Source organism: Halobacillus trueperi (assembly GCF_003386945.1).
Classification (GTDB): domain Bacteria; phylum Bacillota; class Bacilli; order Bacillales; family Halobacillaceae; genus Halobacillus; species Halobacillus aidingensis.
On record NZ_QUAE01000002.1, the window covers coordinates 1 to 56,847 of the forward strand.

Annotated in this window: 67 protein-coding genes and 1 pseudogene; 14 read left to right on the forward strand and 54 right to left on the reverse strand. The window is 44.7% G+C overall.

Going from position 1 to position 56,847, the window contains the following annotated elements:
* Positions 1–482 precede the first annotated feature (482 nt).
* The 7 genes from DYE48_RS02500 to DYE48_RS02530 form a co-directional block, all read right to left on the reverse strand.
* Positions 483–1,529, reverse strand: coding sequence for a hypothetical protein (locus DYE48_RS02500; protein WP_115822277.1), 1,047 nt, complete (start codon positions 1,527–1,529; stop codon positions 483–485).
* A 59-nt stretch (positions 1,530–1,588) separates the two neighbouring features.
* Complete coding sequence (locus DYE48_RS02505; protein ID WP_115822278.1) at positions 1,589–1,963, reverse strand: hypothetical protein; 375 nt, start codon at positions 1,961–1,963, stop codon at positions 1,589–1,591.
* Positions 1,964–2,646: 683 nt separating this feature from the next.
* Positions 2,647–2,937, reverse strand: a complete 291-nt coding sequence (locus DYE48_RS02510; protein WP_244199356.1) for a hypothetical protein — start codon at positions 2,935–2,937, stop codon at positions 2,647–2,649.
* Between the two features lie 406 nt (positions 2,938–3,343).
* Positions 3,344–4,498 (reverse strand): saccharopine dehydrogenase family protein, encoded by a 1,155-nt coding sequence (locus DYE48_RS02515; protein WP_341865606.1) that lies wholly within the window; start codon positions 4,496–4,498, stop codon positions 3,344–3,346.
* 18 nt (positions 4,499–4,516) lie between these two features.
* Complete coding sequence (locus DYE48_RS02520; protein WP_115822280.1) at positions 4,517–6,013, reverse strand: aldehyde dehydrogenase family protein; 1,497 nt, start codon at positions 6,011–6,013, stop codon at positions 4,517–4,519.
* Positions 6,010–7,656: a thiamine pyrophosphate-dependent enzyme gene (locus tag DYE48_RS02525; protein ID WP_115822281.1), complete on the reverse strand. Its 1,647-nt coding sequence runs from the start codon at positions 7,654–7,656 to the stop codon at positions 6,010–6,012. Before DYE48_RS02525 ends, DYE48_RS02520 begins: the two co-directional genes overlap by 4 nt.
* A 5-nt stretch (positions 7,657–7,661) precedes the next feature.
* Positions 7,662–8,831: an aminotransferase class I/II-fold pyridoxal phosphate-dependent enzyme gene (locus DYE48_RS02530; RefSeq protein WP_115822282.1), complete on the reverse strand. Its 1,170-nt coding sequence runs from the start codon at positions 8,829–8,831 to the stop codon at positions 7,662–7,664.
* 235 nt (positions 8,832–9,066) lie between these two features.
* On the opposite strand from DYE48_RS02530, the gene DYE48_RS02535 reads away from it, so the two are divergent.
* Positions 9,067–10,254 carry a CaiB/BaiF CoA transferase family protein gene (locus DYE48_RS02535; protein ID WP_115822620.1) on the forward strand — a complete coding sequence of 396 codons (1,188 nt, stop codon included), beginning with the start codon at positions 9,067–9,069 and terminating at the stop codon, positions 10,252–10,254.
* A 12-nt stretch (positions 10,255–10,266) separates the two neighbouring features.
* Positions 10,267–11,454: an acyl-CoA dehydrogenase family protein gene (locus tag DYE48_RS02540; RefSeq protein ID WP_115822283.1), complete on the forward strand. Its 1,188-nt coding sequence runs from the start codon at positions 10,267–10,269 to the stop codon at positions 11,452–11,454.
* A gap of 92 nt (positions 11,455–11,546) precedes the next feature.
* Here the strand turns inward: DYE48_RS02540 and DYE48_RS02545 are convergent, their stop codons facing one another.
* Positions 11,547–12,125, reverse strand: coding sequence for an HNH endonuclease family protein (locus DYE48_RS02545; RefSeq protein WP_115822284.1), 579 nt, complete (start codon positions 12,123–12,125; stop codon positions 11,547–11,549).
* A gap of 283 nt (positions 12,126–12,408) precedes the next feature.
* On the opposite strand from DYE48_RS02545, the gene DYE48_RS02550 reads away from it, so the two are divergent.
* Positions 12,409–12,612, forward strand: coding sequence for a hypothetical protein (locus tag DYE48_RS02550; RefSeq protein WP_115822285.1), 204 nt, complete (start codon positions 12,409–12,411; stop codon positions 12,610–12,612).
* Between the two features lie 18 nt (positions 12,613–12,630).
* Here the strand turns inward: DYE48_RS02550 and uvsE are convergent, their stop codons facing one another.
* The 12 genes from uvsE to DYE48_RS02610 all read right to left on the reverse strand — a co-directional run bounded on the left by uvsE (position 12,631) and on the right by DYE48_RS02610 (position 22,373).
* Positions 12,631–13,599, reverse strand: a complete 969-nt coding sequence (gene uvsE / locus DYE48_RS02555; RefSeq protein WP_115822286.1) for a UV DNA damage repair endonuclease UvsE — start codon at positions 13,597–13,599, stop codon at positions 12,631–12,633.
* A 477-nt stretch (positions 13,600–14,076) separates the two neighbouring features.
* A complete protein-coding gene (locus DYE48_RS02560; protein WP_115822287.1) occupies positions 14,077–14,715 on the reverse strand; it encodes a class D sortase in 639 nt (212 codons plus the stop codon).
* 57 nt (positions 14,716–14,772) lie between these two features.
* Positions 14,773–15,681, reverse strand: a complete 909-nt coding sequence (locus DYE48_RS02565) for a DUF6612 family protein (RefSeq protein WP_115822288.1) — start codon at positions 15,679–15,681, stop codon at positions 14,773–14,775.
* A 229-nt stretch (positions 15,682–15,910) separates the two neighbouring features.
* Positions 15,911–16,813 (reverse strand): ABC transporter substrate-binding protein, encoded by a 903-nt coding sequence (locus DYE48_RS02570; protein WP_244199357.1) that lies wholly within the window; start codon positions 16,811–16,813, stop codon positions 15,911–15,913.
* Between the two features lie 16 nt (positions 16,814–16,829).
* A complete protein-coding gene (locus DYE48_RS02575) occupies positions 16,830–17,582 on the reverse strand; it encodes an ABC transporter permease (protein WP_115822289.1) in 753 nt (250 codons plus the stop codon).
* A 12-nt stretch (positions 17,583–17,594) separates the two neighbouring features.
* On the reverse strand, positions 17,595–18,566 hold the full coding sequence (locus DYE48_RS02580; protein ID WP_115822290.1) for an ABC transporter ATP-binding protein: 972 nt from the start codon (positions 18,564–18,566) through the stop codon (positions 17,595–17,597).
* A gap of 17 nt (positions 18,567–18,583) precedes the next feature.
* Positions 18,584–19,234, reverse strand: a complete 651-nt coding sequence (locus tag DYE48_RS02585) for an ABC transporter permease (RefSeq protein WP_089652113.1) — start codon at positions 19,232–19,234, stop codon at positions 18,584–18,586.
* 187 nt (positions 19,235–19,421) lie between these two features.
* Positions 19,422–20,102 carry a DUF421 domain-containing protein gene (locus DYE48_RS02590; protein ID WP_115822291.1) on the reverse strand — a complete coding sequence of 227 codons (681 nt, stop codon included), beginning with the start codon at positions 20,100–20,102 and terminating at the stop codon, positions 19,422–19,424.
* A 133-nt stretch (positions 20,103–20,235) separates the two neighbouring features.
* On the reverse strand, positions 20,236–20,499 hold the full coding sequence (locus DYE48_RS02595) for a hypothetical protein (RefSeq protein WP_115822292.1): 264 nt from the start codon (positions 20,497–20,499) through the stop codon (positions 20,236–20,238).
* Positions 20,500–20,510: 11 nt separating this feature from the next.
* Positions 20,511–20,960, reverse strand: a complete 450-nt coding sequence (locus DYE48_RS02600; RefSeq protein WP_115822293.1) for an NUDIX hydrolase — start codon at positions 20,958–20,960, stop codon at positions 20,511–20,513.
* Positions 20,961–21,188: 228 nt separating this feature from the next.
* Positions 21,189–21,473, reverse strand: coding sequence for a hypothetical protein (locus tag DYE48_RS02605; RefSeq protein ID WP_115822294.1), 285 nt, complete (start codon positions 21,471–21,473; stop codon positions 21,189–21,191).
* A 63-nt stretch (positions 21,474–21,536) separates the two neighbouring features.
* On the reverse strand, positions 21,537–22,373 hold the full coding sequence (locus DYE48_RS02610) for an alpha/beta fold hydrolase (RefSeq protein WP_115822295.1): 837 nt from the start codon (positions 22,371–22,373) through the stop codon (positions 21,537–21,539).
* Positions 22,374–22,684: 311 nt separating this feature from the next.
* On the opposite strand from DYE48_RS02610, the gene DYE48_RS02615 reads away from it, so the two are divergent.
* Positions 22,685–23,323, forward strand: a complete 639-nt coding sequence (locus DYE48_RS02615) for a FusB/FusC family EF-G-binding protein (protein ID WP_115822296.1) — start codon at positions 22,685–22,687, stop codon at positions 23,321–23,323.
* A gap of 40 nt (positions 23,324–23,363) precedes the next feature.
* On the opposite strand, the gene DYE48_RS02620 is transcribed toward DYE48_RS02615, so the two are convergent.
* Positions 23,364–24,800: an MDR family MFS transporter gene (locus DYE48_RS02620; protein WP_115822297.1), complete on the reverse strand. Its 1,437-nt coding sequence runs from the start codon at positions 24,798–24,800 to the stop codon at positions 23,364–23,366.
* Between the two features lie 10 nt (positions 24,801–24,810).
* A complete protein-coding gene (locus DYE48_RS02625; protein WP_115822298.1) occupies positions 24,811–25,377 on the reverse strand; it encodes a GNAT family N-acetyltransferase in 567 nt (188 codons plus the stop codon).
* Positions 25,378–25,505: 128 nt separating this feature from the next.
* Here DYE48_RS02625 and guaC point away from each other — a divergent pair, with 128 nt between their 5' ends.
* On the forward strand, positions 25,506–26,489 hold the full coding sequence (gene guaC, locus DYE48_RS02630) for a GMP reductase (RefSeq protein ID WP_115822299.1): 984 nt from the start codon (positions 25,506–25,508) through the stop codon (positions 26,487–26,489).
* A gap of 26 nt (positions 26,490–26,515) precedes the next feature.
* On the opposite strand, the gene DYE48_RS02635 is transcribed toward guaC, so the two are convergent.
* From DYE48_RS02635 to DYE48_RS02665, 7 genes are all read right to left on the reverse strand, one after another.
* Positions 26,516–26,986, reverse strand: a complete 471-nt coding sequence (locus tag DYE48_RS02635; RefSeq protein WP_167449429.1) for a GyrI-like domain-containing protein — start codon at positions 26,984–26,986, stop codon at positions 26,516–26,518.
* Between the two features lie 105 nt (positions 26,987–27,091).
* Positions 27,092–28,513 carry a glycosyltransferase family 2 protein gene (locus DYE48_RS02640; protein ID WP_115822301.1) on the reverse strand — a complete coding sequence of 474 codons (1,422 nt, stop codon included), beginning with the start codon at positions 28,511–28,513 and terminating at the stop codon, positions 27,092–27,094.
* Entirely contained in the window at positions 28,510–29,559 is a 1,050-nt protein-coding gene (locus DYE48_RS02645) for a HEAT repeat domain-containing protein (protein ID WP_115822302.1), read from the reverse strand. Before DYE48_RS02645 ends, DYE48_RS02640 begins: the two co-directional genes overlap by 4 nt.
* A gap of 172 nt (positions 29,560–29,731) precedes the next feature.
* Positions 29,732–30,595, reverse strand: coding sequence for a cupin domain-containing protein (locus DYE48_RS02650; RefSeq protein ID WP_115822303.1), 864 nt, complete (start codon positions 30,593–30,595; stop codon positions 29,732–29,734).
* Between the two features lie 118 nt (positions 30,596–30,713).
* Positions 30,714–31,172, reverse strand: coding sequence for an SRPBCC family protein (locus DYE48_RS02655; protein WP_115822304.1), 459 nt, complete (start codon positions 31,170–31,172; stop codon positions 30,714–30,716).
* Complete coding sequence (locus DYE48_RS02660; protein ID WP_115822305.1) at positions 31,169–31,513, reverse strand: MerR family transcriptional regulator; 345 nt, start codon at positions 31,511–31,513, stop codon at positions 31,169–31,171. Before DYE48_RS02660 ends, DYE48_RS02655 begins: the two co-directional genes overlap by 4 nt.
* Before the next feature lie 48 nt (positions 31,514–31,561).
* Positions 31,562–32,005, reverse strand: a complete 444-nt coding sequence (locus DYE48_RS02665) for a GyrI-like domain-containing protein (protein ID WP_244199367.1) — start codon at positions 32,003–32,005, stop codon at positions 31,562–31,564.
* A gap of 65 nt (positions 32,006–32,070) precedes the next feature.
* Here DYE48_RS02665 and DYE48_RS02670 point away from each other — a divergent pair, with 65 nt between their 5' ends.
* Positions 32,071–32,433 carry a VOC family protein gene (locus tag DYE48_RS02670; RefSeq protein ID WP_115822307.1) on the forward strand — a complete coding sequence of 121 codons (363 nt, stop codon included), beginning with the start codon at positions 32,071–32,073 and terminating at the stop codon, positions 32,431–32,433.
* An 18-nt stretch (positions 32,434–32,451) separates the two neighbouring features.
* Here DYE48_RS02670 and DYE48_RS02675 read toward each other — a convergent pair whose 3' ends face one another.
* The 6 genes from DYE48_RS02675 to DYE48_RS02700 all read right to left on the reverse strand — a co-directional run bounded on the left by DYE48_RS02675 (position 32,452) and on the right by DYE48_RS02700 (position 34,869).
* On the reverse strand, positions 32,452–32,679 hold the full coding sequence (locus DYE48_RS02675; protein WP_115822308.1) for a hypothetical protein: 228 nt from the start codon (positions 32,677–32,679) through the stop codon (positions 32,452–32,454).
* 45 nt (positions 32,680–32,724) lie between these two features.
* Entirely contained in the window at positions 32,725–33,168 is a 444-nt protein-coding gene (locus DYE48_RS02680) for a GNAT family N-acetyltransferase (RefSeq protein ID WP_115822309.1), read from the reverse strand.
* A gap of 13 nt (positions 33,169–33,181) precedes the next feature.
* A complete protein-coding gene (locus DYE48_RS02685; RefSeq protein WP_115822310.1) occupies positions 33,182–33,481 on the reverse strand; it encodes a hypothetical protein in 300 nt (99 codons plus the stop codon).
* Positions 33,482–33,505: 24 nt separating this feature from the next.
* Positions 33,506–33,685, reverse strand: a complete 180-nt coding sequence (locus tag DYE48_RS02690; protein ID WP_089652095.1) for a hypothetical protein — start codon at positions 33,683–33,685, stop codon at positions 33,506–33,508.
* Positions 33,686–33,698: 13 nt separating this feature from the next.
* Entirely contained in the window at positions 33,699–34,124 is a 426-nt protein-coding gene (locus tag DYE48_RS02695; protein WP_115822311.1) for a DUF4871 domain-containing protein, read from the reverse strand.
* Positions 34,125–34,257: 133 nt separating this feature from the next.
* A complete protein-coding gene (locus tag DYE48_RS02700) occupies positions 34,258–34,869 on the reverse strand; it encodes a hypothetical protein (RefSeq protein ID WP_115822312.1) in 612 nt (203 codons plus the stop codon).
* A 370-nt stretch (positions 34,870–35,239) separates the two neighbouring features.
* Here DYE48_RS02700 and DYE48_RS02705 point away from each other — a divergent pair, with 370 nt between their 5' ends.
* The 4 genes from DYE48_RS02705 (at position 35,240) to DYE48_RS02720 (ending at position 39,075) form a co-directional block, all read left to right on the forward strand.
* On the forward strand, positions 35,240–35,740 hold the full coding sequence (locus DYE48_RS02705) for a peroxiredoxin family protein (protein WP_115822622.1): 501 nt from the start codon (positions 35,240–35,242) through the stop codon (positions 35,738–35,740).
* A 116-nt stretch (positions 35,741–35,856) separates the two neighbouring features.
* On the forward strand, positions 35,857–37,692 hold the full coding sequence (locus DYE48_RS02710) for a terpene cyclase/mutase family protein (RefSeq protein ID WP_115822313.1): 1,836 nt from the start codon (positions 35,857–35,859) through the stop codon (positions 37,690–37,692).
* 252 nt (positions 37,693–37,944) lie between these two features.
* Positions 37,945–38,172, forward strand: a complete 228-nt coding sequence (locus DYE48_RS02715) for a YuzF family protein (protein ID WP_089652090.1) — start codon at positions 37,945–37,947, stop codon at positions 38,170–38,172.
* A gap of 12 nt (positions 38,173–38,184) precedes the next feature.
* Positions 38,185–39,075, forward strand: coding sequence for a manganese catalase family protein (locus tag DYE48_RS02720; protein ID WP_115822314.1), 891 nt, complete (start codon positions 38,185–38,187; stop codon positions 39,073–39,075).
* Positions 39,076–39,101: 26 nt separating this feature from the next.
* Here the strand turns inward: DYE48_RS02720 and DYE48_RS02725 are convergent, their stop codons facing one another.
* The 5 genes from DYE48_RS02725 to DYE48_RS02750 form a co-directional block, all read right to left on the reverse strand.
* Positions 39,102–39,578, reverse strand: coding sequence for a DMT family transporter (locus DYE48_RS02725; RefSeq protein ID WP_115822315.1), 477 nt, complete (start codon positions 39,576–39,578; stop codon positions 39,102–39,104).
* Positions 39,579–39,589: 11 nt separating this feature from the next.
* Positions 39,590–40,285 (reverse strand): Crp/Fnr family transcriptional regulator, encoded by a 696-nt coding sequence (locus DYE48_RS02730; RefSeq protein ID WP_115822316.1) that lies wholly within the window; start codon positions 40,283–40,285, stop codon positions 39,590–39,592.
* Between the two features lie 16 nt (positions 40,286–40,301).
* The gene (locus tag DYE48_RS02735; RefSeq protein WP_115822317.1) at positions 40,302–40,727 is read right to left on the reverse strand and encodes a DMT family transporter; all 426 of its coding nucleotides are present in this window, start codon (positions 40,725–40,727) and stop codon (positions 40,302–40,304) included.
* 713 nt (positions 40,728–41,440) lie between these two features.
* On the reverse strand, positions 41,441–42,955 hold the full coding sequence (locus DYE48_RS02745) for a potassium/proton antiporter (RefSeq protein WP_115822319.1): 1,515 nt from the start codon (positions 42,953–42,955) through the stop codon (positions 41,441–41,443).
* A 172-nt stretch (positions 42,956–43,127) separates the two neighbouring features.
* On the reverse strand, positions 43,128–44,018 hold the full coding sequence (locus tag DYE48_RS02750; RefSeq protein ID WP_115822320.1) for an NAD(P)/FAD-dependent oxidoreductase: 891 nt from the start codon (positions 44,016–44,018) through the stop codon (positions 43,128–43,130).
* 110 nt (positions 44,019–44,128) lie between these two features.
* Between DYE48_RS02750 and DYE48_RS02755 the strand changes: the two genes are divergently transcribed.
* From DYE48_RS02755 to DYE48_RS02765, 3 genes are all read left to right on the forward strand, one after another.
* Positions 44,129–45,685, forward strand: a complete 1,557-nt coding sequence (locus DYE48_RS02755; RefSeq protein ID WP_115822321.1) for an ABC-F family ATP-binding cassette domain-containing protein — start codon at positions 44,129–44,131, stop codon at positions 45,683–45,685.
* A 146-nt stretch (positions 45,686–45,831) separates the two neighbouring features.
* Positions 45,832–46,470: a YczE/YyaS/YitT family protein gene (locus DYE48_RS02760; RefSeq protein ID WP_115822322.1), complete on the forward strand. Its 639-nt coding sequence runs from the start codon at positions 45,832–45,834 to the stop codon at positions 46,468–46,470.
* Between the two features lie 73 nt (positions 46,471–46,543).
* Positions 46,544–47,218, forward strand: coding sequence for an NAD(P)H-dependent oxidoreductase (locus DYE48_RS02765; protein ID WP_115822323.1), 675 nt, complete (start codon positions 46,544–46,546; stop codon positions 47,216–47,218).
* Between the two features lie 54 nt (positions 47,219–47,272).
* Here the strand turns inward: DYE48_RS02765 and DYE48_RS02770 are convergent, their stop codons facing one another.
* From DYE48_RS02770 to DYE48_RS02825, 12 genes and pseudogenes are all read right to left on the reverse strand, one after another.
* Complete coding sequence (locus DYE48_RS02770) at positions 47,273–47,680, reverse strand: NUDIX hydrolase (protein WP_115822324.1); 408 nt, start codon at positions 47,678–47,680, stop codon at positions 47,273–47,275.
* Complete coding sequence (locus tag DYE48_RS02775; protein WP_115822325.1) at positions 47,631–48,425, reverse strand: metallophosphoesterase family protein; 795 nt, start codon at positions 48,423–48,425, stop codon at positions 47,631–47,633. Before DYE48_RS02775 ends, DYE48_RS02770 begins: the two co-directional genes overlap by 50 nt.
* 145 nt (positions 48,426–48,570) lie before the next feature.
* The gene (locus DYE48_RS02780; RefSeq protein WP_115822326.1) at positions 48,571–49,284 is read right to left on the reverse strand and encodes an alpha/beta fold hydrolase; all 714 of its coding nucleotides are present in this window, start codon (positions 49,282–49,284) and stop codon (positions 48,571–48,573) included.
* A gap of 10 nt (positions 49,285–49,294) precedes the next feature.
* Positions 49,295–49,648 carry a VOC family protein gene (locus DYE48_RS02785; protein ID WP_115822327.1) on the reverse strand — a complete coding sequence of 118 codons (354 nt, stop codon included), beginning with the start codon at positions 49,646–49,648 and terminating at the stop codon, positions 49,295–49,297.
* A 20-nt stretch (positions 49,649–49,668) separates the two neighbouring features.
* On the reverse strand, positions 49,669–50,466 hold the full coding sequence (locus DYE48_RS02790; protein ID WP_244199358.1) for an SDR family oxidoreductase: 798 nt from the start codon (positions 50,464–50,466) through the stop codon (positions 49,669–49,671).
* 89 nt (positions 50,467–50,555) lie between these two features.
* A complete protein-coding gene (locus tag DYE48_RS02795) occupies positions 50,556–51,569 on the reverse strand; it encodes an SDR family oxidoreductase (RefSeq protein WP_115822328.1) in 1,014 nt (337 codons plus the stop codon).
* Positions 51,566–51,976: pseudogene (locus tag DYE48_RS02800) on the reverse strand (NUDIX hydrolase); the annotation flags it as partial. The gene DYE48_RS02795 and the pseudogene DYE48_RS02800, both read right to left, overlap by 4 nt.
* 7 nt (positions 51,977–51,983) lie before the next feature.
* The gene (locus tag DYE48_RS02805; RefSeq protein ID WP_167449430.1) at positions 51,984–52,493 is read right to left on the reverse strand and encodes a GNAT family N-acetyltransferase; all 510 of its coding nucleotides are present in this window, start codon (positions 52,491–52,493) and stop codon (positions 51,984–51,986) included.
* Entirely contained in the window at positions 52,477–52,977 is a 501-nt protein-coding gene (locus DYE48_RS02810; RefSeq protein WP_115822330.1) for an NUDIX hydrolase, read from the reverse strand. Before DYE48_RS02810 ends, DYE48_RS02805 begins: the two co-directional genes overlap by 17 nt.
* A 12-nt stretch (positions 52,978–52,989) precedes the next feature.
* The gene (locus tag DYE48_RS02815) at positions 52,990–53,379 is read right to left on the reverse strand and encodes a VOC family protein (protein ID WP_115822331.1); all 390 of its coding nucleotides are present in this window, start codon (positions 53,377–53,379) and stop codon (positions 52,990–52,992) included.
* Entirely contained in the window at positions 53,376–53,750 is a 375-nt protein-coding gene (locus DYE48_RS02820) for a YhfM domain-containing protein (protein WP_115822332.1), read from the reverse strand. The genes DYE48_RS02815 and DYE48_RS02820 overlap by 4 nt, the downstream gene beginning before the upstream one ends.
* 114 nt (positions 53,751–53,864) lie before the next feature.
* A complete protein-coding gene (locus tag DYE48_RS02825) occupies positions 53,865–54,725 on the reverse strand; it encodes an AraC family transcriptional regulator (RefSeq protein ID WP_115822333.1) in 861 nt (286 codons plus the stop codon).
* A 251-nt stretch (positions 54,726–54,976) separates the two neighbouring features.
* Here DYE48_RS02825 and DYE48_RS02830 point away from each other — a divergent pair, with 251 nt between their 5' ends.
* Positions 54,977–55,546: a DJ-1/PfpI family protein gene (locus DYE48_RS02830; protein ID WP_115822334.1), complete on the forward strand. Its 570-nt coding sequence runs from the start codon at positions 54,977–54,979 to the stop codon at positions 55,544–55,546.
* Positions 55,547–55,590: 44 nt separating this feature from the next.
* Here DYE48_RS02830 and DYE48_RS02835 read toward each other — a convergent pair whose 3' ends face one another.
* Together DYE48_RS02835 and DYE48_RS02840 are read right to left on the reverse strand one after the other, a co-directional pair.
* Complete coding sequence (locus DYE48_RS02835) at positions 55,591–55,935, reverse strand: hypothetical protein (RefSeq protein WP_115822335.1); 345 nt, start codon at positions 55,933–55,935, stop codon at positions 55,591–55,593.
* Positions 55,936–56,189: 254 nt separating this feature from the next.
* Positions 56,190–56,777 (reverse strand): hypothetical protein, encoded by a 588-nt coding sequence (locus tag DYE48_RS02840; RefSeq protein ID WP_115822336.1) that lies wholly within the window; start codon positions 56,775–56,777, stop codon positions 56,190–56,192.
* Between the last annotated feature and the right edge of the window lie 70 nt (positions 56,778–56,847).

The following is a 56,847-nucleotide window of genomic DNA, read 5'->3' on the forward strand; positions in this document are numbered from 1 at the left end:
ACGTCTCGCACCCTTCGGAAGTTCGTCAGTTCCTATCTCAAAGAACGATTCTCACCCTATCTAGTTTTTCAGCCGTGAGGCATATCCGTCGGCATACCTTAGCTATGGCTTCAGCCTTCGTTCTGCCCAATCTACCTGTGCTTCACACCCTAAGACCTGTCCGTCTTAACGCATGCAGGAGTGTTGACGGGATGGTTTCGGGAAACATGGATCCTTCATTCCCATCCTCCGTTGTACAGTTGAAATTTAGTTAAATAAACTTCCTGCTTTTCACGCTGAAAAGCGTTTATAGCAGAACTTGTCGCGCGCCCCCGTTTCTATAAGACTTGAAATCGAGATATATCTTGGGAAGTCTTTTACTTCAATCCCCGTTAGTAGGGGTCTCGCCAACATTTTAACGAAAATATACAGAAAGACAATTTTTGGAATATAAAAGCCGATAATCCCCATGCTAAGGTGATCGGCTTTATATTGTTGTATACCTAATTGTAACTGTCTACTACGGAAAAATTATTAATTGTCGCATTAGATACCCTTAATACTTCACTAATGTCTTTGGTCTCTAAATCATAAAGATATAGATTCGATGGTTTAAACTTCCCGCCTTTATCATCTGTTTTTATTTCTTGGTCTTTTCTTTTAGCTATGAAGTATATACCGTCTAAATTCCCTGCATATTGCGGGTGTTTAAAACTTGTTAATTTCTTCCCTTCTTTTATTAAAGGTTTAGTCTTTCCTGTTTCAAGATCGATTTCTGCTATCACAGATTTGGAGTTTGATTGTCCAAATACTTCATAATAACTGATTAAAGCAGCTTGACTATCATTTGATATAGAAATATCATGTATATGTTTTTTTAGACTTTTTATTTTCCGTTTAATACCCTTGTCCTTATTAACAATACTTATTTCATAATTTAATGGTTTTAATTCTTCCCCTTCTTTATTAGCTTCTTCTATTTTTTTTTCATTCTCTTTTGCAGAGTAAGATAAAAGTATTAAACTTCCCGATTCTGTATTTAAATCAAAATGTTTAATACTTTTATCTTTTTCATTTTTGTTCCATATATTAATAGATCCATTATTAATATCATAAGTTCCAATGTGGAAATTTTGGTTGTCGTAGAGATTTATTCTCATATAAATTTTGGATTGTGTTGTGCTCAATTTTAAGAAATCTATTGACCCATTAATATTTGTTAATTGTCTAGATTTGTTTGATTTCATATCAAACTGAAATAATTGATTTAACCCATTTGAATCTGTATCTGTATAAAAAAAGGTTTCATTTTTAGGGTGAAATGCAGAGGTTGGGTGTGATGTCATTTTTTTTTGAAAAACAATATCTTTTTCATTCGTAGCTATATTGTATAAATAATATGAGGTAGTGTAATCCAGTCCAGTACTTCTAATAAATAGATTAGATTGCTCATTAGTTTTAAAAGTTTCTGATAAGATTGGTATTCTAATATTCGCTAAAGTTATGAATGCTATAATAATTATTATTGCTATTAATAAATATTTCTTCATGGAATTCCTCCTAAAAAAAGAAGTAAAGTTAATTAACTTTACTTCAATGAATATATTTTTTAATATGAGTATCTACCATCAATCCACCCAACACTTGAGGGTTCTCCTAAAACATTTTCAAAAAAAGACTTTTGAACATCAAGAATTACACTGTAATGGTCGAAGTTTTGACGTCCGTCCCATTTTTGACATATCCCTGACTCTCCATTGCTATAGTTAAGAACATCTAAGCTTGTGCCGGCAGGTGGGTTATCAACGCTTAATTCTGTTGCACAGTCATTGGAATCTAATACTTTACCATGATAACCTACCTTTCCAACTCCGTTATACCAACTAATGTTACCAGTCCTAAGTTCAGCACTAGCAGACCCAGTAAAAACCCCCATTAAAAGCAAAATAGCAATTGAAACAACAGTCATAATTTTCTTTTTCATAAACCCAACTCCTTTTTATTTTCCATTTAATGTATAATTTGACACTTAAATGGAAAACCCTTCTTTTTTGTGTGAAGTTTTTGCTTTTACTTAAGGGATATCTAAATCATTACTTTCGTTTGTGGAGAATAGTTATTGTCGTTACTAATTTATTGTTATGCTTCCTTCAATTTTCGAGTGAGAGTGTCTATTGTGTAGATGGCATTTAAAAATGTAGGTTTCGGCAATCGGGGATATACATCAATTCTTGCATAAATACAACTTTACATGAAGTAGTTAAGTTAGGCTGAGTAGCTTGCATGTCCATACTGGATCCACTGCAAGGATCTCTTAACCATAGAGGTTCCATGTCAAGTTACTATGGCGAAAAATAAATATACGGTCACTCTTAATTGCCGATTGCCATTTCCTATGAAATTATCAAAAGCTTTTGATAAAGGAGTTAAATTTGAAATTTATTACCGCATTTATCTCGAAACTGAGTCTTCCACAAACCTGCCCTTTAGCGGAAGACTCAGTTTCGAGATAATTTAAATAACCAGTAACGTTTCCTACGCTTTGGAAGAAACATTACTGGTTTCACTTTTTCAAAATAACTGGAAAAATTCCATTTTGTTTTTATGCTTCAACTTTTAAAAAGCAGGGGTTTGTCTATAGCATGTCATGCTGAGCACTTCCATCCATTAAGAACGGAATTGCTTCGCATGCTCCTTGGCAAAAGTGATGATCTTATTATAAGTTTTCTGTTCAAAATCCTTTTTGGATGGAATGTGTAACGTCGCATTGTCTTCATCAATGATTTTTATTCTTTCGCCGCCTCTGACATATAGGGTGACGTACAAAAATGGCTCTCTCATCCCTAATGCTACCCGTAATTCTTTCGGAAAGTCTGCCGTTATGATGATACGATCTTCCACTTGCTTCAAGCTTAACTGACTATGAAACTTCAAATGTTCGATCCCTTTTATATGCAAATATACCGCACTCCCCGTTTTTCATTATACATTCCTAATCATACGTTCTTTTAAACCCATTATCTGTCGTTTGTTGCTTTTTTCACAAAGCTTTAACAAACCGTCCAGCTTACACCTAGGATAACCGTTTTCATTCGTTAGTTCCTAAACTCCATGTAAAAATTTATACCGATATGTGAAGAATTGAGCATCAAACCTGGTACCAACAGACAGGAAGCTGTACCGAGAACCACAAAAACACATGAAAAGACCTGACATCAGCCCGGCCCTCTCATGTGATTATATTCACAGAAAGTCTGGCACCATGAGCATTCGGTTTGGTGCCTGTCACCCAAAAAAGAACTGCAATGCCAGGCACCGAAAAATGTAAACCAGTGCCTGGCACCACATCAAAACACAACCTTACCTACGCCTGTTCTCTTATCACAACCCCACGCCTCATCATTTCATCAATATAAACATCACCGGGGACGATCGTTTCCGGTGGGCATACCCCACGCTTTGTGATCGTGCCCCCGCCGATCAATTGTGCGACGACAGAGATGGTGTTGGCTGTTGCGCGGGCCATCGCTGTGACGTTCGTCGCCCTGTCTTTATAGGTAACCATTTCGTATTCACAGGCTTTTCGCACTCCATCTTTCTCACCGCCGACGATGACGCGGAGCAGGACAGCATCGTCTTTATCCTTCAGCTCAAGAAGAGGATCGATGCTCTTCAGAAGCACTTCCCTCGTCTTGATTTCCGTTCCACGGATGTTTACGACTTGATCCGCTCCCGTCAGGTTGAGATCGACGAGCAGTTTCATTTTCTCCGCGTGTCCGGGATAACGGATCGTCTTGTATTCCAGACTATCAATGTGCGGATACGATTTCAGCAGCGTCGAAGTCCCGCCGGAGGTATGGAAAGCTTCCAGTGGACCAAAGCGTTCAAAATAGATGTTTTCAATTTCCGTCAACGACTCGACTTCACGCAGTTTTCCATCTCTGATTATTGTCGAAGGATCGGAGTAGTGATCCAGCAATCCTTCCATAGAAAAGACGTGGTTGTACTCAAGCGGCGGGTCCGGCCTTACCGGAATGCCTCCCACGAACAAACGTATCGACTCGAGTTTATCAAGCTTCCCTGCGCCGTAGCCTGATAAAATGTTAATCATGCCGGGAGCTACACCGAGATCCGGGATGACCGTGACTCCTGCTGCTTTCGCCTGTTCATCGAGCTCTAACACTTTATCGGTAATGTGACCGATGTGTCCGCCCAAATCGACGGAATGGACCCCGACTTCAATCGCTGTTTTCGCGACGATTTCATTGAAAGAGTAGAAAAGGGCATTGATGACGACATCATATTGTTGGATGAACTCAGCAAGTTCGGTCTGGTTTCCGGCATCCACTTTGAATCCCTGTATTTTTGAAGAGTTCAATGAATCAGAGACGCGCTGTGCACGGTCGAGGTCGATGTCGGCGAGCCCGACTTTCTCGACCCCCGAACTGTGGACAAGATCGCGCGCCGCTTCTTTTCCCATCAATCCAGACCCTAGAACAGCTACTTTCATAGTCCGCACTCCTTTTTCTCTGTAAAATTACTCGACATCGATTTGGGCACGCTGCAGTTTCCCACTGAAATCGACGTACACGGCTTTCCATTCGGTGAACACGTCGAGGGCAGCCACTCCAGAATCTCTGTGGCCATTTCCGGTCCCCTTCGTACCGCCGAACGGAAGGTGGATTTCAGCCCCTGTCGTCCCTGCATTCACATATACGATGCCTGTATCTAAATCCCGCTGAGCGGCGAATACTTGGTTCACGTTCTGTGTGAAAATCGAACTCGACAAGCCGAATTCCACACTATTGTTGATTTCAACAGCTTCCTCAAAACTTTTCACAGGGATCAAGGAAACGACCGGCCCGAAAATTTCCTCCTGGGCGATGCGCATGTCCGGTTTCACATCCGTAAACAAAGTCGGAGCGAAGTAATTTCCCTTTTTGTGATCCCCGTTTTCCATGATATAACCGCCGGTCAGAAGTTTGGCTCCTTCTTCTTTGCCGATGCTGATATAGCTTTTCACTTTTTCAAGACCCTTACTATTGATGATCGGGCCGACTTTGATCGATTCATCCAGTCCGTTTCCGATTGAAAGTTTGGCGATTTCCTTCTGAAGGCGTTCTTCCAGTTCATCTTTGACCTTTTCGTGGACCATGACACGGCTGCAGGCGGTGCAGCGCTGGCCGCTCGTTCCATAGGCACTCCAAAGAATACCTTCGACGGCGAGAGACAAGTCGGCATCATCCATCACGATCACGCCGTTCTTTCCACCCATTTCGAGTGAAACTTTTTTCAGCCGCTGGCCGCATTTACCTGCAATGCCACGACCGACTTCATTCGATCCTGTAAAAGAAATGACTCGGATATCTTGCTGCTCGATCATCGCTTCTCCTACCGTGGATCCCGACCCGAACACGACATTGATGACCCCTTTTGGCAACCCGGCTTCTTCAAAAATTTTCGCCAGTTCATACGCCATGATCGGGGTTTCTGTTGCGGGCTTCCAAACGACAGCGTTTCCGGCAACGATCGCCGGGAAGGACTTCCATGTTGCAATTGCAATAGGAAAATTCCACGGAGTGATGATGCCGACGACGCCGACCGGTGCACGGACGCTCATCGCAAATTTATCCTTCAGCTCTGAAGGTGTCGTCTGCCCGAATAATCGGCGCCCTTCCCCTGCCATGTAGAAGGCCATGTCGATGCCTTCCTGGACTTCTCCCCGCGCTTCTTCGATGACTTTTCCGTTCTCCATCGTCAAAAGCTGCGAGAGTCTTTCTTTACGTTCTTTCATGATCAAACCGACACGGTACAACACTTCCGCTCTTTGCGGTGCCGGAACGAGGGCCCATGTTTTCTGCGCTTTTTTTGCGGCACTTGTCGCTTCCTCCACATCAGAAGCCGCCGATAACGGGACGTTTACCAACGTTTCGGATGTCGCCGGATTGATGACGGCTGTCGCCTTGCCAGAAGAAGGCTCCACCCATTTTCCATCTATAAAATTCTTTAACTGCTCCTCATGAATCAATGTCACTTTGATTCTCCCCCTTTTTTTCTTAATTGAGTAATCGTTTTTGATAATGATATTCGTTCAGGATCTGTTTCCACTTCAATCACCACAGGCTTGTCCAAAACCAGCGACTGATCCAGAGCATGTCTGAACTCTTCTGCCGTTTTCACATGAAAACCTGCAGCACCTAGGTTCTCTGCCACTTTCCAAAAAGAGACTTCACCTAAATCCGTACCGATGACTTCGCCCGGATAATGGATTTCCTGATGCATGCGGATTGTTCCGTACATGCGGTTATTGAAAACGATGCTGATGACCGGAATGTCATATCTGACCGCCGTCTCAAGCTCCTGCAAGGTCATCATGAAACCACCATCGCCAGATAGAGAGACGACACTCTTATCAGGATTCGCAAGTTTCGCTCCCAACGCTGCCGGCATACCGTACCCCATCGCCCCTGAAGTTGGTCCTATATATCGATGTTTCTTAAATTGAAAATACGTGTGCAGCCAACCGGCGAAGTTTCCAGCATCATTCGTCAAAATGCTGTCTTCCGGCAGGTTTTCCTGAAGAAGTGAAATCACTTCCCCGTTCAATGTTTTGCGACCTTCTGTAACCAGCGTCGCCTCATACGCTTTCCGCCTCGCACTCGTCCATGAAGACAGATCCCGTCCGTAAGCGGCCGCGGCTAAAGTCTCCAGCATTTCTTTGGCATCCGCTACAATACCCACATCTGGAGGATAGACTTTGCCAAGAACGCCGTCATCGATATCACAGTGGATCAGCGTCTGCCCTTTGAAGATCGAATAGTCCTGTGTCGTCACTTCAGAGAGTCTTGTCCCGACAGCGAGCACCGTATCTGCTTGAGTGAGCGTCTCCAGAATGTTCGAATGGGTGCCGAGTCCCAGGTGACCGCAATAGTGGATATCATCGTTCGGAAAAACATCATGACGTCTGAATGCACTCACAATCGGCGCGCCCCACTTATAAGCGAGCCGTTTCAAAGCCATTTCTGCACCCGCAAGCTTCACTCCCCCACCCGCTAAAATCAGCGGACGCTCAGCTAAACGGAGACGGTCGACCACCTCGATGACTTCTTGATCCGAAGGCTTTGGTCCCGGCCTTTTTATAACAGGACCGAATGACATGAGCGCTTCTTTTTTCAAGACATCTTCAGGCAAAGAAATAACGACTGGTCCAGGCCTTCCTGTCATAGCGATCCTAAGTGCCCGTTGGACAAGCTCCGGAGTCCGGGGCGGTTCGCGGATTTCAGCTACCCATTTAGCGATCGGTCGGAAGAAAGCTTCAAGATCGACTTCCTGGAAGCCTTCACGTCCACTGAAGTTCGTATGCACCTGTCCTAAGAGGACGACCATGGGTGTGGAGTCCTGGTAAGCGGTATGAACACCAATCGCAAGGTTGCTCGCCCCGACGCCCCTCGTCGCTATCACAACACCCGGGGTGCCGCTCGCTTTGGCGTACCCTTCCGCCATGAAAGCGGCCCCGCCTTCGTGTCTGGCCGAAATGAGCTCAATGTCCGGTTCTTTCAAAATGGCATCCATCACGGGAAGATAGCTCTCCCCTGGGACACAAAACACTTTGGAGATGCCTTGTCTTTGAAGACAGGAAACGATGGCTTCCGCGCTCGTCATATGACGTTCGTCCATGGAATTCAGCCTCCTTTCATCGCTTTTTTCATACGGATCGAAGCTTCATGCAGCCGCTCGATCGGAACAGAAAGGCTCATCCGGAAATAGCCCTCCCCTTTTTGACCGAAGGCTGTTCCAGGAGTCAAGATGATGCCAGCTTCGTCGAGCATTTTTTCAGAGAATCCTTGAGACGTATATCCTTCGGGAACTTCAGCCCAAATGAAAAAAGTACCCTTCGGTTTTTCAGCGTGGATATTCATTCCGTTGAAAGCATTCATCATAAGATCGAGCCGCTGTTCGTAGGTGCGGTTGTTCGCTTTAACCGATGAAAAATCACTTCGCAACGCTGTGACACCTGCTAATTGAATCGGTAAAAACTGACTTGTATCCATATTGCTCTTGTACACGCTGAGCGAGCGGATCAATTCTTTATTGCCGACGATGTAGCCAAGCCGCCAGCCAGACATGTTGAACGTTTTTGACAGCGAACCAAATTCGACGCCTATTTCTTTCGCTCCCGGCACCTGCAGTAGACTGGGAGCTTTGTAATCTCCAAAAGTCACTAGATCATATGCGGCATCATGGATGAGTGAGAGTTTATGTTCCTTAGCAAAGCGGACGGCTTCCTCGAACGTGTCTAATTCGACTGTTCCGCCTGTCGGATTGTTCGGATAGTTGAGCAGCATCATTTTCGACCTGGAAACATCCCTTGGAGAGATTTGATCAAAAAGTGGTGCATAGCTGTTTTCCTCATCGAGCGGAAAGCGGACCGTGACGCCATGGGCAAGGTGGATCGCCGATTGATAGACCGGATAGCCCGGATCCGGAGCAAGTACCCCGTCCCCCGGGTCGAGGACGGCACTGATCAAATGGGCGATGCCCTCTTTCGATCCGATCAGTGTCAGGACTTCCGTCTCTGGGTCCACATCCACGTCATAGTGAGATCTATAGAAATCCGCAACGGCTTCTCTGAACTCCCGGCAGCCGCCGTACGGGGAATATTTGTGATTCTTCGGTTTGCGCACTTCTTCTGTTAAACGATCGATGATGAATGGCGGGGTCGGCAAATCCGGGGCCCCGATGCCAAGATCGATGACATCGACCCCTTGAGCGGTCAACGCGAGTTTCTTTTTATGAAAAATGGAAAACAGATAAGGTGGCAGGCTTCGCACCTGCTTCGAGCTTTGGATCATAGAAAGACCCCCTTCAAACATTCTGGTTGTCCCATCGCTCTATCCTATTAATCCATCCCTCATTCTATGAAACAAAGTTTCCAGGTCATCTTTTCCAAAGAGGTGCATATAGTGTGATATAGCCCGTCAAGGACAACTCCCCTATCTGAATTGATCCGTGTTTCCCAAGCCAGTTGGATTCATACGTCGTATGGGTTCTTCTGGCTTTTTCTATCGTGAAAGGGTGTGATGAGTGGTGAGTGCCGCATTGGAAGGCATCCGCGTCCTCGATTTGACCCGGGTTCTCGCCGGTCCCTATTGTTCAATGATTCTCGGCGATCTCGGAGCTGACATTATTAAAGTCGAAGCTCCCGGGGGCAGTGACGAAACCCGTACGTGGGGACCGCCCTTCAAAGAAGGGATGAGTGCCTATTATTTATGTGCCAACCGTAATAAGAAGAGTTTGACGCTTGATTTGAAATCTCGTGCAGGAAAAGAAGTCATGGAAAAGCTCGTCAAAGATAGTGATGTCGTCATCAACAACTTCAAGACAGGAACGATGGAGCGGCTCGGCTTCGGCTATGACCATTTGAAAGAGATTAACCCCCGAATCGTTTTCTGCTCGATTACGGGTTTCGGAGAGACAGGCCCTTATAAGCACCTTCCCGGCTATGACTTCATCATTCAGGCGATGAGCGGCTTGATGAGCATCACAGGGGATGACCAATCCGGTCCGCAGAAACTTGGTGTGGCGATCACGGACATCCTCACAGGGCTGTATGCCTGTATCGGAATTCAAACGGCTCTCTTAGAACGGGAACGATCCGGAACAGGTCAGAAAATCGATCTATCTCTATATGATTCTGCCGTCAGTTCCCTCATCAACATCGGGAGCAATTTTTTAATGACCGGAAAAGTACCGCAGCGACTCGGAAATCATCATGCCAACATCGTGCCATACCAAACGTTCCGCTCCCTTGACGGTGAAATGGTCATCGCTGTCGGGAATGACCGTCAATTCGCTCAACTATGCGCGATCGTCGGACAACCTTCGCTTGCATCAGACCCTCTTTTTTCTACGAATGCAGGAAGGGTGGAAAACAGAGAGGAGCTCTCGAGGATTTTGCAGGAGCTGTTTTTAAAAGAAGATACCGCTTACTGGCAAAGCCGATGTCAGGAAAAACAGATCCCCTTCGGCCCGATTCAATCGCTCGAAGAGGTTTGTAAAGATGAGCAGCTGAAAGCCCGCGAAATGTTCCTCACCTGCGAGCATCCAAAAGCAGGTGATGTTGGGATGATCGGCAGTCCATTGAAATTATCCCGCACGCCGGTGGATTACAAGCAGCACCCACCGGAGGCAGGTGAACATACAGAAGAAATCCTTACGAAACTCGGGTATGACAAAACTACGATCCAAGAATGGAAAAAGGATCACAAGGTTTAAGGAGTGAACGAAATGAACTTTGATTTCAGTGATGAGCAAATGATGTTAAGGAAAGCGGTCCGAAGTTTCGTCGACCATGAAATCATGCCCTACATCGGAGAATGGGATGCGAAAGGACACTTTGATCAGCAAACGTTGAAGAAGCTTGCGGAGCTTGGGCTTATGGGTGTGTGCATTCCGGAAACTTATGGCGGGAGCGGCATGGATTACAATTCCCTCGCGATTGTATGTGAAGAACTCGAACGTGGAGACACCGCATTCCGTACAGCCGTTTCCGTCCATACCGGCCTGAACAGCATGACACTCCTGCAGTGGGCGACAGAATCACAGAAGCAGAAATACTTAGCCCCGCAGGCGAAAGGAGAAAAAATCGGAGCTTTCGGCCTGACGGAACCTGCGGCCGGATCTGATGTGGCCGCATTGCAGACGACCGCGACACTCGACGGTGATCATTATGTCTTGAACGGACAGAAAACATGGATTTCCCTATGTGATGTGGCCGATCACTTTTTAGTATTTGCTTATACGGATAAAAGCAAAAAACATCACGGCATCTCCTGTTTTATTGTTGAAAGAACATATGAAGGATTCTCATCGAAATCGACGAAAGGAAAGCTGGGGATCCGTGCAGGTAACACGGGCGAATTGTTTTTTGACCAAATGAGGGTACCGAAAGAAAACCTGCTCGGAAACGAAGGAGACGGCTTCAAGATCGCCATGTCAGCGCTGGATAGCGGACGGTTCACGGTTGCCGCAGGAGCCTGCGGGCAGATCATGGCTTGTCTTGAAGCGAGTGTGGACTATTGTCATGAAAGAGAAACGTTTGGAAAAGAAATCGGTAAACACCAGCTCGTCCAGCAGATGATTGCGAAAATGGAAGCAGGCCTCCACATGAGCCGCCTCCTCGTGTACCGGGCAGGTGCATTGAAAAACAAAGGCGTGAGAAACACGAGGGAAACCTCACTAGCTAAATGGCAGGCGTGTGATTTTGCCAATCAGGCGGCAGATGATGCTGTGCAGATTCACGGCGCGTATGGGTATTCCAATGAATATCCGGTCGAGCGTTATTTAAGGAATTCCAAAGCACCTGTGATTTATGAAGGGACTCGCGAAATCCATACGATTATGCAGGCGGAATATGTGCTCGGTTATAGGAAAGATAAACCGCTTAGTCAAATGCTTCCGGCTTGGAAAGGGTAAGTCTCACTAAAAAAACAAACGTGCGTATATCAACGCACGTTTGTTTTGCTTGTTGTTGTATCGCTCTCTATCGTGTATGAATTAAATTCGAGCTATTGACTTTCTCTCACATAGAGTAACCCTTTTTTATCGAGTTTCGACTCAATCTCGTTAGCTAATGGAACATCTCTTCCAATCACAAATTTCCAATCTTGTTCCTTCAGAAACGCTTCTCTTTCCCTTATTTCCCTTACTTCTATTAAGTCTTCCACAGACCTTTTCACTGGTTCCGCCGTACTCTTTGCTAACTGATTTCGATAATGCCTTCGAAAACCTTTCTCTGTACATTCATTGACCTTCATAAAATGTTTCTTTAAATTTCGCATGACAAAGTTATTTTTCTTACTTCTATGTCCAACATGGTGAATATGCTTTAAATCATGGCAGGACCTGCACAAAGACTGTATATCTTTTAGAATCAGCAGGAACTTTTCTTCGTCATATTCCCAGACTTCATGCGCATGCAGTTTCTCTTCATCATGAAAGCCACATATTTGGCATTTAAAATCGCTTTTCTTAAGGACATGGTACCGTACAGAATTCCATAAGGAACGAGGAATTGAATCCCTTACCGTTTTATTCTGCGCATAAGAAGGCTTTCGGATCTCTATGGTTAACCTAAAATCAGACATAGCAACCTCCCTTAGAACCTAGTTGATAAATTCCGAAACAATAACCATTCCTTTCCATTATATCATGCTGAATCTATGACACCATGTCCGGCAACCCGCTCTCTATAACCGTATTCTCATAGATGGAATGGGCATTCTACACTCTTACTTCCATAAAAAAATGCCCCACCTCCTACCAAGCGCATACACAGTAGAAGTGGGGCATCTTTCCTTTCTGTCCACATATAATTTGGAGCATTTTATGTAGCCTTCTGCATAAATGTTTAAGAAGGAGGCGATGCGTGTGGGAGATTTAATTCCTTTTCCTAAAAAAGAACCTGCAGAAGTCATCGTTCTGACGCCAGAAGAAAGACAGGAATTCGCTCATCTGACTTATGAACTGATGAAAGAAGACAGACTCATCCCTTTTCTAAGAATCAAACGTCGTCTAAAAAAATTGATCAAAAGAGGCCTTGAACGTGCGAAACAAGAAGATTTTCATAAGTGAGCCTACTCTAATGGACACCTACATTTTCCAAATAAACGAACTGTCATCCTGCATCTCTACGTTCGGATGCTGCTTCAGTTCTTCTACAAGACGGAACAATGCTTCATCTTTTTGTTTCGCTTCAATCATGCAATCGATTTGCTCTGTTGAACCATTCGTTTTCTTTACAAATTCAAGGAACATATCAAGATCGACGAAATCGGCATGACTTTTAAAGTCCTTTTCGCTTTTTGGGCTTGAAATATGCATTTTCACAGGAAGGGGGGAATGGCTCCACGTACCGACAACGCGCGGCCAGTGTTCTTCCCAGTTCTCTCCCTCATTGTTCGCATAATGATGGTGGAGATCAAAGACGAGCGGAATGTTCAATTTTTCACAGACATAAAGACCATCTGCTAACGTGTAGGACGTATCATCATTTTCAATCATTACAGTTTTTTGAATGCCGGATGGGACCATTGCCCAATTTTCGATGAACCGCTCCAGCGACTTTTCTTTGTCCTTATACCTTCCTCCAAGGTGGAAAACACATCGATGAGTCGGATCAAGTCCCATATGATGGAGGAGCAGATAATGATATTTGAGTACGCCCATCGAGGTCTTAAAAATTCCTTGAGTCGGAGAATTGATGACCACAAAGTGATCGGGGTGAAAATCCAACCTCATTTTGTTTTCTTTCGCAAAAGCGCCTAATTCTGCAAGTTCTTCCTTAATCGGATTCAAATAATCCCATCCTTGCAACTCTTCATGCGTAGCAAGAGGGACAAGTCGTGAACTCAGTCTGAAAAAATGAATATCATGAGCTTTATTATGTTTCAATAACCGTAGACAGTTGTGAAGGTTTGATTTCGCAATCCGTTCCAGCTTCCGTTTGGCTGCCTCAACATCACGAATTTCGGAAAATCGTTTATAGGTCATCGTTTGAGATGGTGAAGCGTTCTGCAGATTCACACTCATCGCTACATAACCGAGCCGGTACAACGTCATCGTTTCCACCTACTCCCTGTTTTCCCTTAGTTTGCACAAAAAGCATTTCCCTTATGTAGAAACTCCTTTTTCCAACTCTCTCATCCACGTATCATTTTTCAGTCGGTGCCAGAGTGAAATCGCCTCTGTCCTATACGAATGATGACAAGATAAAGATTCATTTAAATGATAAGGAGATACACAACCCCATGACTAACAGAGGCAAAAATACAAACAGCATGATCCACAATTTCACATTCCGCTCATCAGAAAAAAAGCTTTTTCTTGTGATATATACGTAAACAATCAACCCTAGCATTCCTACTAAAAGAAATAAAGCAGACATTCATAGACCCTCTTTCTTCACCAGTAGTATAAAAGGTTTTATGTCCTTTAACATTTAAAGGGTGGAGATTCACCAGTAAAAGAGCCTGGATCCGTGCCTGTGCAGGATTCAGTAAGAGCGGAGGAGCCAAAGTTCTTCCGTTCAACACTGTTTCATTCTATTTCCTGCACATCGACTAACCTTGACTGTACAATAAACCTTTCCGGGGCACTTCCTATGAAATCGAAAGGGTAACATGTAGTAAGTGTAAGAGTCGGGTCCTCGTGGTCGACGATGACGGATCGATCGTCTTCATCCGTGACCCAGGTTTTCTCAACTTCATACTTGTACCGTTTTCCCTCATATTCATAAAAAAGCGGTGCTCCTTTCTCAATTTCCCCAAGCTGTGTAAAAACGGTCTCCCGGTGACCGCTCAGGACCGTATGACGCTTTTCATCAGGTGTCGTCGTCCATTTACTAATGAACATTCCTACCCCTTGATGAAGCGACTGTTCATCCGTGCCCCAATAGGTGGAATAGCCTTTATTCAAAAGTGGAATAATCAATCGCCCCACTTTCTCCCCATTGTCAAACTTATGTAGTTCATTTGAATATCTAGGTTGTTTCGGTTTGTCTTGATTTTTCACCACCACTTGAGGCGGTTCCTCTGCCTGATCCTGGGATTCCCATTCATTTATTTCCTCTTCTGTCACCTTTTCAACAGCCCGGGTGGAGTCCCACCATTGAAATGTGAAGTAAGCGGCACAAGAAAACCCTATAACGACAAGCATGAACAGAACTTTATTTAGCATAATGGCCTCCTTGTCAATTGAAGGTTGAAAGAGCCAGGCCTGAGCCCAGCTCTTATTTTATTGTACAGACCTCTTTCTTATGAATAAAACACTTCCAGCAAACAGCACCAGTGTTGCGCCAAGTAATGCATACATTGAATGCGGGCTTGCTGTATCAGGAAGTTCGCCTCCGATCGCATCTTCAATCGGTTGAGCCTTATCCAACACTTCTTGAGGGATTTCGATTTCTCCGACGCCATTAAAATTATCCAATGTCATTTCTGTCTCTTGAGTGACAGGCATCGGCGGTCCTTCTTCCGTTTCTATTTCCATTTCCAATTGAACGTGGCTGGACGTTAAATAATGGTTCTCTTTGTCTATCGTCATTTTATAGGTCACGTCATTGATTGAGATTTTATCAAGCAGTTCTTCACCCAATTCCTTTAGACCACTTTCACCTTCACTAGAACCCATTCCCTGCTGAAGCATCTTCATCGACATTTCCAAAAGCTGCTCTCCATCTCCTTCATATTGAAGAACATAGGAACCATCACTTTCTTCCACACTCATATGCTTGGCTAGAGGTAGCGCCTGTGCCATTTGACCTTCAGCAAGCATCGACATCATCATTTCCTGGCTGGAGTCATCGGATAGCTGAACCCAGCCTTGCCCTGGAAGTTCACTATAGTACCCTTTTTCTGTGAAATAAGACTCCGTCGTCTCACCCGCCAATTCTGTCTTCAAATAAAAGGCGAAGGGATCCATAGTAACATCGGCCATGGTTTTTGTTTCCATTCCCTCTCCTTCATTCATCATCGGCATTTTCGATTTTGATACTTGTTTCATAGAATAGCTGTCCAGATTCTTCATCGCTTCATTCGATTTCTTCAACACTTCCTCTGCCGACATGCCAGCCGCGAATACTTGAAGCGGAAACAGGAACAACACCAAAAGACTCAAAAACAGAAGATTACACTTTTTTAACATCGAAACACTCCCGAATTGTATTCGGTAAAAAAAGAGGCTGGTTTATGTAGAGACAGAAGCTGACTTGCACATCCCACTATTTTCCACCTAGGCTTCTATAACCTTTCTCCTACAAAAATAAACACATTTTTCCATATTACTCCAAAGAATTTGTGAAACTTTACAATTAAAGAAATAAGTTTTCCCATACAAAAAAACAGACAACGCATCGTTGTCTGCTTTCTTCCCATTATTCTCCACTCAAGTAACCATTCTCGCTTAGGAACGTCTCAGCCACTTCTCTCACCGAACGTTCCTCAACATCTACTTGATAGTTCAATTTACGCATCGTTTCACTATCGAGTTCTGTCAAAGGTGCAAGGATTTCTTCAATTTCTGATTTGTTTTCGTGCGTTTCGTTCGTCATGACAAGAGCGGCATTATAAGAAGGGAAAAAGCTCTGATCATCTTCCAAGTTCATCAAGTCCAATTCTTCGATACGGCTGTCTGTAGAGAAACCGACAGCGACATCCACTTCATCATTGGCAATGGCATCGTACTGCAAACCGTATGTCATTTCTGAAACGTTTTCGTCCCCGAATTCAAATCCGTAAAGTTCTTCGACGCCTGGGAGACCGTCTTCACGCTCAGCGAACTCTGCATCCGTACCGAATTTCAATTCTCCTGGATTTTCATTGATGTATGTGGCGAGGTCACTGATGGACTGAATGCCCAACTCTTCTGCCTGATCTTGCTGCATGACGAGTGTATAGGTATTGTTGACATCAGATAGGTTCGTCCAATAAACGTCGTTACGTTCCATGTCCATTTTTTTCACAGTTTCAAAGGCTTCCTGCTTATCTGCAATCGGCTCTTCTCCTAAGTACGTGACAAGACCTGTCCCTGTGTAATCCCAAGAGACGTCAACCTGCCCATTTGTCAGCGCCTGACGTAAAGCTGAGCTTCCTAGATTACTTTTTTCTTCAACGGTATATCCATTGTCTTCAAGCATGATGGTAGACATTTGAGCAAGTAGGAATTGCTCTGTGAAGTTCTTCGCACCTACTGTCACTTTTTTCTCATTTCCACCACAAGCTGTCAAAACGAATGCACTTAGAATGAGTGCGGTCATTACGATCCATAATTTTTTCATATAATATTCCTCCTGATTAAACAGATTCCATTGCTGATTTACGTGATAAGCGAATTCCTTTTGGAACGAGCAAGTACTCGATACCTCTGAACAATAGGTCAACTAAGACGGCGAGCATCGTTACAGGGACAGCTCCACTGATCAGTGTCTGGTTATCGAACAATTGGATTCCTGTAAAAATCCAGACACCTAAACCGCCGCCACCGATCAAATAAGCGAGAGCGGCCGTACCTATGTTCAAGACGACAGCCGTACGGATGCCTGCAATGATGGATGAAGCGGCCGCCGGCAATTCGATTTTGAATAAAACCTGTGCCGGTGTCAGCCCCATCCCTTTGGCTGCATCCTTCATTTCCGGACGGACGGAATCAAGTCCGGCAATCGTGTTTTGCAGAATCGGCAGTAATGAATAAATATAAAGCGCCACGATGGCAGCTTTCAGTCCAATTCCTAAGAAACCCATAGCAAGAGCAAGAACGGCCAGACTCGGAATCGTCTGTCCCAAGTTGGCAATGTTTACGATAAGCCATTCTGAGCGACGGAACGAAGGTCGTGTAATCAATATTCCGAGCGGCACGGATGTCAAAATCGCAAGCCCTGCGGAAATGGATACGAGCTCCAAGTGTCTGCCAAGCAGCTCCATGAACTTGCCGGGCTCTTCGAAAATTTTGCCGAACATGTTCTCACTGATCGCCCAAAAGAAGAAGGCGATGACGAGGGTCCAAAGGATGAGCCGGATGACATAGGATGTCACTTTTTTTGCGTTCATCTTTTTCCTCCTTTATGCGCCTTTCACTTCTTGGTGCAGGAATTTTTCAATCAAATCGAAAGTCAGGCTCCCTTTCGCCTGCCCCTGACGGTCGACGATCACCAATTGATCCGCTTCCTGATTGAGCAGCATGCTGATCGCAATCCTAAGGGAAGTATCAATGGAAATCTCTTTCGTATCCGTAATCGTTTCTTCCTTATTTTTCAGTCCGAAAGTCGTGACAAGATCTTCTACGCTGTAAAGGGACATGCTGCGAAGAACACGATCTTTCCCTACGAAGTCAGATACGAAATCATTATTTGGACGGATCAACAGCTCAGATGGACGGTCGAATTGCTGCACCTTTCCGTCACGAAGAAGCGCGATTTTATCCCCCATACGAACCGCTTCATCAATGTCATGACTGACGAATAAAATCGTCTTCTTCACTTCTTTCTGAATCGCTAAAAATTCGTCCTGGACTTTTTCACGGATGATCGGATCAAGAGCTCCGAATGGTTCGTCCATAAGCATGACTGGTGGGTCGGCAGCCATCGCGCGGGCTACTCCTACACGCTGCTGCTGGCCACCGGAGAGTTCATGAGGAAATCGTTTGCGGTAATCATCAGGGTTCAGACCTACAAGGTCCATTAAGTAATTGAAGCGATCTTTTTTCTTTTTCCGGTCCCAGCCGAGCAGATCAGGAACGATCATCGTATTGTCTTCAATCGTCATGTTTGGAAACAGACCATTGCTTTGAATGACATAGCCTGTATTACGACGCATTTTGATTTTGTCCATCTCACGTACATTCTGACCTTGAATTTTAATATCCCCTTGGGAAATCGACTCCAACTGGTTGACCATTCGAAGCAAAGTCGTTTTTCCACAACCGGAAGGCCCAAGCAGGATGACGAATTCTCCGTCCTCCACGGTCATCGAAATGTCATCGATGGCTTTTACATCGCCACCGTAAATTTTCGTTACATCATTGAATTCAATCATACGTCCACCTCTTTCTTTTATTTGATTCCTTTTGGCGTAATCCGCGCTTGAATAAATTTAAGTATGAAATCAGCGACTAAGGCGAGTAACGATACGAAAACCGCACCAGCCAACACCATGTTGCTATTCCCACGGCTGATTCCGGAGTTGATCAATACCCCTAGGCCACCAGAGCCGATAAAGGCTGCAATGGCACCAATCCCAATATTCAAAACCGTAGCTGTTCGTACACCAGCCATAATCAGTGGTAGAGCGTTCGGGATTTCAACCTTCGTCAAACGTTGGAATGTCGTCATTCCGATTCCCTTCGCTGCATCTCTAATATTCGGGTCTACGTTTTGAATGGCTGTATATGTGTTTCTGATAATCGGCAATTGGGAATATAAGACTAAAGCGATCAACGCCGGTAAAAATCCTATCCCTTGTCCGATCATAGAAAGGACAGGAATCATGATCCCAAAAAGAGCGATACTCGGAATCGTGATGATGATGGATGCCACTTGCAAAATGGTTTCTGCCAAATACTTATTCGTTGTCAGATAAATCCCTAGTGGAACACCAATCAAAATCGCGATGACGATTGCAATTCCTACGAGCTGCAAGTGTTCCAACGTATAGGAAAAAATGGTTCCCCACTCTCGTTGGACATAATTTAAAAAATCGGTCATATGTAATGAGCACCTCCTAAATCTATGACGTTTCATCGGTCATTCTTTAGCAAACGCTATCTATGTTACACATAAAAAAGTTTATACACAAATAAAACTTTGTACAGAATAACCTGTACAAAGTTCAATAAAACGCTTTCACCATATGGCAAACTTCATATTTCGACGTATTTCTCCAATTTTCTACCTATTCCGTTTTTTCGACAAATAAAGTCCCGTCATGATTGACTTGTGCAACGAGGACATCTTTCAGATTTGACACTCCATGCGACTGCAATCGATCCAGCAACCAGGCTTCACTGTAACCACTGGCATTCAACTGTTTCTGTAGAATTTTCCCCTGCACCATAACCACATGCGAATACGACACAGGAGCGGTTTCGAGCTTCATATCACGGGTGGTAACAGGAGAAGCATCTGACTTTCTTAAAACGCTTACCGTTCCGTCCGTTTCCAAAATCGCTGTCTGTACATCACTGAACTGGAACACCCCCGCTTTCCTTAATTCAGCAATCAGTTCGTCAACGTTGAAACGAACTTTTTTCATATTTTTTATAAGGATTTTCCCATTGTCCATTAATAGAGTGGGCTGGCTGTTCACAAGTTTTCTTATCGTCAAACTCTTGAGTGTAAGATAGTCGATGAGAAGCACAAGGGCAGCGAAGGTAAGTAATCCAAGAGCCCCTTTTGAGAGCGTAACATTATCGGAAAGGAAGGTCGTTGCTGTCATTGATCCAAGCGTGATGCCAGCGATAAAGTCGAAAAGCGTCATTTGTGAAATCAGCTTTTTGCTTAGAATCCTTGCTAAAACATACAATAGAATAAAAACGGTGACTCCTGTTCCAACGAACTCCAACCACTCATCCATAAGCTCCCGCCTCCTCTCCTCTTATTATTTCTTTTCCAGTCACATTTATGTTGAAATGGAAAACTTAATTGAAACGCTTCCGCTGTACCAATAAAAAAACAGTAACCCTTGAATGGTTACTGCTCTCTATGACTCAGCCTTCTCTTGGCTCAGGCAAATATTTTGTGAAAAATGCTCCTGTGATAAAGCAAATACTAAGGATGAACCAGGTGATCATGCCACCAAACTCAAATAGATAGGAAAACAAGGCCACTAATGGTGCCACAACAAAAGCACCTGGCGTCACATAACTCTTCCATCCATAATCTTTTTTTAACTTTTTCCTCTTCGTATAGATCACATAGATATATCCAGCTACTAAGACTGCCGTTATGGTCAGCATGAAAAATTCCAGCATCGAACCCCCCGTCACTCATGTTTTTTCAAAAATGGTTGTAGATAATCACGATATTCCTTCGTTAAGCCGGCGGGGAGTCGGTTCGTAGAAAAGAAAGTGACTTCACGAGATTCATCCCCATCAACCAATAACTTTCCCCGATAATCATCCGCCCTATAGACCGCCGTAACTGAGTACAATTCATCCCCATTGGAAACTTTAAAGAAGTAGTCCTCACCTGAAAAGATATCCAAGAGCTTAAGCTCACCTAACTGGAGACCTGTTTCTTCTTTCACTTCGCGCCGCGCTGTTTCTTCTAAACTTTCCCCAAGCTCCATTAACCCACCAGGAAGTCCCCACCCGCCGTCCTTGCGGTGTTGGAGGAGGATTTCCTGGTGATCATTCTCGATGATGACTACAGCTCCGGGAAGAATCAACGGTCTTGTTCCGACTTCTTTTCTGAGCTCTCTGACATAATTCATCTAAATTCCCTCTCCTTAATGAATCATTCTAATCTAGGTCCAGACCCCACTAATTAGGAAGTCTTGATTTCGTTACTTTCCAACTTCCGCTATATCGTTACATGATTCAAAGCGAATCATCGTTAATGTATGTTTGCCCCCACCCAATATGTAAACAGGGTCCCTATTGTACATAATCATCTTTTCGAAGTGTAGAGAATGGTGATATGATCCCCTCTCCCTTTTCGTTCATGGGATCAAAAACGCGCCGAGCACGAAGACACCTGCAATGTAAAAACCGATCAGCGTCCCCCAGGATAATGGTTTTCTCATGAAATCAACGACTTTCCGTAACCAGCGGAACAAGGCATACATCACCAGAAACAAGATGCTGTAGCCAATAAAGCTCCAGCCCTCACCGATGAGGATGACCATCGTGTTATGAAAAAGGGTGAACAAAAGCATGAACAAAAGAAACCATAGTTCTTTGAACTTCGTAAAGTCACTTTTTCTCTGTTGTTTTTCCTGCTGCATCAGTAATCTCCTTCCTTGTTAAAACGCTGTCATCATGAGTAACCTTACCATTCCCAGTTTATGCTAGTCAAAGTGAGCTCTGATTACTTGTTTAAACTTCTGCCCCTCTTCCAGATGAGGGTAGTGATTGCTTTGATGGAACCTGTGAAGAACAGCACCTGGGATTCCTTCGGCGATTTCCTCAGAATAAGAAGGCGGACATTGAGCATCATACGTACCCGATATGACCATCGTTTTTACAGTGATGAGAGCTAGCTTCCTCGTCACATCAAAAGTGTGAAGCTCCCGTGCAAAGAAGTTCATCCGTACGGCTGACATCTTCTTTTCAATCGATGTATTAAAATAGTGGTCATAATTTTGAGGATTCCATAAAGAAAGCTTTGTCCGTTCGACCGTTAATTCCTTTCTTTCTTCATCAGACAGGTCCTGCTTTTTTAACTGCTCGATCAGTGATTGCATCCTATCGAATTTCGGGTGCGATTCATTGTAGATGCAATCCTTTGAAAAAGTCATATACTCTCGCGCTGCTGCATTCGCAATGACTAGTGTACCAAGGCTTTCCGAAAAATAGATCCCGTAAACGACGGCAAGCATTCCTCCCGTAGAATGACCCGCAAACTTCCACCATTCATACCCTAACTCTATCCGGATGGCTTCAAGGTCGAGGACGCTCTCAAGCATTGTCAGCTCATGAGGGGATGATGCCTTCTCAGACCTGCCACACTCTTTCAAGTTGATTAAATAAACCGTGTGAGTCTCCACGAAAGCTTCTGCAAAATAGTCCCCCGTTTCGTTGAACTCTGAATATAAATGGGTGACAGCAAGCGGGGAACCTTGTCCTTTTTCAAAAACTTCGAAGGTACCGCGGCTTGTTTCTACCATTGTCCGTTTCCAAGTCATTTTCCTATCACTCCCCGACTTTACAAGTACCTTTACGATACCATACATGTAAGCGTTTCATTTTTTTGATGGAATGCTTTTTTTGACCGATTTTTTGGTACCGGGTACAGAAAACCGAGAGCGGGTACCAGGTACCTACTTCCCACTGATTGTACCCGGTACACCAACGTAAGGGATGTGTACCTGGAACCACCCCGAAGAGTCCTGGTACCAGGTTTGCTGCTCAGTCATGAACATGGAAGGCAAAACGTTTGATAGAACAGACGTGCTCTGAAATAATAAGAAGAAAACCATTGAACGGGGGTTCGATCATGGAACGTTTCATCCGCTCCGATCAGTATCATTTCATAAAAAATCAGGCTCACAACCTGCTGAATGGCCATATGACAACGAACGATGCCTCTGTGACACAGGCACTCAAATCGATCACGAACGAAAAAGTGTTGGAATTATTTACGGATCTTTCACCAGATCAGGAACAATTGATAGCCCAAGCGAGTGAAGTCAAAGATGAAACCGATGCGATTCTTTACTTCTCCAGATTGAAGCAATATGTGGTTCCTTTTCCTAAACTCACTGAAGCTGATATCCAAACGTTGTTTCCGAAAGTGAAGAAACTGAGAGTCCCTACCATCCCTGATGAAGAATGGACGGAGCTTTCCTATATCGGATGGAACGATGCGTCAGCGAATCGAAAATACATCATAACGACAGTGGATGGTAACTTTACAGGGTTGTACGGTCATTACAAACCGCTCCAGCAAAAAAGCATTTGCTCGATTTGCCACGAGCATGAAAAAGTAGGCATGTTCACCGCTACCTTCAAGGGAAAAAACAATGAAGAAACGATCAGCCGCGGCAACTATATTTGCCATGACAGTAAGAAATGCAATGAAAACATCCAGTCCCGTGAACCTCTTGAATCCTTTATAAAACGAATGAAAGCATAAAAAGAAGCAGAACCTTTCCTCTTGGAAAGGTTCTGCTTCTTTATGATTGCTGTTCCGGGGAATAATCCGGAGCCACGGCTTTTCTAATGAACAAAGAAACGATAAATGTGAGGACGGCAAGACCTAAAGCGAACCAATACGCCTGATGCACCCCTGCTGTCATAGCCCGGTCCATGGCTTCCCCTGTCACTTCTCCTGATACACCATTCAAATAGCTTCTTTCTCCCTGACTCATGATGCTTACGAAAATGGAAACACCAAGGGCGCCACCGATTGGCTGCAATGTATTGGCAATAGCCGTCCCGTGTGGATATAAATGTTTAGGCAGTTCATTCAACGCATTGGTCTGTGAAGGCATAAGAACCGCAGATACAGCAAGCATTAGTAACACATAGGCAAGAATAAAAGACCAAACCGGAATCGAAGGGTTGATATTGCTGAAGAAAATCATCACACCCACGAGTACTAATGTACCCGGAACGATCAATTTTCTTGGCCCGAACTTATCAAAAAGTGTCCCCATGACCGGCGACATTAAGCCATTTAATAGAGCACCTGGAAGCAGCAGCAATCCAGCGGTCTTCGCTGAGAACCCTAATGGCCCCTGCAGATACATCGGCATCACGATTTCTGAAGCGAACATCGCCATGATGACGATTACGAAAATGGTAATGCCTCTTGCATAGCTTTTATACGTAAACACTCGAACGTCCAATAACGGTTCTTCTAACTTCAATTGTCTTAAAACAAATAGAATCAAACTGAGGAAAGCGACGCTTAAAATAATGATGATATTGATCGAAGAGAATCCCTCTCCACTTTCCCCGGCGCTGCTGAACCCATAGACGATGCCTCCAATTCCAATGGATGACAAAACAATCGAAAGGATATCCGCTTTCGGACGCGTCACTTCTCCTACATTTTCCAAATATTTGATGGCGAATAGAATCGAAAACATTGCAAACGGAATGACGGTAATAAACAGCCATCTCCAACCCAGCACGTCTACGATAACGCCGGAAAGCGTTGGACCAATAGCTGGAGCAAACATGATGACAAGACCGAACGTCCCCATGATCCGCCCACGGACTTCCGGTTCATAAAGCAGCAGCAGGGCGTTCATGATGACAGGAATCAATAACCCGGTTCCTACCGCCTGAATCATCCGTCCTGTCAACAGCATCGGAAAATTAAAGGCCGATGCTGCAATGATCGTTCCTGCTAAGAACACCGTCATGACGCCGATGAACATTTGTCTCGTCGTGAACCATTGAATCAGTAACGCAGAAACCGGCATCAATACACCCATGACGAGCATGAATCCGGTGGCCATCCATTGGACTGTAGGCGCTTCCAGCCCGAAAACTTCCATCAGTTCTGTGAGTGCAATATTAAGCAGCGTCTCATTCAGAACGGCAAAAAAGGCACCGATCATGAATGTAACGAGTATGATTTTTCTATTGTATTGCTTTTCCATCTCTATCCCTCTACTTCTCTTTATTTAAAATCCGAACATTCTTCCATTCCTCTACTAAAATACCGTAGATCGTGTGGTCAACATAATGGTCATACAACCATTCTGCACACCTGATTCTGCCTTCCTCCTTGAATCCAAGACGTTCGGGGATCGCAGCGCTTTTGTCATTCCCCTCTGCCACACGAATCTCCACCCGATTCATATTCAGCTCCAATAGAGCATAATCGGTCAATGCTTTGGCCACTCGTGTCATGATTCCTTTTCCCTGGAATTCCTGACCGAGCCAGTAACCGATTTTCACGATTTTATTGATGTGGTCGATTTCATTGAATCCGGCGGTACCAACAATCTCACCATGATAGATTACCATAGTTGTCATGCTTTTGTTTTCTGAAAATCCCTGCCTTCCAGATTGAATGAAGGATTTTGTGTCTTCCACGGTTTTCGTAAAATCCAGCCATGGCAGCCACTGACGCAAATACGCACGTGACCCGTCCGTTAAATGAAATAACGCCTCCGCATCCTCTGGACCGGCAAGTTTCAGTGAAAGTTCATCATCAACCTTATGTACAAACATACTTTCTCCCCCTTTTTCTTCATTTTACCATGAACCTTTGACAACAGAACAAAGATAAGGTAAATTACAAATGTACGAACAATAAAATTAATAAACCTTAAAAATATTCGGTTTTAGGAGTGACATCCATGGAAAATGTATTTGATTATGAAGATATTCAACTGATTCCCGCAAAATGTGTCGTGAACAGCCGTTCGGCCTGTGATCCATCCGTAAAGCTCGGTAACCATACATTCAAACTTCCCGTCGTACCTGCGAACATGCAGACGATCATTGATGAAACGATCGCTACTCAATTAGCTCAGGAAGGTTATTTCTATGTCATGCACCGTTTTGAGCCTGAAACTCGGTTGTCTTTCGTCGAAAAGATGCATGCACAAGGATTGATCGCTTCCATCAGTGTCGGTGTCAAGCCAGAGGAATACGAGTTTGTCCAGATGTTAGCAGCGAAGGAACTGGTGCCCGAATACATCACGATCGATATCGCTCATGGACATTCGACCGCTGTCATTGATATGATTCAACACATCAAACAACAGTTACCGGAAACGTTTGTGATCGCCGGAAATGTCGGAACACCTGAAGCTGTGCGTGAACTTGAAAATGCAGGTGCTGATGCAACGAAGGTCGGCATCGGACCGGGGAAAGTATGCATCACAAAAATTAAAACCGGCTTTGGTACAGGTGGCTGGCAGCTGGCAGCGTTGCGCTGGTGTGCAAAAGCAGCAAGCAAACCCGTCATCGCCGATGGAGGCATCCGCACACATGGAGACATCGCCAAATCCATCCGTTTTGGAGCCACGATGGTCATGATCGGCTCTCTTTTCGCCGGTCACGAAGAGTCCCCTGGCGAGACGGTTGAAAGAGACGGCAAGCTTTACAAGGAATACTTCGGCTCCGCTTCTGAGTTCCAAAAAGGGGAAAAGAAGAACGTGGAAGGCAAGAAAATGTACGTGGAGCACAAAGGTGCGCTTCAAGATACGCTCACGGAAATGGAGCAGGACCTGCAATCCGCCATCAGTTACGCAGGCGGCTCCGATCTTGATAGTATCCGCCATGTCGATTATGTCATCGTCAAAAATTCCATTTTCAATGGAGATAAAGTCTATTAAAAAAGAGCCCAGAGCGGGCTCTTTTTTTATGCTTGGATTGGAATGTAAATATCAAAATGAGGCTCATCAAAATCCCTGTCGACCGGATACTTTTCAAATTTCAGTGGCAGCCCATCATAGTATTTCGCACCAGGTTCAAGATAGGTCTTCACATTTCCATCTCGGAACCATTGGTAAATCGATGCATAGGTTGCACCAATATCTCTGCCTTTTGGATGATGAACGTTCATATATGTATGACGCGGTACGTTCACTTCCTCATACTCTGCATCACTCTTCGCATCTTCCACCTCGAAACCGCTGAAATGGACGAAGCCATTTTCAATGGTATGAAATGATAACCCCCATTGGTAATCCGGATCGACAGGTTTTATTTCTTCTTTTTCGCTCCCTACCTTTTTAATCACTTCTTTTAATCCAGGGACTTGTTCATAACTTCCTTCCCATTGACGTCCTCTTACTTTGAATGCAGGTAAAGCAACAATGTTAACTTCCACAGTATGACCTCCTTTTATTCTATAGATTCTCCATATCTGGAGTCATTTCCTCCAGATGCCTGGACTGCTCACCTAGAATGGAAGATTCCATGATAAGGCGGGCGCCTAATAGTCTTGAGATAAACCTTTCCTGTTCATATTCCCCCAGGAGCTTTTCCTTTTAGATAGAAACAGGAATAACCCTTCACATCTCCACCAAACCAGGAGAGGCCGGTACCAGAAACTTTCCGAGAGAGCCCATAGGTATAATAGAATGACGCTTTTAGGGTCAGGGTTTTTATGGTAGGTCCACTCTTCAAGTAAAACGGCGAGAGAGGAGATCATCGAACCATAAAAGACGGTTAACAATCCGACGACAATGGTGATTTCTATCGATACAAATGAAAAGAAAACGCCTGAAATGATGATGAGGTATCCTGAAATTTCAAAGATCGCACTCAGTAGTTCCACGAATAGATAATAGGGGAGCGAAAACATGCCGATCCCCTTGTAGCGGGGATTGAGCATCATTTCTTTATGTTTCCACAGGGTTTCCGCAAGTCCTTTCTGCCACCGCTTCCTCTGAGCTCTCAAAGAAGAGAACGTAGAGGGAGCTTCTGTCCAGCAAACTGGATCTTGAATATACTCGATTCTCTGACGTGACTTTTCATCTTTCAGTGACCGGTGGATGCGGACAATGAGTTCCATATCCTCACCGACGGTATTGGAATCATACCCTCCCGCTTTAATGACACGATTCTTCTCAAAGACACCGAAGGCTCCTGAAATAATTAACAGGATGTTCATTTTTGAAAGGCCCAATCTCCCAATGAGAAAGGCTCGGAAATATTCAACGATCTGCATGAGGAGCATTGGCTGCTTCGGCAAACCGATGCGCTCGACCACTCCTTTGGTAATTTTAGAGCCATTCGCAATTCTCACCGTTCCCCCTGTGGCTGTAACCATGCCATTGGAATCGATGATCGGTTTCATCGTCTTCAACAGCGCATCACGGTCCAGAATCGAGTCGCCATCGATGGCTGCAAAATAAGGATACTTGGAAAAATTGATACCTGCGTTAAGGGCATCCGCTTTTCCACCGTTCTCCTTTCTCAGTAGGTAGAGATTCGGATGGGTCGCAGACTGATACCCTTCCAAAATGTCCCGGGTTTTAAAATGACGCCGAACCGCTAGTTCCATTCTTTCCATGGCAAACGTATCGATCATACGCTCGGCCGTCTTATCCTTCGACCCATCATCAATGACGATCACCTCAGACTGAGGATAATTCAATGCCAACATCGACCTTGCTGTACTTACGACACCGATCTCTTCATTATAGGCAGGGACGAGGATGGAGACCGGAAATGTATCCGTATTGATTGCTGTATCCTCGATGAGTTCTTCTCTATGAAGCCCTCGTTCTTTTCGGATATGAGGGCTGGCGATCAAAAACAACCAAAGGTAAACGATCGCTACAACGACCATATAAATTATGACAAGATACCCTATAATTTCTAACATGCTATAGAAAAAATCCACACTCATATCGATTCTCCCACCTTTACTGTCAAATGCTGTCTTGCCATGGAACGTGCGAACCGATCCTCATGATGGTGGTACGTATAATCCAATAACCGGTCACCGTCAGGAAGTTTTTTCATCGCTTCACAAGCCGCGTATCGCACCCACCACTCAGAATCCCCAGCAAGTTTGAGCAACGCATCCTGGGAGGATTCCAACTTCAGACGACCCGCTATTTTAGCCGCATACATCCGCTCTTCCCAAACCTCTGATATGTAGAACGAATCCAACTGTTCTGTATGGGTACAAGCTTTCAATTCCATAAGGCTCCGAAGGGCTTTGAGTCGAATCTCTTTTGATGGAAATCGAAGCATCCGCTCAATGAATGGAAGATGATCCAAGGATCCTTTTTCACCACAAAAAGAAACAACGGCAAGGTGCACATGTCTTGGTACTCTCCCTGGTTCATCCTCTATGACCCTCATCATTTGTTGAATAAGATCCTCCTTGAAACGACGCAGGACTTGTTTTACAAGTCTTTGTGAAATCGTTTCTGAATTCAGGATTGTACGAATGACCCGCTCATCTTGGAAAGTAGCCAGCAGCCTTACCGCCTGTCGGAACTCTTCATCCTGCACAGGGAGGCGGTTGAAATAATGCCAAACATCAAGCTTCAAATCAACCATATCAAAATCCTCGATATAATATAGGGTGTTCACACGCTGGGACCAGCTTCCATTTTTAAGAAAAAGACGATAAGCATGAGCGAGATGTGTCTGTGCCGTTTCTCGAACCCTCGTATACTCGATTCCATCCTCCCTTTGATCCACAAAACGATTCAGTACACGTTCGACGATCAGCACACGATATCGAATGTCGCTTAAGAGGTGAGGATATTCTTCTGTCTTCCTCTCTAAGTAAGCGAAAAACGGCTCTTCGTATGTTTCCATGTATGTGGAAAGGAGTTGCTCTTCCTTCAAACTTTGTATCTTTGAAATGACCAGAGCACTAAGAAGACATAGTTGAACAATGAATAAAAAAATCACCGTCCACATAACAATTGCAACCAACACAAACCCCTCCTTCAAACGATTATGAGCGATTATAATGAACACTTAGTCACTAACTTTCCGGTTTTTAGGAGAATACTCGTTACTAATAGTATGCCAGGGGCGCTCTCTTTTTTCTATCTTTAACCGTCAATCAAAAAAGAAGGACCTCCGTTACAGAAGGTCCTTCTTTTTACTCTTCAGCAGCCATAGCATCTGCTTTTGTTTTATGAACCGTGCCGAAAGGATGCTCCGGTGGGGCATAGATGGAATACAGTTTCAAAGGCTGTTGACCTGTATTAGTCAGATTATGCCATTTACCCGCAGGTACCATTATTGCAAAATCATCAGACACTTGCTGTTGGAAGTTCAACTGATCCTTGGTATCCCCCATTTGGACGAGTCCCTGTCCTTCTTCAATCCTCAAAAACTGATCCACGTCAGGATGGAGTTCTAAACCGATATCATCCCCCACCGCGATACTCATCAACGTCACCTGTAAATGGTCTCCCGTCCATAAGGCTGTGCGGAATGTACGATTTTGTGTCGTCGCTTCTTCGATATCGAGGACGAATGGCTGCCCGCCATAATCTTTGATTACAATCCTGCCTTCTCCCCGAGAAAGTGCTACGATTCGGTTGGTCGTAACAGCCTTATCGTGACAGGCTCTGTAAAATACATCTCCCAGCTGATTCCCCTGATTTTCCATATACGCTTTTTGATACTTTTCAAATTCTTCGACCCCATGGTCATAGCCGACTCTCAACCCTTCTTCAAACGTGCCGAAGTTCGCTTCTTCCCTTTCATATTCCGGTTGCTCGCCAGTGAATGATGTATATAAATTCTTAAAATGGTCCAAGTGCCGCTTCTCATTCTCTAATGCTTGACGGATTTCGTTTTTATAGGACTCATCTGGAGCTACATCAACCAATTGACTGAAGATTTGAATGGCAGAATCTTTCTTTTTGATTCCTTCTAAAATATCTTCGGTGTTTTGCTCAGCACTTCTAAACGACCCAGCATGCGGGTATCCATACCCATACGGAATGTGACTCATACACCTCATCCCCTTCTCCAAACTATAAACATTTCTATGCAGGGAAAGAGGAAATCATACGTGTACACATTTCCATATCATGGACAAGGCAAAACAAAACCCGTCCTCTGACGGGTTTTTATACGTTCGTATGCGTCGCTTCTTTTTCAACACGATCCAGAAATTCTTCTACGACCCGCTCATTTCCCTTTTTGTTCGCCAGTTTCATCATAGCCTTGCCGACGAAGTTCACTCCTTTGTTTTGTCCGGAATAAGTGAGCCTTGTATGTTCTTCATCTACTTTCTCCAGTAAAAAGGAGGCGGTCACTTCAAAAGCGCGTCCGATAACAAAAGCGATTTTCTTATGCTTGCGCTCAGGAGATTCTTCATAAGCCAATGTTTCTACAGTATACGTTTCCACGCGCTTTCCTTCCCGGTACGTTTGGCGGTGTTTGGCCCCTACTTCCGTTTCCGTTTTTTCAATCAATTCATGCTCCTCCACTTTTGGCATGATTCGTTTGATGTTGTAGTCTCTGAAAAGCTCCCACACTTCCTCGATGGGTGCTGCAATCACTCTATCATTTTCCCATTGGATCATTCGTCTTCCTCCCTGCCAGATTCTAAAAATGCATCAATATCAGCAAGTCTTTGTTGGAGATCATGAATCTCTTCATGGATCTTTCTGCGTTTTTCGAGCAGGAGTTCTTCCATGTGTAAAAAGGATTCATCCTCCATCACTTTTACCATTTCCTGAATGGTGAAACCAAGCGCCCGGAGCTTCCCGAGCATGAGCGCCAAAAAGTAACTGCCATCATCATAATACTTGTAACGGTTATCCGGATCGATGTACGCAGGCTCAAGCAAGCCCACCTCTGCATAGTACCGGAGCGTTTCTTTACTGAGTCCGGTCAGTTCTGAGAATTCGCTGATTTTATACACGGTGTGCCCTCCCACTTCCTATAGTAAACCGTGGGGTGCACCACAGAGTCAAGTCCGTACGGTTTCCCAAAGTTCCATGTGGAGTTGGTCCTTATCTTGCCACGAATGGTAAACTTCCACATGCCAGGCCTCCAGGTCTCGGGGATATCCCTCCCGCTCCATCCATTCGTGCAGCGAGGCATAAGCTTCTCGAATTCTTTCGTTTGAACCTTTATATGTAGTCATAGCATACGTTTGTTTTTCTATTTTCAAATGGTCCATATCATCTGGAATGGTTGTGTCCTGATCCATAGGGACTCCGATCCAATACCCATCATCCTCTTCCTTACACTCTCCCGGGATAAAAGCTCCTACTTGGACGTCCGCATCAGTAAAACGCCGGCGAAGTTTTTCAGCTGCTTTTGGAATTTCTACAGTGTAATCTTCTCCATCACACACAACCCTGTAACCTATGAGAGTGAAGGCTTCTTTTTCTTCCACCTTGTTATTCATTTTCAAAAAAATGACATCCTTTCATGTTATGGTAGAAATATAAATTCTTTATAGGAGGAATTGATTTGAAAAGTCCGATCGTCAACCGCCTCAATACGACATTCGTTCCTGTCACTGACATCAAACGTTCCGCTCAATGGTACTGTGCATTGATTGGGGAACCTTATACTGAGGAAAATGTCCACCCCCCTGTTTACAATCTGTCGATGACGACTCATACAGGCGTCATCCTTGATGGGGGGTCAGAAAACGTTGAACCATCGCCGCATCCCCTTTTCAATTTTCATACAGATGATATCGATGCATCCTACCGCTTCGTCGAGCAGCTTGGTTACATCATCAAGAGTGATATTCAAAGGTTTGACGACATTTCTTTTTTTAACATTCAAGACCCGGACGGGAATGTCGTTATGGTTTGCACAGGATAAAACTCCCTATCCGTACACTTATTGAAGCGAACCGAAGAACAAAGAAAGCATGAAAGTAGCTAAGGAAAAAACAATGATGGTCCTCCCATGTTTCACGGCCCTTCTTATGTAGATCACCACAGGTGTACAGAGCAGCGACAGCCAGAAGATCATGAGCACCAGCGGCACCTGCCTATCCCATACGTATTCGATGCTGTATAGCAAAGGATCATTGATGATCAAGCCGCACAAAAGGAAGATGCCCATTCCATTCTCTCTTACTCTCCGCACCGTCACCTGCGATCAAACTACTCACCCTTCTGTGAGGGACTTCTTGTATACATAACTGACCCGGTCGTAATCCACTTTTCCTTCATAAAACCGATGAGCCATAAGTCGACTGATCCCGGAAGAAAGAGCAACACTTCCCATTCCATGTTCTTGCGCCCATTCTTCAACGAAAGTCAGCAACTCCTCCCCGTATCCTTGAGAACGATGCTCAGAAGATGTCACTAAATCACAAACCCAGACGAAACGACCATAATACAAGGTGGTCATCTCTTTGAAACCGGTAACGGCAACCACCTCTTCCCCCGCATATAGAGCAAAAAGATGATAGCGGTCCACGTCCATCGCCTCTTCCACCAATTCCACATACTGCTCTTCACTTAAATGTGACCTCAATTCCTTCATTACCGGATACGCAGATTTAATTTCTTCTGTGGTCTTCAACTCGATCACTTCACTACCTGTCATACCTTTTACCTCCTCAATGATTGATGATGGCTATTACCCATGGAGATGCTAAAAGCAGCACCGATCCGAACACTATGAATCTAGTCACCCTTTGGGAAAGTTTCTTTTTCCCTTTCCCCTTGTACCAACCAGAAAACTGCCAGCGGTTTCGGTAGGTCACGAAAAGTATCCCATATACACCGACGGCGCCAAGCCATTGATATTCTCCGGATGTTGGATGGACGTCATAAAAAGGACCGAGAACGACCCAGACCAATGCCCCTCCGAAAATGACCAGGAAAACGATTCGCACCAACTCTAATAAAACTCTCATAATATAAAGACCTTTCTAAAAAACTTAAAGACTCATACCGATGTAGATAACCATGGCCGCGACGAAGAAACTTGCCAGGAATAATCCTCTTTGGATGCGCGTCCAATTTTTCATCCATCCCCACCGCTTCCGATCATGATCGAACCAAAGGTAATCTAGAAGAATGGCGATCGCTAAAATGATTACGAATCCTGCCGTTTCCACATGACACCCTCCTTTATTCCTTCACATGCACAAGGATTGTCCCGAACGACTCCCCGTCAACCCTCGTATCCAACTCCCATTCTCCGCTCTTTGGTAGAGACATATTCGATGGAAGAGACGCATCTGCTCCATTCACCGGCCCCGCGATTTCTGATGTTTCCAGAACGGTGACTGTTTCTCCCGTTTCCGTATGTGTGCCAGTTACTTTGAATGCACCCTTCAGTTCTTCTTCACTTCCCCAAAAATGCCACATGTACTTTTGTGTTTTACCTTCGATCCATGGGGCATCAATGAAAGCGACTCTGTCAGGAATTCCCCTCATCGTGAAGGAGCCGGCTTCGAACTCTTCGGTTTTTGTGGTGACGGGGGACTCTTCATTTCCTGTCTGCTGACAGCCTACACACATAATGAATAAAGCCATCCAAATAATTTTTTTCATAACATCCTCCTCTGTAATATCCCCTAAGAAAGGGAACTCTTTCTTAATGACTGGAGTGACCCCATACTGCAGTTAGCCCGAAGAAGGAATTTTAAAGGACTCTATTCACCGGCCTTCTTTCCTAAACTCCCATTCAATAACTCATTTGAAGCATCTCATCCCCAGAAGACGGATCGTACACAAAACGCCCACCCCCTCGTTCAATCCGCAGGTTCTCTTTCATAAAGACGAAGAGCTCTTCCATCTTTTGTTCATCATCATCCAATGCAGCCCGGTCCAAGTCTATAATGACATTGGGAACAATGTTCAAGTCTTTGAAATCAGGCAGCGAATCCTCCCCCTGGTACTTGTCAGGTACATCAGAGATATGTACCAAATGGGACACCACGTCGTCCATATCCTTAACAAATGGTTGAAGATCCCTCTCTATTTGTTCTTCATAATAACTACTTGCATAGGTATCCTTCATGACTTGGAAATCCCTTGTTTCATAGATTAGAAAACTGACCCCTGTTTTCTTATGCGTTACTTTTGCAGCGTAATCGAATTCGTGGTTTCCCATATTGTCATAGAGCACGTCGTAGACTTCCGCCTGCCCGTCAAAATGCTTTTGTATATAACCTTCTCCAAGCTCTTTCGCCTTCGTTTCCATACTCGCATTTGGGGTCATTTCATAAATAAAAAGTAAGATGATCGCTATAACGATGGTTCCGATACTTCCAAGGATCCAAAGAATTGCTTTCACCGTTTCACCACCCTTTTTTCGATTATACCAAAATATGGGTATATTTTCCTCTTATTCATCTACACGGTTCTCCACTTTTCTCGTATTTATAGAATAAAAGGCTCCTTTTGCTAGTTCAGAGGAAGAAAGGTTATGTCAGTAGTTTCGTTACAGCAAATCCGTTCGGGTATGTGACACCCTACCTAATGAATTCAATAACACGTGTGTAAATCCTCTAAGAAGAAAACAACCCATTACTCCTACATGTCTCTCCTAAGTACACTAGATGAACGAAACCATATCTTTGGATGTCGAAAAAAATAATTACTTTTAACTAGAAAAGGGTATGAGGATGTATGAGGGAGAAAAAATGAAAAGGGAGTGTCATTCCATGAGCTTTAAATTATATCAACATGCCCCGGATTTCAAACTGTCTTCCGTGCAGGGAGAAGAGTTCCATTTTTCTGAAGACCTAAAAGGAAATAACCATTGGTACTTATTCGTATATTTTCGCGGTTCGTGGTGCCCTGTCTGCATGAGTGAGCTGGACGAGTTCCAGAATACGTTAAGTTACTTTGAAGAACACGACATCAAATTCGCCGCAATCACCCATGAAAGCAAGGATAGTTTGGAAAAAATGGTGAGCCAACATGACTTCACCTTTCCGATTCTAATGGATGAGAACCTTGAGTTTCTCTCCAACTACCAGGTTCATTACCATGATGAGCATGCACCCTATGAAGACCATGGAACCCATGGGGAGCCCGCTTACTTTTTAACAGATGAACAAGGGCGCGTCCTTTACCAGCAGCGACAGACCAGCCCATTCGGCCGTCCGCATCCGGATGAAATCAGAAAAATCATCAAGTATATCCGAGAGAATTTGAAATAACAATGAGCGAGCTTCTATCTTGGAAGCTCGTTTTTTTATGCGCAAAGAGCTCCTTCTGAATCAGGCATCCGCTTCATATAAAAAAAGTAGGATGGAATAAAAGAGGGTGAATCATTGTGAACGAACGGATCCATGAAGCGATTGCTCAACTGACTGCTGAGATTCAGGCACACCAGACTGACGACGGAAGCTTTCATTTTTGTTTTGAAAACAGCCTGATAACCGATGCCAATATGATTCTTCTGCTCCAAACGTTTACAAAAGAAACAGAGATCATCAAACGATTGTGCGCGCGTCTCTCTTCTCTTCAAAACGAACAGGGATACTGGAAGCTCTATGCTGACGATGAAGGGAACCTTTCGGCAACCATTGAAGCGGTTTTCGCTCTTCTTTATGCCGGCTACTATACAAGTGATGACCTCCGGATCAAGAAAGCCAAAGCATTTATCCGGAAGCACGGCGGGCTGAATCGTGCTCATTCCATGACCAAAATCACATTGGCCATCCACGGACAGTATCCATGGCCGAATCTATTCCATTTGCCTGTTCACATCATTTTACTACCTCCTTGTTCTCCCATTTCTTTTTTTGATTTCAGTAGTTACGCTCGCGTACACATGGCACCGATTCTGCTCTTATCCGATCAACCTTTTGTAATGAAGAACAAACAAATTCCCGATATGAGTGACTGCTTCATTCGGGAGGATCAAGAGCTGCTTCCTGAGGAAAGCCGGTCGTTATTGACAAGTGTCCAGGATGCCGTCAAATCCCTGGCTGGACTTCCTCATAAACTTTACCTGCTCTCAAGGCAGCGCCTGCTCACCTACATGCTGCAACGGATCGAGTCGGATGGAACACTATACAGCTATTTCTCTTCCACATTTTATATGATTTATGCTTTAGTGAGTTGCGGCTATCAAAAACATGATCCCATCATCAAAAAAGCTATCGAGGGGCTGATCCAGCATGCCTGTTCCACGGAGCGCGGCCTCCATATCCAAAACTCACCTTCTGATATATGGGATACGGCATTGTTGAGCCATGCCCTTCAGGCTCAGCCCGCATCCGATGTCCCTTTACATGAAACTGAATCATTTCTTTTGAAGCACCAACAGACCAAATTCGGAGACTGGATGGTAGATACCAACCATACAGAACCAGGGGGATGGGGATTTTCTAAAAGTAACAGTATTCATCCCGACGTTGATGACTCGACAGCTGCTTTGCGGGCCCTTCGTAAAGATCCAACCCTCCAGAGCCACTACACGAGAGGCTTGAAGTGGGTGCTCGCCATGCAGAATGATGACGGGGGTTGGCCTGCTTTCGAGAAAGGGAAGACGAATCCTCTCATGAAATTTGTCCCAATGGACGGGGCCGAGTCGGCAAGCATCGACCCATCGACAGCAGACTTGACGGGCCGGACACTCGAATTTCTAGGTACTGACGCACGTTTCCCTCTGACGGAACCTCGTGTTCAAAGAGCTTTGAACTGGCTGCGCTCCCATCAGGAAAAAGATGGATCCTGGTATGGACGCTGGGGAATCACTTATATTTACGGTACTTGGGCCGCCCTCACGGGTATGCGGGCCGTAGGAGTAAGTAAGGATGACCGTTCCATCAAAAGAGGCGTCCATTTTATTGAAAGCATTCAGAATGAAGACGGTGGATGGGGAGAATCGTGTAAAAGTGATCAGGAGAAAATCTACATTCCTTTAGGAGATAGTACCCTTTCGCAAACCTCCTGGGCACTGGATGCCCTTATGGCTGTGTACGAAAGACGGGTACCGAGCATTGATAGAGGAATCGCTTGTTTGCTTCGAAAACTGGAAGAGAAGGATTGGACGTATGAATACCCGACAGGAGCAGGTCTTCCAGGAAACTTTTACATCTACTATCACAGCTACAATTACATCTGGCCGCTCCTCGTATTTAAGAAATACTTATCGCTCTAGGAGATACGAAACGAAAAACTAAGGAAAGTTGCTAATATAATGATGGAAGTCGCTAATAAAACCTAGAAACCTGCTAATATAATTTGAAAAGCTGCTAATATAATGATGGAAGTCGCTAATATATATCAAAGCCAAAGGACAGGCATATGAATCTCCTATGTACATCCCCTATTTTTCCAACTAAGCATCCTAAATAGGAGATTTGTACATATACATCTTTAAGTGAGACTACCTGTGAAAGGAGCAGATGGAATGAATTCTCAAAACGTGTCTATGAATTCCGCCATTGATCCATATGTGTACCAAACGCTCATGTCTATTCAAGGCACTCCTGTGGTCGTGCAGACGACACAAGGGTCTGTACGCGGTGGGTTGAAGACGGTCATGCCGGATCATATTGTCGTCGAGGTGAGTGGGACCCCATTTTTCGTACGGACCCAGCAGATCGTCTGGGTGTTTCCTGATCAACGATACAAGTAAAAGGAGGATGTTATGTTTAAGCGACTCGACCGGATGCAGATTGCTCTGACCATTCCTGAACACGGTGACGCGAATGCGGCGGCTGCTGTTCAAGAACTTTTAGGTGGAAAGTTCGGCGAAATGTCTACGTTGAATAACTACATGTTCCAGTCCTTCGCTTTTCGTCAAAAGAAAAAACACCGTCCATTCTACGATCTAGTTGCAAGTATTACAGCTGAAGAATTCGGGCATGTCGAACTCGTAAACAATTCCATCAACCTGCTCACTCGCGGAGTGACTTTTACTGGGGATCCTAATATCGCTCCCCTTCAAAACGGCTTGAACAAAAGGAATTCGTATCAATTCATTGCTACAGCCCAAACGGCCCTCCCAGGCGATTCAATGGGACGGGCCTGGACAGGAGACAATGTTTTTTCAAGTGGTAACCTTGTGCTGGATCTGTTACACAACTTTTTTCTCGAGCTCGGTGCACGAACACATAAGATGCGTGTCTATGAAATGACCGACCATCCGACGGCACGTGAAATGATCGGCTACTTACTTGTCCGAGGAGGTACACATGCCCTTGCATATGCGAAAGCTTTGGAGATTGCCACAGGTGTCGATGTGAAAAAAATGCTTCCTGTCCCTGACCTTGATAACTCTAAATTCGATTATGCCCGTCCCTACATCGACCAGGGACTGGATAACATCCTATACACATGGAGCGACTATGATTACCAGGAGATCAAAAAGATATGGAAAGGGACGAACCCTGAGAACGGTGAGCCGCTGCAGGTGATTCAAGGCACGCCAAAAGGCGCACCGATTCCTGATCTCGATGACCTTCCTGAAGAGTTCGCACCCGGCATCGATCGGGATGATTATGAACGGATTGCCAAGAAGCTGTTGGAGAATATGTAACGAAAAAAGAGCGTGACCTCCAGCGGTCACGCTCTCATTTGTTCCACTTCTTCTTCCTCTTCTTCTAAAGCCGGCTTTTCCAATTTATACACAAGCACCCCGCCGATCAACAAAGCGATCCCCACAAGTTTCGTCATAGAAAGAGGAGCGGCATCGAAGCCAAACCACCCTCCCGTATTGACGGCAAAAGCGATGAGGATTTGTGATATGAGGGCTATGGAAATCGCATAGGCAGGGCCAATCAGTGTCACTCCGCGCATGAGACAGAACACGATCCCTACTCCGAAAACGCCACTGAACAGAAAGATTTTGTTCACATCTCCGAATTCAAACAAGCTCCTTTGTTCCATAGCATAAAAGACGGGCAGAGAACAGACAAGCCCTAAACCAAGCACAAGTGATGTCGTCGCCCACGCCCCTGTTTTTTCACTGACGCGCGCATTGAACACGTTCTGCATACTGATCAAAATACCTGCCACGACAGAAAATAATACGCCAAGCATTGTATCCCTCCTTATTCATAGATGTTTCCGTTCGCCAGGCTCCGGAGTTTTTCCAAATCTTTAATCTTAATCGATCCATTCGCTCGTTCAATAATCTCATCTGAGACCATTTTTTTCAGCACTCTGTTCAAATGGCGGTAACTCGTCCCCACCCATTCTGCGAGTTCTGTCAGATTCGCTGTCCGCATCTCCTGATGAAAAAGTGTCCCTTCCCCATCTGAAGAAATCGATAAGAAATAACTGGCCAGCCGTACTTCGACAGGATAGAGCATATGCAGGCTCGAGGCCTGGGATTCGGAATAAAACTTGTGCGCCACCGTCTCCAGTAAAAAACGAATGAATGGTGGATGGTTCCTTTCGAGATCCTTCAAGTCCTCAAAGGATGCAGCAAGCATCACTCCATCAGATACAGCCTCGACAGAATTGATGACCGAGCTTCCTTTTACATATTCGACATCTCCGATGACTCCGAGCGGACGTTTGAACCGGTTGATTAAAGACTTCCCTTCCGGCGTCAGGGTGAAAATTTTGATCTTCCCCTCAACGAGTAGATACATGTCATTCAACGTTTCACCCGGTGCAAAAAGAACGTCACCTTTCGTAAATGTGAACACGTTGATTTTTGGAACGAATTCTTCAGGAAAGATCCGCTCCAGCTCGTACTGCTCGATATAGGGATGTGGATTGATTTTTTTGTTTTCTTTCATAGAAACGATCTCCTTTTTACAACTGGAAAAGGATGACACCCACAAGCATCATAGCGATTCCGATTCCCTGCCTTTTCGTCACAGGAATTTTGTTCTCACCGAACCAGCCTTTGGATTCGATGATAAAAGCCGTGCCGATTTGTGCCACGAGTAAAATGGCGATGGCACTCGCCGGACCGATCATTTTAATTGCCGTCAATTCTGCAAAAACGACGACAACTCCGAACGTCCCTCCAATCAAATAAAGGAAGGGCACTCGTTTAAAGCTTTTCCCTTTTCCATCTCTGACATAAAAATATACGAGAATGGATATCGTGAAGGCGACCAGGTGGACCATCGAAGTGGTATGCCAGCCTCCTATAGAATCACTCATCCTCGCATTGAAGATGCCCTGCATCGTGATGCACAAGCCTCCGAGTAGTGAAAATAAAGCACCTTTCATCGTTCATCCTCCTGTTCTGAAATCCATTTAAAAGGATGACGGCGATTTCGGAAAGGACATATGTCCTAAAGCCTTAAATTTATCACATATTCAACAAAATGCCAGGGTTGTGGAAGACTCGATTTTGAGATGTTCCGGGGTTCGTTTGCCGTGTTGAGCGTAAGGGGGGGCTGGGAAGCAGCTCGCTTTCCTGTGGGGGAGCGCCGAGCTTCCTCGGACTGCGTCCTGCGGGATCTCGCCTGTCTCCTTCTCCCACGGGAGTCTCGCAGCTTCCCAACCACCCCATCCAATGTATGTGAGAAACGAACCCCTTTCCTGTACAGCGCTCTATAACAAGCTATTCGCATGAAGAATAGCTTCCTTAGGAGGTCATTCCCCTCCAAATACCATGTGTATAAAGGCAGCTTATTCCGGAAGTGGTTTCGAGATAATTATATTGGCAGAGGGGCGGAGGAGAATGGCGAGACTCCTGCGGGAAAAAAGTGCATGGTGAGACCCCACAGGACGCAGTCCGAGGAGGCTCAAGAGAACAGAAGAAGTTCGATTAAGTTCGGCACGTCCTGTGCCAACATCGAACGGCCCCACCTCGTGTGGGGCCCCGCGGAAAGCGAGCCATTCCCCGCAGCCCCCATCCACTCAACAAAAGTCTCGAAACTGACCCTTCACAAAAGGGACCTTTAGTGGAAAAGCTGCATCCATAAGAAAAAGACGCTTTAGGAAGAAGCGTCTTTTTCTTTCATGAGCTGTTCACTTTTTTGTACACGCTGCTCCAACGTTTTCTTCAGCTGTTCCTTGTACTTATCCTCCACAAGAATGTACAGGAAGTCTCCGGCTTTAATTTCCGTCTCTCCATAAGGCGTGATGACTTCATTGTTCCGGATGATGGCACTGATGTTGGCGCGATTCGGGAAGCTGACTTCGTGTAGCTTTTTGCCGACGACGGCTGATTCGTCATTGGTTTGATATTGAATCATTTCCGCCTTGGCATTCCCCATAGAAATCAATTCAATGCTGTGGTGCGGGATGTCTTTTTTCGGTCCGACAAGGTTCATTTTTTTCGCAACAAGCGAAATCGTAGATCCCTGGACGAGTGCTGAGGTCAGCACAACGAAGAAGACGAGATTGAATAAGGCCTGACTGTTCTGCAGTCCCTCCACAATAGGAAAGGTTGCAAGGACGATCGGTACAGCCCCGCGCAGACCTGCCCATGATATGAACAATTTTTCTTTCGTTGAATAGTTCATCTTGATCATCGATAAGAAAACAGCAATCGGTCTTGCGATTAAAATAAGCACGATTGATAGCAATATCCCGTTGACCATGATAGAAGCGGTAAACAATTCACTTGGGAAGACATAAAGCCCTAGGATAACGAACATGAGAATCTGCGCCATCCAGGCAAATCCTTCATTGAACTGGAAGATTGAATAACGATACGTCAGTTCACTATTTCCGATCACAAGTGCTGCTACGTAAACGCCTAAGAATCCACTACCTCCACTAAAGGCGGTGATGCTGTAGGTAGCCAAAGCAAAAGCTACAGAAAAAATTGGATACAAGGCACTTGAATCCAATTTGATGCGATTGATGGATGCAGATGCCAATCTCCCTAATGCTAGACCAATAATGATGCCAAGGCCCATTTGAATGAAAAACGTCGGGATGAGCATCCAGAACGATGCTTGCTCCGCAGTGATCAATTCAATGAGAGACAATGTCAAAAAGACGGCCATCGGGTCGTTCGTTCCAGACTCCGCCTCGAGGGTCGCCCCCATTTTTGCTTTGATGTTTCTTTCTTTCAATGCCGCAAAAACGGCCGCTGCGTCGGTTGATCCAACGATGGCACCGAATAAGAACGATTCCAACCAACTCAATTCGAACAATAAATAAGCGGCAAGCCCCACGATGAGCGAAGTGATCAACACCCCAAAAGTAGCGAGCGATAACGAAGGTACAGCAACGGAGCGCACCGTCCCCCATTTCGTATGTAGACCACCTTCAAACAAAATGATGACGAGTGCAAATACACCGATGACCTGGGCCGTGCCGGCATCACTGAAGTAAACGATTCCGAGTCCTTCACTGCCAAAAGCCATGCCGACCATGATGAATAATATCAATGCAGGAATGCCCCAGCGGCTGGAAAACTTCGCTACAAGCACACCGCTGAATAATAATAATGCAGTAAGTAGTAAAAATGAATCCGTCCCAAAAGCGTCAAAAAACATGTAGGTTTCGATTCTCCTTATGCACTCAATTTAATTTGAATGATTTGGGTTTCTGTCTTGGAAAACAGTAGATGGAGCGTGGGTAGATGAAACAAAAGTAGAATGTTCATGATAGGAAATGAAAATGGTATATCCATCATTATCCTATATCCATGAGTTGAAATCAAAGAAATTACCTTCTCTCTTTCAACCATTTGTGTATCCAGACACTAGCCTGTGCCCCGTCCCCCATAGCTGTCGTCACGAATTGAGAATGGTCTACCACGTCCCCCGCTGCCCATACGCCTTCCATACTGGTCATTTTTGTCCTTGGATGCACAACGAGGTGGCCTTTCTCTGTTGCATCAGCTCCGAGTTTGACCGCTAAATCCGATTGCACCCGATTCCCACTGAAAGCAAGAAAAGCTTTTTTGATCTCCCAGCGATGGTCGTCCGCTGTCAGGACGGCTTCTAGTAAGCCTTGGTTGTGCTCAAACTTGCTGACTTCGACCTGCTGAACAAGGATTCGGCGGTCTCGAAGTTTCCCTTGCATCTCAAGAGATAAAGGCGCCCCGCTATGATTAAAGAAAATGATATCCTCGCTCCAGTCCTTTAACGTAAGCGCCAGTTGCGCCCCCGCTTCTCCACACCCCACAACTGCGGTCTTTTGGCCTGTGATTTCATACCCATCACAGTCCTGACAAACATAAATAGATAAGCCTAAGCATTCTTTGATGCCGGGAATAGGTGGGAACTTTTCATCAATCCCTGTAGCAAACAAGACCGTCCGAGTCGGGATTGCTTCCCCCTCTTCTGTTTCCACGATGAAATTTGAATGGACATCGACGACATTCCCTTCCAGTGTTTCCACCCCAAAGGATTCCGCTTGTTTTTTACCGTCATGACGGAGCTGTTGGCCACTGACTCCATCAGGAAATCCGATGATATTGTTATACCTGTGGCACAGACTGGACCGCCCTTGGCCACTATCGATCATTAACACCTTATGCCGGTACCTTCCGAGCATGATTCCTGCCTGCAAACCTGCGATCCCTCCACCGATGATGATGCAATCATAAGACAATCCCACCCACTCCTTTCCTCAACTCTTCCTACTTTTCCCCTATCGTTTCCCCTCATTCCCCTTTATAATATAGAAGGACGAATCTAACGATAGAAAAGGTGTTAACTAAAATGAGCTTACTCACAGTGAAAAACTTGAGCCACGGCTTCGGGGATCGTGCGATCTTTGATGACGTGTCTTTTCGTTTGTTAAAAGGAGAACACATCGGCTTGATCGGAGCGAATGGTGAAGGCAAGTCGACATTTATGAATATCATTACAGGAAAACTTGAGCCGGATGCCGGGAAGATCACCTGGTCGAAACGGATCCGTATCGGTTACCTCGATCAGCATGCTGATTTAAAACAGGGCATGACCATCCGTGATGTTTTGCGTACAGCTTTCCAATACTTGTTCGATATGGAACAGGAGATGAACGATCTTTTTGCAAAGATGGGCGAAGTCGATCCGGATGAACTTCAGGATCTATTGGAAGAGACAGGTGTCCTTCAGGATATGCTGACGAATAATGACTTCTATACGATTGATGCCAAAGTGGAAGAAGTGGCGAACGGACTCGGTCTGAATGAAATTGGACTCGAGCGTGATGTTCATGATCTCAGTGGCGGGCAGCGTACGAAAGTCTTACTTGCAAAGCTGTTACTGGAAAAACCGGAAATTCTTCTTCTCGATGAGCCGACCAACTACTTGGATGTCGAGCATATCGAATGGCTGAGAACGTATCTTCAAGAATATGAGAATGCTTTCATCCTCATTTCCCACGACATTCCGTTCCTGAACAGTGTCGTCAACTTGATCTATCATATGGAAAACCAGGAGCTGAGCCGCTACCCTGGAGACTATGATGAATTCCTTCGCGTTTATGATATGAAGAAACAGCAGTTGGAAGCCGCTTATAAGAAGCAGCAGAAAGAAATCGCCAACCTGAAGGATTTCGTCGCCCGAAACAAAGCCAATGCGGCGACAAGTAAAATGGCGATGAGCCGTCAGAAAAAGCTTGATAAAATGGACGTCATCGAACTCGATGCTGAAAAACCAAAACCGCAATTCAACTTCAAACAAGCCCGTACTCCAGGGAAATATTTGTTTGAAACGAAAGACCTTGTCATCGGTTATGATGAGCCTCTGTCCAGGCCTTTGAACCTATCGATGGAACGCGGGCAGAAAATTGCTTTGTCCGGGGCGAATGGAATTGGGAAAACAACGTTGCTGAAGAGTATCCTCGGTGAAATTCAGCCGGTTTCAGGATCCGTCGAACTTGGAGAACATTTACACATTGGTTACTTCGAACAAGAGTTGAAGGAAATCGGTGACAACACGTGTATCGAGGAAGTGTGGGAAGAGTTCCGTCACTTCACCCAATACGAGGTGCGCGCAGCACTGGCGAAATGCGGATTGACTCGTAAACATATCGAGAGTAAAGTCCAAGTATTGAGCGGAGGGGAAAAGGCGAAAGTCCGCCTCTGCAAACTGATCAACAAAGAAACGAACTTACTCGTTCTCGATGAGCCTACGAACCACCTGGATGTGGATGCAAAGGCTGAACTGAAGCGTGCGTTGAAAGAGTACAAAGGAAGCGTCCTGCTCATCTCACACGAACCAGAGTTTTATGAAGATGTCGTCACAGATGTATGGAACTGCGAAGATTGGACAACGAAAGTTTTTTAAAAATGGAAGTTCCTCCATGCCGGGACTCGGTATTCTTTCCAAAATTTTTTGATTGACCTATAAAATAATCGCTAATAAAATGTGGTCACGATTTAGAGAAACCCTCTACTCGTGACCACTTTTTTTATGGAAAGGAGGCATTTGTCATGCTTTATCGTGCCATCGTTTACCTTGTCGGCATGTTCATCAATTTCTTCGGGGTCGCCCTTCTTATCAATGCAACACTCGGAGCTGGGTTTTGGACTTCGTTCTTCATCGGAGTGTCCGATCATTTCGGTTACACCGTCGGATTTTGGTACGGGGCTTTTCAATTGATCATTATTTTCATCAATGCCAAGTTGATGAATACACTCCCTGAATCGAGGGCGGTCGTACCTGTGTTTCTGGAAAGCTTGATCTTGGACTTCTGGCTGGAAATTGTTTTTGCTCCGGTCAACTTATCCACCGCCCCATTCGCTTTGCAAGTTTTGACGCTGCTTGCAGGAGTCGGGTTCATCGGATTGGGAGTCGCGATCTACATCCTGCCTCAATTCCCGAGAGCTCCAGTCGACCAACTGTTCCTTGCAGTAAGTGCAAGGTTTCAATTGAGTCTTCAGACAGGCCAAACTTTGGTCGCGGTGGTCATGACAAGCCTTGCCCTTGCCATTGGTGGACCGGTCGGACTAGGAACACTTGCACCGATGCTTTTCCTTGGGCCCGTGATTCAATATTTCTACACGAGGGCTTATCCGATCTATTATCGCCTACACCCTGGCGGCGAAACTGCCTACCAGGAAGCTGTGTAAAGCAAAAGTCATGAATCTCCCCTCTCCTTCGTGGTATATTACTTTTGTAATCTAACAGAGGAGGGAAAGAAAGATGAGTGACAAAGAAACGAAAAAGCAGGAAATTTTAGACGCGGCCAAGTTCAGGCATGCGACCAAGCAATTCGATCCGAATCAAACCATTCCAGAGGATGATTTCAAATTCATCCTGGAAGTCGGCCGTTTATCCCCGAGCTCGTTCGGTTTCGAACCGTGGCGGTTTGTCGTCGTTCAAAATCCTGAACTGAGACAAAAAATCAAAGACACAGCCTGGGGTGCGTATGGGAAGCTTCCGGATGCCAGTCACTTCGTCATTTTCCTCGCAAGGACGAGGAAAGATACGCAGTATGATTCCGAATACTTGCAAGACCACTTTAAAAACGTCAAACAACTGCCTGATGATTTCCTGGAAAAATATTTGAGCCGGATCGAAGAATTCCAAAAGGAAGACTTTGAACTTCTTGAAGGCGAGCGCCCTCTTTATGACTGGGCTGGAAAACAAACGTACATTGCTTTATCCAACATGATGACAGCCGCAGCTGAAATCGGCATCGACTCCTGCCCGATTGAAGGCTTCAACATGGAGAAGATGAACAATCTACTAGAAAAAGAAGGTCTTCTTGAAGACGGGAGCTTCGGTATTTCCGTCATGTGTGCGTTCGGTTACCGTGCTCAAGAGCAACCTGAAAAATCACGTCGTTCTTTCGACGATGTCGTGAAATGGGTCTAATAGATAAAAAAGGAACTTCCCTTCGCGGAAGTTCCTTTTTTATCAGCTTGAGAATCAGAAATCCACTAAAAATGGCTGCCGGCTTTCATCTAAACAGAGCTCGATTCTTTCCCAGAAATTCCCCCATGTCACCATGTCACGTGCTTCCTCCAAGGGGAAAAAACCTACTTCCAACGCTTCTTCTGTCGTCCTCAACGTTCCTCCTACCGCTTTCCCTAAGAATAACGTGTTGCATATGGAGCGGTCGACATTTTGGAATACGCCGCAAAACCTTGTGACCTCAATGTCCAACCCGCATTCTTCTTTCGTTTCTCTGATGGCGGCCTCTTTCAAGGATTCGCCTTCCTCCACTTGGCCTCCAGGCATCTCCCACCCACGCTTCGGTCCTTTGATTAGGAGCACTTCCTTTTCTTCATTTGTTATTATGGTCGCTGCTGATACGATGTGTTTCGGTGGTGTCATGATGGGTCCTCCTATTTTTTTGAAAAAGCTTTAGAATCACTTCCTTACGTGGGAAGTCGATCCGATTCAAATGTTCTACATATGTATCCATTGGGTAAGGTACCTTGCGTTTGATAAATCGAACCTTTCTACCGTCAATATCAATAATTCCATAACGGGCATAGGGCTCATTGTAACACCCCAGGGAGCCTGGATTAAAAAACACTCTCTCGTTCATGGAAAAATGATGGACGTCGTGGTCATGGCCGAAGCAAAGGACAGTCTCCGCTTCTAACTCATCCAACTGTGAAAAGTTTTCTCCATTCGGTGGTACCAGTTGGTCGAATGGATCTTCACTAATGGGCAGAAGACTAGTTTTCGTGTCCATTGGATAGTGCGCGAACTGAAAAGTACGTGCCTCAATCTTTGTAAAAATCTGCCGTGGAAGTCTTTCCATCCACTTTGCATACCTTTTGTACAGTCGATCGGCCACCCACTGATGATGCTCTTGCACATTAATTCTACTTTCAGGATAAGGCTCACCATTCATCAGGGCAAGGACAGCTTCGTCATGATTCCCTCTAACAATTTCCGTGTCCTTTAAAGAATAGAACCATTCGCATACTTGATTGGAAAAAGGTCCGATTCCTATCATGTCTCCCATACAATACACTCGATCCACATGCTGTTTGCGGATATCCCTAAGTACAGCTTGAAGGGCATAAATGTTTCCGTGCACATCTGTCATCACAGCCATCCGCTTCATCCATGACCCTCCTTTTCTTTACCCATACAAACCGTGAGGCAAGCCCAAGAATCTTCGCTCCCTTAAATCTCCGTAGGAAAACCTTCACAACACCAATATTCGAACTTCATCGCTGAGCTTTATTCATTTTATGCCGTCCTTTTATTCAGGATGCACTATTAGAGAGGAACACGTCCAATGTCTTATTGTATAGGTCCGGCTGCTCCGCATGGACCAAATGGGAAGCAAAGGGAAGAACAGCAACATGAATGGAGTCGGATTGTTCTTTGTAAACCGTCACGCCCTTGACTTCATGTTCCTGACCCTCCCCAATCAAAAAAAGGACGGGCATATTCAGGGATTGTATGGAACTCGTCGCTTCAAAAGGGTACCACCCTTCATCCTGGCCCATATGAATAAACCTCTGCCACCCCTCTCCATGGAGAGAATCGAAGTAAGCACATGTGTCTTCGTCCTTTAAGAGATTCATGCGTAACTTGGACTCTTCTTCATTGATAGATTTCCAATTTTCCGGTTTGAGAGGGGTCACCCCTGAAATGGTCAATGTCCGAACAAGTTCAGGATGTCTTTTTGCTAAAAATAGCGCAACTAAAGCTCCGAATGAACACCCTGCGATATGAGCACTTTTGATATCCATAGAACTTAAAGTTTCTGCCAAATCATCGGCGGCATGGTTGTAATAGTCACCTAAGTCGTCAGCCGGCGAATTCCCATGCCCTCTTAAATCAGGCGAAATCACCTGATATCTCGAGGAAAAATACTCCCGCTGCTTTTCAAAGTCCGTCCTACCTGTTTGTAAGCCGGTGTGCAGGAAGACAAGAGGTTCCCCTTCTCCTACCACCTCTGTATATAAAATCATCACTTCCCTGCTAACATTGACAGATCATCAATAGATTTCCATCTGGGTCTTTGAAGTTGAAAAAGTGGTTGAACTGGATTTCAGATACCACTTCGACTCCTTTATCTTGCATGTAAGTATAAGCAGCCTCGATATCTTCTGTATTAAAATGGAAAGCCGGCGCACCAAAAACCGCTTCTTCTGAATAAATCTTGCTATCCAATACAACCCCTGTATTTTTCATAGGTAAAACGTAAAGGTGACCGCCTGGAAAATCCTCTTCCGCAGGCACATCGAGCAAATCACAGTACCAATCGCGTGCTTTCTTAATATCTTTGACTGGAACAAAAATGGCTCCTACTTCATTTTGAATTGGGCTTTTCATTCGATCGTCCTCCTTTATTATTATCTACCTAAAAATCCACCGTCTGAATGGATGACCTGCCCCGTCACCCATGAAGCATCCGGGCTCACAAGGAACCGAATCAGCTTGGCGGCATCCTCCGCCTTTCCCAACCGCCCTTTAGGGAACAAAGGCAAAAGACCTTCCTTCGTCTCTTGATCCATCCACCCCGTGTCTGTTGGTCCGGGGTCGACGGCATTCACATTGATTCCAATGGGTGCAAGTCCTGTGGCCAAAGGCGGGGTGATCGCCTTCAATGCTCCTTTTGTAGCAATGTAAGCCAGATTATCCGGGTCCGGCCCTCCGGATACTAAAAAGACGATGCTTCCTTCTTCTTCCGTTTGGAACGTTTTTTCATAAAGTTTGGCGAAAGCCTGAGTCAGTAGAATCGGCCCTTTATTATTGATTTCATAATGGTTGTCCAGCAGTTCTGAGGTCAAATCCTTATAGTTGGAGTTCACACTGAATGTAGCGTTATGGATGAGAATGGAAGGCACACCAATTTCTTTTACCACATTCTCTAATAACTTCTGCGGCAGATCTTCATCTCTCAAATCCGCTTCTATATGAGCGACACGAATCCCTAGCTCATCCAGCTTTTTCGCGAGTGTTTCCGGCCAATGCTTTTCCGCTCCTTCTCCATCTGTTTCATCATAGGGCTGATAATGCGTAAAAAAGATATCTGCCCCTGCTTCGGCGAGCCTGTAACACGTGCTTGTTCCTATTCCATTCTCACGACTCACGCCTGTCACAATGGCGATTTTCCCTTTTAAAGGATGCACTTGCATTTCATTTTTCATTACATAAACCTCCAAAGCCATTAAGAACGTTTCACATGTTATAGTTATTAAATCAAATAATAGAAAGGCATTGATCTATTTGAATGGCTTTATTTCTTTTTCTGCACATGCCACTTTTTCAAGATGGCTGCTTCTTCATCCCTTGTCAATCCCGCACCTCTTACAGCCTCCACTCTTTGCTGGTCCCAGCGATACGTGTCCAAAATGGTTTCTTTTAACGGTCGGAATTTCAACCCACACTGAATCGCCTTTGCCGCATCCTGACTGAAATCTTTTTCGGTCGGAATCCAGACGGGAAGGTCTTTCCAAGGCTGGACACCTTCATCCGTCAAAAACTGTGCGGGTACCCACGTAAACGACACCTCTTTATTCAGGGTGGACGCACACGTCTCAAGAAATTCTTGCATCGTCAGCTTGTTTTCAGGGCCATTAGCATTAAAAATACCTGCGTATTCTGCAGCAGACAGCTGGACAATCCAATGTGCTAAATCTCTTGCATCAATGAACTGAATCTGTTGATCCTTCCTCCCTGGAGCGAGCACTTCTCCCCCTTCAGCAATTCTTGAAGGCCAGTATGTAAACCGATCAGTCGGATCATGAGGCCCTACAATCAATCCCGGACGGATGATGATCCCTCTATCTTTCATCCGGCTTTGGACTTCCTGCTCACAATGAGCCTTCAAAGGTCCATATAAGGATGGTTCAAAGGCTTCTGTTCGTTCCGCTTGTTCCAGTTCCTCCTGAGTCAACGTCATCGGTTCCATCGTTTCCTCCAAATGATGAATCGATGTGAAGTCTGGATAAACAGATATGGTGGAAATGAAAACATACTTCTTCGTGCAGCCAGCAAGGACATCCAGACTTTTGGATACGGTGGACGGTTTATACCCGCACGTATCAATGACCGCGTCCCATTCTTGCTCGCCCAATTTCTCAAGGTCCTCCCGTTTTTCTCTGTCTCCGAAAATGTTGGTCACATCTTCAAATAGACCAGGATTGGTCTTCCCTCTGTGAAACAACGTCACCTCATGACCCTCGTTCAAAGCTGATTCGACGATGTGTCTTCCGAGAAATTTCGTCCCACCAATAACAAGAAGCTTCATGCACGATCCACTCCTTCCTTCTTTTTTGTAAGCATATGATTTAAAAATAGCTGGTCTTCAGGAAAAGAGAGTTCCAATCCGTTCAACTCTTCTTTTGGAACCCAACGAATCTCATGAATCAAATGATCAGGGTCCTGGATCTGTATAGACCCGCCCGTCACCGTGCAGGAAAAGTATTCGACATGGATATCCGCCTTCCCTATCTTTCCTTTTTTCGTTTGCAGCCTTTCAACCACACGGATAAGATAACCCGTTTCTTCAAACGTCTCTCTCATGCAGCACTGTTCCAAACTTTCCTCTTCAAGCACCCCTCCAGAAGGCACTGTCCAGGTTTTCTTTTCTTCCGGCTTTCCCTGAAGGACCATCAGAAGTTCGTTTTGTTCATTGATACAGACGGCTGCTGCCCCTCACCACTCATCCATCGTTCAGCACACTGAAAAGCAGGGAATCACGACGCCCTTCTTTCATTTTCAAATGACCACGTAGTCTTCCTTCCATCTCCATGCCGCACTTCTCCAGCACCCGAAGCGATCCCTTATTTTCAGGGTGACAGGTTGCCTGGATACGTTTGAGATGGAACGATTGGAATCCATCACGGATCAACCTTTTCGCAACTTCTGTACCCATACCCCGTCCCCACTCATCCGGATGTAAGATATAAGCGATTTCGCCAGTTCTATGATACGTATCCAAAATATTCAATTCCGCAACACCAATAAGCTCTTCATCCGCTTCACGTAAAATCGTCCACGCGTGTTTTTGAGGTTCGGGCTGCCTGATTTCATGGACCAAGTGCTGCACGTAGTCCTGGGTGTCCTTTTCAGAGTTCGGGCCCCACGGCTGGTATTCAGAGACCTCCGGTTTTGATGCATAGGTATGGATCTTCTTCCAGTCTTCTTGTTTCAGTTCACGGAACAACAACATGCTTTCTCTCCTCTCCTTTGACGTATTCAATGATTTTCCCATGATGGATGGTAAAATGATGATGGACTTCTTGCTTCACATTCAATAACGTATGTAAATAATAAGGAATCATCGGACTGACACCATGATTGTCTGCAGCGAGGATCCATGACACGTTTTTCCAAGCTAAAATACCCTCATCAATTTCTGCAGGGGCTGGGTAGAGCTCATTATCATCGACCCTCACGATAAACGCCTCCATCTCGCCTGATCTCTCCCCATCTATTGCCCAGGAAATGGTCCCTTTATATTCGAATAGATGTTCTTCAAGAAAAAGGTCCGTTTCTTCTGCCACTTCACGCTGTACACTAGAAAGCGGGCTCTCCCCTTCCTCCATTTTCCCTCCGACTCCGTTCCACATCCCCTGTACGGGAGGTGAATTTCTGTTCAACAGCAGCACTTCTTCGTCGCGCTTGATGAAACAAATGGTATATCCGATGTCCAAATCTTCCCCTCCTCAACGATATGGCTTGAAACGAGCTTCCTTATAGAGGCCGGGTACATAAGCTTCTAATAGGTTGCCATCCAAATCTCTGAATTTGAAATGACCTTGACTACCACCTTCCAGAACTTCAACACCACGTTCTATTAAAGCAGCCCTGCAATCCTCTGCGCCGGTCGGAAAGATACTGAAGACAGGGTGAGTCCCATCCAAGTTGTCCGGTAGTTCGATATGAGGAGGCTTTTCAATCAGACAAACCGGTACTCCTCTGTCATGCTCAAGAACAACGGTTTTTCCGTAATCTTTCAAGACTCGTAAACCAAGGATTTCCTCATACCATTCAACAGCCTTTTTGATTTCTTTTACTCTCACATTGATTTGATAGACTCCTGAAAAAAAGCTCACAGTCTGTCATTCCTCTCCACTATGATTCTTTTTATGTTCTCGTGATCCCGTTCCTTCAGTATATAAAGGGTATGGGTATTCGCTTGGTTCATGATTATCCCTGAATCCAACCATAAAAAATATGACTCTTTATTTAATGTAAAAGAAAGATCGGGCTCATCAAGATCAACAGCTCCAGATTCCTTTCCTGCGCCCCAGATCCCTGATTGGAATTTTCGAATATCTTCTTTATCAGTAATGACATATGCTTTTCCTTGTTTCTTTTCTTCAAAACTTTCCATCTCATGAATGGTCATCTTCTCAGGAATGTGTGCCGAAAGTGGTGAACATGAGGTCAGGAAAACGGCGAGAAACAGAAGAAATGATCTCACGACTTCCCTCCCATTGGACATGAATTGATACTATTTACCTTCTGCACTCTGCCAATAAAATCCTTTATTCCATAAGAAAAAGCACAATCCGACAAAGGACTGTGCTCTCCCTGACTATTTAACTGGAATCCATATTTCCGAATAATAATCTCCACTGTTCGGATTCCCATCGTGATAGACTTCAAGCTCTGGACCACCAGCATTTTCATAGCCGCTGGAAGGAAACCATTCTGAATAAATTTTCTTCCATGTATCCTGCATGGCGTGGGGCATCGCACCATGAACACCGAAAATCGCCCATTTCGCTTTTGGAACTTCCATCATCTCCAAACCTTCCACTGCTCCACCCTCGTGGGCGGCTGCAATCCAGTAGTCAATGTGGTTCTTTTTCTCAGCCGTTTTGTCGACACAAATGCCTAGAAGACCTTTTACAGGACCATTGTTTTCTTTTAACAATTTCTGGTCTGTACCATCTCCATTCACTTTTCCCCACATTTGAGGAATCCCTTTCAAATTCTCACCGTTTACGCAGGAAAACTCTTCTTTCAAACCTACAGCCTGAAACGCTTCTTTTTCCACCACTTCATACTCCATCGGATCAGCTCCTTTTACATTCACCTGGATGATCAGGCGGTTGTATGCAGTCATCTTCCCCCTGTAACTTCGTGCTTCCCTCGGTGAGATGCCATGCTGTTTCCGAAACGCTCTAGAGAAAGACTCGGGAGTTTCATAACCATACGTGTAGGCGACATCAATGATTTTCCGCTTCCCTTTTCTCAATTCCTGCGCTGCGAGCGTCAACCTACGTCTTCTCAAATATTCTGCGACCGTCGTATCTGTAAGTAGGCTGAAAATGCGCTGGAAATGGAATGGTGAGGTATGAGCAGCCTGTGCGATCTCTTCCATGGATATGTCTTTTAATAAATGCTCTTCCATGAAATCAATCGCTTTCTGCATCGATTGCATCCAAGTCATGGCATCCCCTCCCTTATTTTCATTCTATCCATACTTTATCATGAAAACCTGACAGCGAGTGCTTCCTGCTGTCAGGTTTTCTTCATAATAAAAAAAGGACTTCCATCAAGGGAACATCCTTTTTCAGCTGTCCATGGAATTTTTTAACAAGGAAAGGCAACATGTTCTTTGGACTGACGGAAATAAGTGGTTATCGAAGAAGAGAATAAGGGTACTACTCCTTATGTAATTCTACTTTAGGAGGGTGAAAAATGACTGCAAAGAAAGTGTTAATCGTCACCGGAGATGCTGTCGAAGCGTTGGAAGTGTATTATCCTTATTTCCGCTGCTTGGAAGAAGGTTTTGATGTTGATATTGCCGCACCTCACCAGAAGAAACTGAATACAGTCATCCACGACTTTGAAGACTGGGAAACATACACCGAGAAAAAAGGTTACATGATCGATTCAAACATGACTTTCGAACAAGTCGATCCGAATGATTACGATGCGCTGATCATTCCAGGTGGCCGTGCCCCTGAACATATTCGCATGCATGATGACCTGCCAGAAATCGTCAGCCATTTCTTCATCGCCGAAAAACCGATTGCCGTCATGTGCCATGGCAGCCTTGTATTGACGACGATTGCTGACGTAGTAGAAGGTCGTAAGATGACTGCCTATCATGCATGTCGTCCTGAAGTAGAGAGTATGGGTGCTGAATACATGGATGAAATGAATTATGTCGATGACAACCTTATATCCGGGCACGCATGGCCAGACCTGCCATCCATCATGAAAGAATTTGTGAAGCAAGTGAAAGGAACGACGGTTAATTCATAAAAATGAAGGCGATTAGCTTACAACAGCTAATCGCCTTATCTTTTTCATGCTAATTGGCGTTCATAGACCACTTCTTCCGTATTCAAGTCAATGGCATCCACTTTCATATTTAATACTTCTCCCGTTTCATTGTTCTTCGAACCCCACAGGCGGATAAAGTTATTAGAGTTCGTATCCAGGAAATTGACTTGGACCGTTCTGACTTCACCTTCTGCCACTTGCTGATCCTGGATCCAGCATTCTTTGAACTCCATGGTGGCCTGACTCAGTATGTAGTCTTCCATCATTTTTTTGAGTTCTGGGAAAGCTAGTCCATCATTTTCTACGCAGACGCGGTTGAAGTCGTTGTAATCTGTGATATGGAAGGTTTGTTTGTTTTCATTAGGCATTAAGATTCCTCCTGAGTAACTTGTTTAATAAAATTCATTTTCCCTAATAGGAAAAGGTAGAAACCTACTATCCAATCCTGCTACCCATGTGGAGTTTACGAGAGATGTCTATCTGAGAAGGGGAAAATGTTCGAACACCTAATTAAATGTGTATGAGGTGGGTTCGTTTTTTAAAAGCCGTCACGAAACAGAACGATCACTCAAGCTAAAAATGAGCGAGCTTCACTTATACAGTTTTCGACTTGAATATTTCATTATCGAATATTCAAGTCCTTAATTGTTAAATCCAACAGTTCAATAGCATCTTTAACTCCATTGGAATATTCCTCCCATGATTCAGACGGAAACCCACTTTCAAAGTTACCCTCTAATACAGAGACAGCCACGTATATATTTTCTAATTCCCTATTTAAATCCATGAGTTTTACAATCGTGTCTGGCAGTAGCTTACTAGAATCAATTTCTTCTAGAAAGTTCAGTTTTTCAGCTAACCTTTTTATTCTCCATTTGAACATTTCACGCTCAATCTTATTCCATTCTTGTTCCTTTTCTATCATTTGGTGATTGTTTTCCAAAGAAAACCTAATGTTCTTTAAATTTGATTTTATCAAAAGAAACTTTGGATATAGCAAAAGCAGCGTTTTATGTTCATTCACTTCATCTTCTTGTTGTTTATTTTTTGTTTGGTAGTTAAACGTTAGCAAAACACCTGCCAGAGTCATCAACCCTCCAATGATCCCACCAAGGTAACTTCCGTAAAAAGCTATCCAAGTTTCCTCTTCACCGACAACTTTGAACCAACGAAACATCATAAGATGGTTGGTTAGAATAGGTAGAACCAAAATAACTATTATACCAATAGTTATGAATAATGTTAGTTTTATTCTGTTAGATTTTTTGATATTTTGTCAC

Bases quoted from the DNA above. Each gene is read 5' to 3' on its own strand.
- DYE48_RS02500 (WP_115822277.1), bottom strand. From the start codon at position 1,529: ATGAAGAAATATTTATTAATAGCAATAATAATTATTATAGCATTCATA.
- DYE48_RS02505 (WP_115822278.1), bottom strand. From the start codon at position 1,963: ATGAAAAAGAAAATTATGACTGTTGTTTCAATTGCTATTTTGCTTTTA.
- DYE48_RS02525 (WP_115822281.1), bottom strand. From the start codon at position 7,656: ATGGACGAACGTCATATGACGAGCGCGGAAGCCATCGTTTCCTGTCTT.
- DYE48_RS02530 (WP_115822282.1), bottom strand. From the start codon at position 8,831: ATGATCCAAAGCTCGAAGCAGGTGCGAAGCCTGCCACCTTATCTGTTT.
- DYE48_RS02540 (WP_115822283.1), top strand. From the start codon at position 10,267: ATGAACTTTGATTTCAGTGATGAGCAAATGATGTTAAGGAAAGCGGTC.
- DYE48_RS02545 (WP_115822284.1), bottom strand. From the start codon at position 12,125: ATGTCTGATTTTAGGTTAACCATAGAGATCCGAAAGCCTTCTTATGCG.
- uvsE (WP_115822286.1), bottom strand. From the start codon at position 13,599: ATGACGTTGTACCGGCTCGGTTATGTAGCGATGAGTGTGAATCTGCAG.
- DYE48_RS02560 (WP_115822287.1), bottom strand. From the start codon at position 14,715: ATGCTAAATAAAGTTCTGTTCATGCTTGTCGTTATAGGGTTTTCTTGT.
- DYE48_RS02565 (WP_115822288.1), bottom strand. From the start codon at position 15,681: ATGTTAAAAAAGTGTAATCTTCTGTTTTTGAGTCTTTTGGTGTTGTTC.
- DYE48_RS02570 (WP_244199357.1), bottom strand. From the start codon at position 16,813: ATGAAAAAATTATGGATCGTAATGACCGCACTCATTCTAAGTGCATTC.
- DYE48_RS02575 (WP_115822289.1), bottom strand. From the start codon at position 17,582: ATGAACGCAAAAAAAGTGACATCCTATGTCATCCGGCTCATCCTTTGG.
- DYE48_RS02580 (WP_115822290.1), bottom strand. From the start codon at position 18,566: ATGATTGAATTCAATGATGTAACGAAAATTTACGGTGGCGATGTAAAA.
- DYE48_RS02585 (WP_089652113.1), bottom strand. From the start codon at position 19,234: ATGACCGATTTTTTAAATTATGTCCAACGAGAGTGGGGAACCATTTTT.
- DYE48_RS02590 (WP_115822291.1), bottom strand. From the start codon at position 20,102: ATGGATGAGTGGTTGGAGTTCGTTGGAACAGGAGTCACCGTTTTTATT.
- DYE48_RS02595 (WP_115822292.1), bottom strand. From the start codon at position 20,499: ATGCTGGAATTTTTCATGCTGACCATAACGGCAGTCTTAGTAGCTGGA.
- DYE48_RS02600 (WP_115822293.1), bottom strand. From the start codon at position 20,960: ATGAATTATGTCAGAGAGCTCAGAAAAGAAGTCGGAACAAGACCGTTG.
- DYE48_RS02605 (WP_115822294.1), bottom strand. From the start codon at position 21,473: ATGCAGCAGGAAAAACAACAGAGAAAAAGTGACTTTACGAAGTTCAAA.
- DYE48_RS02610 (WP_115822295.1), bottom strand. From the start codon at position 22,373: ATGACTTGGAAACGGACAATGGTAGAAACAAGCCGCGGTACCTTCGAA.
- DYE48_RS02615 (WP_115822296.1), top strand. From the start codon at position 22,685: ATGGAACGTTTCATCCGCTCCGATCAGTATCATTTCATAAAAAATCAG.
- DYE48_RS02620 (WP_115822297.1), bottom strand. From the start codon at position 24,800: ATGGAAAAGCAATACAATAGAAAAATCATACTCGTTACATTCATGATC.
- DYE48_RS02625 (WP_115822298.1), bottom strand. From the start codon at position 25,377: ATGTTTGTACATAAGGTTGATGATGAACTTTCACTGAAACTTGCCGGT.
- guaC (WP_115822299.1), top strand. From the start codon at position 25,506: ATGGAAAATGTATTTGATTATGAAGATATTCAACTGATTCCCGCAAAA.
- DYE48_RS02640 (WP_115822301.1), bottom strand. From the start codon at position 28,513: ATGAGTGTGGATTTTTTCTATAGCATGTTAGAAATTATAGGGTATCTT.
- DYE48_RS02650 (WP_115822303.1), bottom strand. From the start codon at position 30,595: ATGAGTCACATTCCGTATGGGTATGGATACCCGCATGCTGGGTCGTTT.
- DYE48_RS02655 (WP_115822304.1), bottom strand. From the start codon at position 31,172: ATGATCCAATGGGAAAATGATAGAGTGATTGCAGCACCCATCGAGGAA.
- DYE48_RS02665 (WP_244199367.1), bottom strand. From the start codon at position 32,005: ATGAATAACAAGGTGGAAGAAAAAGAAGCCTTCACTCTCATAGGTTAC.
- DYE48_RS02675 (WP_115822308.1), bottom strand. From the start codon at position 32,679: ATGGGCATCTTCCTTTTGTGCGGCTTGATCATCAATGATCCTTTGCTA.
- DYE48_RS02680 (WP_115822309.1), bottom strand. From the start codon at position 33,168: ATGACAGGTAGTGAAGTGATCGAGTTGAAGACCACAGAAGAAATTAAA.
- DYE48_RS02685 (WP_115822310.1), bottom strand. From the start codon at position 33,481: ATGAGAGTTTTATTAGAGTTGGTGCGAATCGTTTTCCTGGTCATTTTC.
- DYE48_RS02695 (WP_115822311.1), bottom strand. From the start codon at position 34,124: ATGAAAAAAATTATTTGGATGGCTTTATTCATTATGTGTGTAGGCTGT.
- DYE48_RS02705 (WP_115822622.1), top strand. From the start codon at position 35,240: ATGAGCTTTAAATTATATCAACATGCCCCGGATTTCAAACTGTCTTCC.
- DYE48_RS02715 (WP_089652090.1), top strand. From the start codon at position 37,945: ATGAATTCTCAAAACGTGTCTATGAATTCCGCCATTGATCCATATGTG.
- DYE48_RS02720 (WP_115822314.1), top strand. From the start codon at position 38,185: ATGTTTAAGCGACTCGACCGGATGCAGATTGCTCTGACCATTCCTGAA.
- DYE48_RS02725 (WP_115822315.1), bottom strand. From the start codon at position 39,578: ATGCTTGGCGTATTATTTTCTGTCGTGGCAGGTATTTTGATCAGTATG.
- DYE48_RS02730 (WP_115822316.1), bottom strand. From the start codon at position 40,285: ATGAAAGAAAACAAAAAAATCAATCCACATCCCTATATCGAGCAGTAC.
- DYE48_RS02735 (WP_115822317.1), bottom strand. From the start codon at position 40,727: ATGAAAGGTGCTTTATTTTCACTACTCGGAGGCTTGTGCATCACGATG.
- DYE48_RS02745 (WP_115822319.1), bottom strand. From the start codon at position 42,955: ATGTTTTTTGACGCTTTTGGGACGGATTCATTTTTACTACTTACTGCA.
- DYE48_RS02755 (WP_115822321.1), top strand. From the start codon at position 44,129: ATGAGCTTACTCACAGTGAAAAACTTGAGCCACGGCTTCGGGGATCGT.
- DYE48_RS02760 (WP_115822322.1), top strand. From the start codon at position 45,832: ATGCTTTATCGTGCCATCGTTTACCTTGTCGGCATGTTCATCAATTTC.
- DYE48_RS02765 (WP_115822323.1), top strand. From the start codon at position 46,544: ATGAGTGACAAAGAAACGAAAAAGCAGGAAATTTTAGACGCGGCCAAG.
- DYE48_RS02770 (WP_115822324.1), bottom strand. From the start codon at position 47,680: ATGACACCACCGAAACACATCGTATCAGCAGCGACCATAATAACAAAT.
- DYE48_RS02775 (WP_115822325.1), bottom strand. From the start codon at position 48,425: ATGAAGCGGATGGCTGTGATGACAGATGTGCACGGAAACATTTATGCC.
- DYE48_RS02780 (WP_115822326.1), bottom strand. From the start codon at position 49,284: ATGATTTTATATACAGAGGTGGTAGGAGAAGGGGAACCTCTTGTCTTC.
- DYE48_RS02785 (WP_115822327.1), bottom strand. From the start codon at position 49,648: ATGAAAAGCCCAATTCAAAATGAAGTAGGAGCCATTTTTGTTCCAGTC.
- DYE48_RS02790 (WP_244199358.1), bottom strand. From the start codon at position 50,466: ATGAAAAATGAAATGCAAGTGCATCCTTTAAAAGGGAAAATCGCCATT.
- DYE48_RS02795 (WP_115822328.1), bottom strand. From the start codon at position 51,569: ATGAAGCTTCTTGTTATTGGTGGGACGAAATTTCTCGGAAGACACATC.
- DYE48_RS02805 (WP_167449430.1), bottom strand. From the start codon at position 52,493: ATGTTGTTGTTCCGTGAACTGAAACAAGAAGACTGGAAGAAGATCCAT.
- DYE48_RS02825 (WP_115822333.1), bottom strand. From the start codon at position 54,725: ATGACTTGGATGCAATCGATGCAGAAAGCGATTGATTTCATGGAAGAG.
- DYE48_RS02830 (WP_115822334.1), top strand. From the start codon at position 54,977: ATGACTGCAAAGAAAGTGTTAATCGTCACCGGAGATGCTGTCGAAGCG.
- DYE48_RS02835 (WP_115822335.1), bottom strand. From the start codon at position 55,935: ATGCCTAATGAAAACAAACAAACCTTCCATATCACAGATTACAACGAC.